Annotated in this window: 77 protein-coding genes (1 of these 77 cut by a window edge); 19 read left to right on the forward strand and 58 right to left on the reverse strand. The window is 36.3% G+C overall.

Annotated features, from left to right (window positions below; translation table 11 throughout):
* From ACIQZG_RS08415 to ACIQZG_RS08615, 41 genes are all read right to left on the reverse strand, one after another.
* Positions 1 to 76, reverse strand: partial view of a terminase large subunit gene (locus ACIQZG_RS08415; RefSeq protein ID WP_402754724.1) — the start only. 1613 nt of this gene lie to the left of the window's left edge; 76 of the gene's 1689 nt are visible here — the first part of the coding sequence; its start codon is at positions 74 to 76; its stop codon lies beyond the left edge, outside the window.
* The gene (locus ACIQZG_RS08420) at positions 73 to 591 is read right to left on the reverse strand and encodes a phage terminase small subunit P27 family (RefSeq protein WP_402754725.1); all 519 of its coding nucleotides are present in this window, start codon (positions 589 to 591) and stop codon (positions 73 to 75) included. The genes ACIQZG_RS08415 and ACIQZG_RS08420 overlap by 4 nt, the downstream gene beginning before the upstream one ends.
* Before the next feature lie 52 nt (positions 592 to 643).
* Complete coding sequence (locus ACIQZG_RS08425; protein ID WP_402754726.1) at positions 644 to 847, reverse strand: hypothetical protein; 204 nt, start codon at positions 845 to 847, stop codon at positions 644 to 646.
* A 144-nt stretch (positions 848 to 991) separates the two neighbouring features.
* Positions 992 to 1375: an HNH endonuclease gene (locus ACIQZG_RS08430; RefSeq protein WP_402754727.1), complete on the reverse strand. Its 384-nt coding sequence runs from the start codon at positions 1373 to 1375 to the stop codon at positions 992 to 994.
* The gene (locus ACIQZG_RS08435; RefSeq protein ID WP_402754728.1) at positions 1372 to 1722 is read right to left on the reverse strand and encodes a hypothetical protein; all 351 of its coding nucleotides are present in this window, start codon (positions 1720 to 1722) and stop codon (positions 1372 to 1374) included. Before ACIQZG_RS08435 ends, ACIQZG_RS08430 begins: the two co-directional genes overlap by 4 nt.
* 41 nt (positions 1723 to 1763) lie before the next feature.
* The gene (locus ACIQZG_RS08440; protein WP_402754729.1) at positions 1764 to 1949 is read right to left on the reverse strand and encodes a hypothetical protein; all 186 of its coding nucleotides are present in this window, start codon (positions 1947 to 1949) and stop codon (positions 1764 to 1766) included.
* 2 nt (positions 1950 to 1951) lie between these two features.
* Positions 1952 to 2482 carry a hypothetical protein gene (locus ACIQZG_RS08445; protein ID WP_402754730.1) on the reverse strand — a complete coding sequence of 177 codons (531 nt, stop codon included), beginning with the start codon at positions 2480 to 2482 and terminating at the stop codon, positions 1952 to 1954.
* A gap of 271 nt (positions 2483 to 2753) precedes the next feature.
* A complete protein-coding gene (locus ACIQZG_RS08450) occupies positions 2754 to 2927 on the reverse strand; it encodes a hypothetical protein (protein WP_402754731.1) in 174 nt (57 codons plus the stop codon).
* A gap of 253 nt (positions 2928 to 3180) precedes the next feature.
* The gene (locus ACIQZG_RS08455) at positions 3181 to 3438 is read right to left on the reverse strand and encodes a hypothetical protein (protein WP_402754732.1); all 258 of its coding nucleotides are present in this window, start codon (positions 3436 to 3438) and stop codon (positions 3181 to 3183) included.
* On the reverse strand, positions 3438 to 3854 hold the full coding sequence (locus ACIQZG_RS08460) for a transcriptional regulator (protein WP_402754733.1): 417 nt from the start codon (positions 3852 to 3854) through the stop codon (positions 3438 to 3440). The genes ACIQZG_RS08455 and ACIQZG_RS08460 overlap by 1 nt, the downstream gene beginning before the upstream one ends.
* 46 nt (positions 3855 to 3900) lie before the next feature.
* Positions 3901 to 4803: a phosphoadenosine phosphosulfate reductase domain-containing protein gene (locus ACIQZG_RS08465; protein WP_402754734.1), complete on the reverse strand. Its 903-nt coding sequence runs from the start codon at positions 4801 to 4803 to the stop codon at positions 3901 to 3903.
* A 39-nt stretch (positions 4804 to 4842) separates the two neighbouring features.
* A complete protein-coding gene (locus tag ACIQZG_RS08470) occupies positions 4843 to 5064 on the reverse strand; it encodes a hypothetical protein (RefSeq protein WP_402754735.1) in 222 nt (73 codons plus the stop codon).
* 37 nt (positions 5065 to 5101) lie between these two features.
* A complete protein-coding gene (locus ACIQZG_RS08475; RefSeq protein ID WP_402754736.1) occupies positions 5102 to 5281 on the reverse strand; it encodes a hypothetical protein in 180 nt (59 codons plus the stop codon).
* Positions 5282 to 5334: 53 nt separating this feature from the next.
* Positions 5335 to 5577, reverse strand: coding sequence for a hypothetical protein (locus ACIQZG_RS08480; protein WP_402754737.1), 243 nt, complete (start codon positions 5575 to 5577; stop codon positions 5335 to 5337).
* A gap of 29 nt (positions 5578 to 5606) precedes the next feature.
* Entirely contained in the window at positions 5607 to 5777 is a 171-nt protein-coding gene (locus tag ACIQZG_RS08485; RefSeq protein ID WP_402754738.1) for a hypothetical protein, read from the reverse strand.
* Positions 5778 to 5820: 43 nt separating this feature from the next.
* Positions 5821 to 6204 carry a hypothetical protein gene (locus ACIQZG_RS08490; RefSeq protein ID WP_402754739.1) on the reverse strand — a complete coding sequence of 128 codons (384 nt, stop codon included), beginning with the start codon at positions 6202 to 6204 and terminating at the stop codon, positions 5821 to 5823.
* 36 nt (positions 6205 to 6240) lie between these two features.
* Positions 6241 to 6435 carry a hypothetical protein gene (locus ACIQZG_RS08495; RefSeq protein WP_402754740.1) on the reverse strand — a complete coding sequence of 65 codons (195 nt, stop codon included), beginning with the start codon at positions 6433 to 6435 and terminating at the stop codon, positions 6241 to 6243.
* A complete protein-coding gene (locus ACIQZG_RS08500; protein WP_402754741.1) occupies positions 6432 to 6971 on the reverse strand; it encodes a nucleoside triphosphate pyrophosphohydrolase family protein in 540 nt (179 codons plus the stop codon). The genes ACIQZG_RS08495 and ACIQZG_RS08500 overlap by 4 nt, the downstream gene beginning before the upstream one ends.
* Positions 6958 to 7485: a hypothetical protein gene (locus ACIQZG_RS08505; protein WP_402754742.1), complete on the reverse strand. Its 528-nt coding sequence runs from the start codon at positions 7483 to 7485 to the stop codon at positions 6958 to 6960. The genes ACIQZG_RS08500 and ACIQZG_RS08505 overlap by 14 nt, the downstream gene beginning before the upstream one ends.
* 126 nt (positions 7486 to 7611) lie before the next feature.
* Positions 7612 to 8007, reverse strand: coding sequence for a YopX family protein (locus ACIQZG_RS08510; RefSeq protein WP_402754743.1), 396 nt, complete (start codon positions 8005 to 8007; stop codon positions 7612 to 7614).
* Positions 8004 to 8228: a hypothetical protein gene (locus ACIQZG_RS08515; RefSeq protein ID WP_402754744.1), complete on the reverse strand. Its 225-nt coding sequence runs from the start codon at positions 8226 to 8228 to the stop codon at positions 8004 to 8006. Before ACIQZG_RS08515 ends, ACIQZG_RS08510 begins: the two co-directional genes overlap by 4 nt.
* Positions 8229 to 8233: 5 nt before the next feature.
* Entirely contained in the window at positions 8234 to 8911 is a 678-nt protein-coding gene (locus ACIQZG_RS08520; protein ID WP_402754745.1) for a hypothetical protein, read from the reverse strand.
* A gap of 75 nt (positions 8912 to 8986) precedes the next feature.
* Entirely contained in the window at positions 8987 to 9310 is a 324-nt protein-coding gene (locus ACIQZG_RS08525) for an organic solvent tolerance protein OstA (RefSeq protein ID WP_402754746.1), read from the reverse strand.
* 1 nt (position 9311) lies between these two features.
* Positions 9312 to 9890, reverse strand: coding sequence for a DUF1064 domain-containing protein (locus ACIQZG_RS08530; protein ID WP_402754747.1), 579 nt, complete (start codon positions 9888 to 9890; stop codon positions 9312 to 9314).
* An 11-nt stretch (positions 9891 to 9901) separates the two neighbouring features.
* The gene (gene ssb, locus ACIQZG_RS08535) at positions 9902 to 10411 is read right to left on the reverse strand and encodes a single-stranded DNA-binding protein (protein ID WP_402754748.1); all 510 of its coding nucleotides are present in this window, start codon (positions 10409 to 10411) and stop codon (positions 9902 to 9904) included.
* A 6-nt stretch (positions 10412 to 10417) separates the two neighbouring features.
* Positions 10418 to 10831: a hypothetical protein gene (locus ACIQZG_RS08540; RefSeq protein ID WP_402754749.1), complete on the reverse strand. Its 414-nt coding sequence runs from the start codon at positions 10829 to 10831 to the stop codon at positions 10418 to 10420.
* Between the two features lie 17 nt (positions 10832 to 10848).
* Positions 10849 to 12123, reverse strand: a complete 1275-nt coding sequence (locus tag ACIQZG_RS08545) for a replicative DNA helicase (RefSeq protein ID WP_402754750.1) — start codon at positions 12121 to 12123, stop codon at positions 10849 to 10851.
* Position 12124: 1 nt separating this feature from the next.
* The gene (locus ACIQZG_RS08550) at positions 12125 to 12967 is read right to left on the reverse strand and encodes a phage replisome organizer N-terminal domain-containing protein (protein WP_402754751.1); all 843 of its coding nucleotides are present in this window, start codon (positions 12965 to 12967) and stop codon (positions 12125 to 12127) included.
* 50 nt (positions 12968 to 13017) lie between these two features.
* Positions 13018 to 13284 carry a hypothetical protein gene (locus ACIQZG_RS08555; RefSeq protein WP_402754752.1) on the reverse strand — a complete coding sequence of 89 codons (267 nt, stop codon included), beginning with the start codon at positions 13282 to 13284 and terminating at the stop codon, positions 13018 to 13020.
* A 12-nt stretch (positions 13285 to 13296) separates the two neighbouring features.
* Complete coding sequence (locus ACIQZG_RS08560; RefSeq protein ID WP_402754753.1) at positions 13297 to 14100, reverse strand: PD-(D/E)XK nuclease-like domain-containing protein; 804 nt, start codon at positions 14098 to 14100, stop codon at positions 13297 to 13299.
* Positions 14075 to 14935 (reverse strand): hypothetical protein, encoded by an 861-nt coding sequence (locus ACIQZG_RS08565; protein WP_402754754.1) that lies wholly within the window; start codon positions 14933 to 14935, stop codon positions 14075 to 14077. Before ACIQZG_RS08565 ends, ACIQZG_RS08560 begins: the two co-directional genes overlap by 26 nt.
* On the reverse strand, positions 14928 to 16022 hold the full coding sequence (locus tag ACIQZG_RS08570; protein WP_402754755.1) for a hypothetical protein: 1095 nt from the start codon (positions 16020 to 16022) through the stop codon (positions 14928 to 14930). The genes ACIQZG_RS08565 and ACIQZG_RS08570 overlap by 8 nt, the downstream gene beginning before the upstream one ends.
* Entirely contained in the window at positions 16019 to 16207 is a 189-nt protein-coding gene (locus ACIQZG_RS08575) for a hypothetical protein (RefSeq protein WP_402754756.1), read from the reverse strand. The genes ACIQZG_RS08570 and ACIQZG_RS08575 overlap by 4 nt, the downstream gene beginning before the upstream one ends.
* 8 nt (positions 16208 to 16215) lie before the next feature.
* Entirely contained in the window at positions 16216 to 16488 is a 273-nt protein-coding gene (locus ACIQZG_RS08580; RefSeq protein ID WP_402754757.1) for a transition state genes transcriptional regulator AbrB, read from the reverse strand.
* Positions 16485 to 16850 (reverse strand): hypothetical protein, encoded by a 366-nt coding sequence (locus ACIQZG_RS08585; RefSeq protein ID WP_402754758.1) that lies wholly within the window; start codon positions 16848 to 16850, stop codon positions 16485 to 16487. Before ACIQZG_RS08585 ends, ACIQZG_RS08580 begins: the two co-directional genes overlap by 4 nt.
* Positions 16851 to 16863: 13 nt before the next feature.
* Entirely contained in the window at positions 16864 to 17004 is a 141-nt protein-coding gene (locus tag ACIQZG_RS08590) for a hypothetical protein (RefSeq protein ID WP_402754759.1), read from the reverse strand.
* Positions 16985 to 17455, reverse strand: coding sequence for a hypothetical protein (locus tag ACIQZG_RS08595; protein ID WP_402754760.1), 471 nt, complete (start codon positions 17453 to 17455; stop codon positions 16985 to 16987). The genes ACIQZG_RS08590 and ACIQZG_RS08595 overlap by 20 nt, the downstream gene beginning before the upstream one ends.
* A 125-nt stretch (positions 17456 to 17580) precedes the next feature.
* The gene (locus ACIQZG_RS08600) at positions 17581 to 17766 is read right to left on the reverse strand and encodes a helix-turn-helix domain-containing protein (RefSeq protein ID WP_402754761.1); all 186 of its coding nucleotides are present in this window, start codon (positions 17764 to 17766) and stop codon (positions 17581 to 17583) included.
* A gap of 15 nt (positions 17767 to 17781) precedes the next feature.
* Positions 17782 to 17964, reverse strand: a complete 183-nt coding sequence (locus ACIQZG_RS08605) for a helix-turn-helix domain-containing protein (RefSeq protein ID WP_402754762.1) — start codon at positions 17962 to 17964, stop codon at positions 17782 to 17784.
* Positions 17965 to 17991: 27 nt separating this feature from the next.
* Positions 17992 to 18678 (reverse strand): Rha family transcriptional regulator, encoded by a 687-nt coding sequence (locus ACIQZG_RS08610; RefSeq protein ID WP_402754763.1) that lies wholly within the window; start codon positions 18676 to 18678, stop codon positions 17992 to 17994.
* A gap of 152 nt (positions 18679 to 18830) precedes the next feature.
* On the reverse strand, positions 18831 to 19124 hold the full coding sequence (locus ACIQZG_RS08615) for a hypothetical protein (RefSeq protein ID WP_402754764.1): 294 nt from the start codon (positions 19122 to 19124) through the stop codon (positions 18831 to 18833).
* A gap of 385 nt (positions 19125 to 19509) precedes the next feature.
* On the opposite strand from ACIQZG_RS08615, the gene ACIQZG_RS08620 reads away from it, so the two are divergent.
* The 3 genes from ACIQZG_RS08620 to ACIQZG_RS08630 all read left to right on the forward strand — a co-directional run bounded on the left by ACIQZG_RS08620 (position 19510) and on the right by ACIQZG_RS08630 (position 21623).
* Positions 19510 to 19929 (forward strand): helix-turn-helix domain-containing protein, encoded by a 420-nt coding sequence (locus ACIQZG_RS08620; RefSeq protein ID WP_402754765.1) that lies wholly within the window; start codon positions 19510 to 19512, stop codon positions 19927 to 19929.
* 11 nt (positions 19930 to 19940) lie between these two features.
* The gene (locus tag ACIQZG_RS08625; protein ID WP_402754766.1) at positions 19941 to 20351 is read left to right on the forward strand and encodes an ImmA/IrrE family metallo-endopeptidase; all 411 of its coding nucleotides are present in this window, start codon (positions 19941 to 19943) and stop codon (positions 20349 to 20351) included.
* Positions 20352 to 20432: 81 nt separating this feature from the next.
* Positions 20433 to 21623, forward strand: coding sequence for a tyrosine-type recombinase/integrase (locus ACIQZG_RS08630; RefSeq protein ID WP_402754767.1), 1191 nt, complete (start codon positions 20433 to 20435; stop codon positions 21621 to 21623).
* A gap of 562 nt (positions 21624 to 22185) precedes the next feature.
* Here the strand turns inward: ACIQZG_RS08630 and ACIQZG_RS08635 are convergent.
* The 5 genes from ACIQZG_RS08635 to ACIQZG_RS08655 all read right to left on the reverse strand — a co-directional run bounded on the left by ACIQZG_RS08635 (position 22186) and on the right by ACIQZG_RS08655 (position 27612).
* The gene (locus ACIQZG_RS08635) at positions 22186 to 22518 is read right to left on the reverse strand and encodes an inner-membrane translocator (protein ID WP_402754768.1); all 333 of its coding nucleotides are present in this window, start codon (positions 22516 to 22518) and stop codon (positions 22186 to 22188) included.
* A gap of 300 nt (positions 22519 to 22818) precedes the next feature.
* Complete coding sequence (locus tag ACIQZG_RS08640; RefSeq protein ID WP_402754769.1) at positions 22819 to 23730, reverse strand: 1,4-dihydroxy-2-naphthoate polyprenyltransferase; 912 nt, start codon at positions 23728 to 23730, stop codon at positions 22819 to 22821.
* Positions 23731 to 23955: 225 nt separating this feature from the next.
* Positions 23956 to 24522, reverse strand: a complete 567-nt coding sequence (locus ACIQZG_RS08645; RefSeq protein ID WP_402754770.1) for a DUF4256 domain-containing protein — start codon at positions 24520 to 24522, stop codon at positions 23956 to 23958.
* A 1146-nt stretch (positions 24523 to 25668) separates the two neighbouring features.
* Positions 25669 to 26091: a phage holin family protein gene (locus ACIQZG_RS08650; protein WP_402754771.1), complete on the reverse strand. Its 423-nt coding sequence runs from the start codon at positions 26089 to 26091 to the stop codon at positions 25669 to 25671.
* A gap of 306 nt (positions 26092 to 26397) precedes the next feature.
* A complete protein-coding gene (locus tag ACIQZG_RS08655; protein WP_402754772.1) occupies positions 26398 to 27612 on the reverse strand; it encodes a NupC/NupG family nucleoside CNT transporter in 1215 nt (404 codons plus the stop codon).
* A 434-nt stretch (positions 27613 to 28046) separates the two neighbouring features.
* Between ACIQZG_RS08655 and ACIQZG_RS08660 the strand changes: the two genes are divergently transcribed.
* From ACIQZG_RS08660 to ACIQZG_RS08670, 3 genes are all read left to right on the forward strand, one after another.
* Complete coding sequence (locus tag ACIQZG_RS08660) at positions 28047 to 28472, forward strand: SRPBCC family protein (protein ID WP_402754773.1); 426 nt, start codon at positions 28047 to 28049, stop codon at positions 28470 to 28472.
* Positions 28469 to 28795 (forward strand): ArsR/SmtB family transcription factor, encoded by a 327-nt coding sequence (locus ACIQZG_RS08665; RefSeq protein WP_402754774.1) that lies wholly within the window; start codon positions 28469 to 28471, stop codon positions 28793 to 28795. Before ACIQZG_RS08660 ends, ACIQZG_RS08665 begins: the two co-directional genes overlap by 4 nt.
* Before the next feature lie 349 nt (positions 28796 to 29144).
* Positions 29145 to 29951: an SDR family NAD(P)-dependent oxidoreductase gene (locus ACIQZG_RS08670; protein WP_402754775.1), complete on the forward strand. Its 807-nt coding sequence runs from the start codon at positions 29145 to 29147 to the stop codon at positions 29949 to 29951.
* A gap of 66 nt (positions 29952 to 30017) precedes the next feature.
* On the opposite strand, the gene ACIQZG_RS08675 is transcribed toward ACIQZG_RS08670, so the two are convergent.
* From ACIQZG_RS08675 to ACIQZG_RS08685, 3 genes are all read right to left on the reverse strand, one after another.
* Positions 30018 to 30650, reverse strand: a complete 633-nt coding sequence (locus tag ACIQZG_RS08675; RefSeq protein ID WP_402754776.1) for a LysE family translocator — start codon at positions 30648 to 30650, stop codon at positions 30018 to 30020.
* 118 nt (positions 30651 to 30768) lie between these two features.
* Positions 30769 to 31548, reverse strand: coding sequence for a YqhG family protein (locus ACIQZG_RS08680; RefSeq protein ID WP_402754777.1), 780 nt, complete (start codon positions 31546 to 31548; stop codon positions 30769 to 30771).
* 70 nt (positions 31549 to 31618) lie between these two features.
* The gene (locus tag ACIQZG_RS08685) at positions 31619 to 33157 is read right to left on the reverse strand and encodes a DEAD/DEAH box helicase (RefSeq protein WP_402754778.1); all 1539 of its coding nucleotides are present in this window, start codon (positions 33155 to 33157) and stop codon (positions 31619 to 31621) included.
* A gap of 339 nt (positions 33158 to 33496) precedes the next feature.
* Between ACIQZG_RS08685 and ACIQZG_RS08690 the strand changes: the two genes are divergently transcribed.
* The 3 genes from ACIQZG_RS08690 (at position 33497) to ACIQZG_RS08700 (ending at position 36094) form a co-directional block, all read left to right on the forward strand.
* A complete protein-coding gene (locus ACIQZG_RS08690) occupies positions 33497 to 34168 on the forward strand; it encodes a carboxymuconolactone decarboxylase family protein (protein WP_402754779.1) in 672 nt (223 codons plus the stop codon).
* A gap of 145 nt (positions 34169 to 34313) precedes the next feature.
* Positions 34314 to 35258: a LysR family transcriptional regulator gene (locus tag ACIQZG_RS08695; protein WP_402754780.1), complete on the forward strand. Its 945-nt coding sequence runs from the start codon at positions 34314 to 34316 to the stop codon at positions 35256 to 35258.
* Between the two features lie 209 nt (positions 35259 to 35467).
* Positions 35468 to 36094, forward strand: a complete 627-nt coding sequence (locus ACIQZG_RS08700; protein WP_402754781.1) for a LysE family translocator — start codon at positions 35468 to 35470, stop codon at positions 36092 to 36094.
* A gap of 40 nt (positions 36095 to 36134) precedes the next feature.
* Here ACIQZG_RS08700 and scpC read toward each other — a convergent pair whose 3' ends face one another.
* Both scpC and ACIQZG_RS08710 read right to left on the reverse strand, forming a co-directional pair.
* Positions 36135 to 37640, reverse strand: a complete 1506-nt coding sequence (gene scpC, locus ACIQZG_RS08705) for a succinyl-CoA:acetate CoA-transferase ScpC (RefSeq protein WP_402754782.1) — start codon at positions 37638 to 37640, stop codon at positions 36135 to 36137.
* A 23-nt stretch (positions 37641 to 37663) separates the two neighbouring features.
* Positions 37664 to 38302, reverse strand: coding sequence for an HD domain-containing protein (locus ACIQZG_RS08710; protein ID WP_402754783.1), 639 nt, complete (start codon positions 38300 to 38302; stop codon positions 37664 to 37666).
* A 299-nt stretch (positions 38303 to 38601) separates the two neighbouring features.
* On the opposite strand from ACIQZG_RS08710, the gene ACIQZG_RS08715 reads away from it, so the two are divergent.
* Positions 38602 to 39426, forward strand: a complete 825-nt coding sequence (locus ACIQZG_RS08715; protein ID WP_402754784.1) for a methyl-accepting chemotaxis protein — start codon at positions 38602 to 38604, stop codon at positions 39424 to 39426.
* A gap of 230 nt (positions 39427 to 39656) precedes the next feature.
* On the opposite strand, the gene ACIQZG_RS08720 is transcribed toward ACIQZG_RS08715, so the two are convergent.
* Positions 39657 to 40622 (reverse strand): AEC family transporter, encoded by a 966-nt coding sequence (locus tag ACIQZG_RS08720; protein WP_402754785.1) that lies wholly within the window; start codon positions 40620 to 40622, stop codon positions 39657 to 39659.
* A 222-nt stretch (positions 40623 to 40844) separates the two neighbouring features.
* Between ACIQZG_RS08720 and ACIQZG_RS08725 the strand changes: the two genes are divergently transcribed.
* The 5 genes from ACIQZG_RS08725 (at position 40845) to ACIQZG_RS08745 (ending at position 45084) form a co-directional block, all read left to right on the forward strand.
* Positions 40845 to 41726: a LysR family transcriptional regulator gene (locus tag ACIQZG_RS08725; RefSeq protein ID WP_402754786.1), complete on the forward strand. Its 882-nt coding sequence runs from the start codon at positions 40845 to 40847 to the stop codon at positions 41724 to 41726.
* A 65-nt stretch (positions 41727 to 41791) separates the two neighbouring features.
* Positions 41792 to 42403, forward strand: coding sequence for a dienelactone hydrolase family protein (locus ACIQZG_RS08730; protein WP_402754787.1), 612 nt, complete (start codon positions 41792 to 41794; stop codon positions 42401 to 42403).
* Between the two features lie 26 nt (positions 42404 to 42429).
* Positions 42430 to 43386 carry a LytTR family transcriptional regulator DNA-binding domain-containing protein gene (locus ACIQZG_RS08735; protein WP_402754788.1) on the forward strand — a complete coding sequence of 319 codons (957 nt, stop codon included), beginning with the start codon at positions 42430 to 42432 and terminating at the stop codon, positions 43384 to 43386.
* A gap of 145 nt (positions 43387 to 43531) precedes the next feature.
* Positions 43532 to 44380 carry an ABC transporter ATP-binding protein gene (locus tag ACIQZG_RS08740; RefSeq protein WP_402754789.1) on the forward strand — a complete coding sequence of 283 codons (849 nt, stop codon included), beginning with the start codon at positions 43532 to 43534 and terminating at the stop codon, positions 44378 to 44380.
* Entirely contained in the window at positions 44377 to 45084 is a 708-nt protein-coding gene (locus tag ACIQZG_RS08745) for an ABC transporter permease (RefSeq protein ID WP_402754790.1), read from the forward strand. The genes ACIQZG_RS08740 and ACIQZG_RS08745 overlap by 4 nt, the downstream gene beginning before the upstream one ends.
* Positions 45085 to 45126: 42 nt before the next feature.
* Here the strand turns inward: ACIQZG_RS08745 and ACIQZG_RS08750 are convergent, their stop codons facing one another.
* Positions 45127 to 45702, reverse strand: coding sequence for a GNAT family N-acetyltransferase (locus tag ACIQZG_RS08750; RefSeq protein WP_402754791.1), 576 nt, complete (start codon positions 45700 to 45702; stop codon positions 45127 to 45129).
* Between the two features lie 187 nt (positions 45703 to 45889).
* Between ACIQZG_RS08750 and ACIQZG_RS08755 the strand changes: the two genes are divergently transcribed.
* From ACIQZG_RS08755 to ACIQZG_RS08765, 3 genes are all read left to right on the forward strand, one after another.
* The gene (locus ACIQZG_RS08755) at positions 45890 to 46690 is read left to right on the forward strand and encodes an EcsC family protein (RefSeq protein ID WP_402754792.1); all 801 of its coding nucleotides are present in this window, start codon (positions 45890 to 45892) and stop codon (positions 46688 to 46690) included.
* Between the two features lie 423 nt (positions 46691 to 47113).
* Positions 47114 to 47620 carry an RNA polymerase sigma factor gene (locus ACIQZG_RS08760; RefSeq protein ID WP_402754793.1) on the forward strand — a complete coding sequence of 169 codons (507 nt, stop codon included), beginning with the start codon at positions 47114 to 47116 and terminating at the stop codon, positions 47618 to 47620.
* Positions 47613 to 48500 carry a hypothetical protein gene (locus ACIQZG_RS08765; protein ID WP_402754794.1) on the forward strand — a complete coding sequence of 296 codons (888 nt, stop codon included), beginning with the start codon at positions 47613 to 47615 and terminating at the stop codon, positions 48498 to 48500. The genes ACIQZG_RS08760 and ACIQZG_RS08765 overlap by 8 nt, the downstream gene beginning before the upstream one ends.
* 88 nt (positions 48501 to 48588) lie before the next feature.
* Here ACIQZG_RS08765 and ACIQZG_RS08770 read toward each other — a convergent pair whose 3' ends face one another.
* From ACIQZG_RS08770 to ACIQZG_RS08790, 5 genes are all read right to left on the reverse strand, one after another.
* Complete coding sequence (locus ACIQZG_RS08770; RefSeq protein ID WP_402754795.1) at positions 48589 to 49050, reverse strand: methyl-accepting chemotaxis protein; 462 nt, start codon at positions 49048 to 49050, stop codon at positions 48589 to 48591.
* 6 nt (positions 49051 to 49056) lie between these two features.
* Positions 49057 to 49539: a hypothetical protein gene (locus tag ACIQZG_RS08775; RefSeq protein ID WP_402754796.1), complete on the reverse strand. Its 483-nt coding sequence runs from the start codon at positions 49537 to 49539 to the stop codon at positions 49057 to 49059.
* 141 nt (positions 49540 to 49680) lie between these two features.
* Entirely contained in the window at positions 49681 to 50865 is a 1185-nt protein-coding gene (locus ACIQZG_RS08780) for an NAD(P)/FAD-dependent oxidoreductase (RefSeq protein WP_402754797.1), read from the reverse strand.
* A gap of 45 nt (positions 50866 to 50910) precedes the next feature.
* Entirely contained in the window at positions 50911 to 51339 is a 429-nt protein-coding gene (locus ACIQZG_RS08785) for a helical membrane plugin domain-containing protein (protein ID WP_402754798.1), read from the reverse strand.
* A gap of 402 nt (positions 51340 to 51741) precedes the next feature.
* On the reverse strand, positions 51742 to 52365 hold the full coding sequence (locus tag ACIQZG_RS08790; protein ID WP_402754799.1) for a TetR/AcrR family transcriptional regulator: 624 nt from the start codon (positions 52363 to 52365) through the stop codon (positions 51742 to 51744).
* Between the two features lie 126 nt (positions 52366 to 52491).
* Between ACIQZG_RS08790 and ACIQZG_RS08795 the strand changes: the two genes are divergently transcribed.
* A complete protein-coding gene (locus ACIQZG_RS08795) occupies positions 52492 to 54678 on the forward strand; it encodes an MMPL family transporter (RefSeq protein WP_402754800.1) in 2187 nt (728 codons plus the stop codon).
* Positions 54679 to 54828: the final 150 nt, after the last annotated feature.

Below are 54828 nucleotides of genomic sequence, written 5' to 3' on the forward strand. Positions count from 1 at the left end.
GTTTTATACAAGCGTTAATGCGACCTTCTAGAATATCGTCACAATAATTGAATACTCGCTCTAAAACCCCATTCATAACCTATCACCAAACCGTTTTTGTGCATCGCTTCTGCCCTCCACAGTTGAGGGTGTGGGGATGACTAATTTCAGACGTGATGTAATAGTAAGTCCGAGATCAGCAGCTGCAGAACGACATTCATTAAACAATGTATTTTTCACGCGGGCTAACTTTGGATAATTTTCATTAGCAATTGTAACTTTCTTGCCGTTTGGATGTTCAATTATTTCTGTTGGCTTCATTTTCCGCATGTCTTTCACTAACTGCAGGTACTGATGTTTCGAGTCTAAATATCGTGCTAAAGAATCCACATCAAGCTCACTAAAAATTTCAAGTGCTACTAGCTTTTCAGCAAGCTCCGTAAATTCTTTCTTTTGTGCTGCCGTTAAATACGATGGAGCTACTATATTTTCGGTCGGTCCACGCATCTTTTCTTCATGTTTTTGACGCTTATTTACCTCATCTTTTGTTAAATGGTTTGAGCGACCTTTCCCTTGTATCACCTGCAACGGCTGCTTATTTCGACCTGCCATACTATCACCTCACTTTCAATTTGGCATAAGAAAAAGCTGCCCCATTGAGCAGCTAATCTTTTAATATTTTATTTACTTTTTCGGCAATCATATTAAGACTGTAATCGCATTGATGTTCAGCTTGATACTTAGCTTCTTCAAGTGCTTCCAATACATCCTCTAACATTTCAATATCTGATTCTGTAGGCCGATAATCGCGATGGTTTTCTACGTTTTCTTTTAAATCAGCTATAAACTTTTTAATATCCCTCTTCACTTATATCACCCCTTTAATCGATACTTAATTTTAGCATGTTTCCACCTCCGAAAAAAAATTTCAAAAACGGATTTTTCTGCGCTGAAAAAGCGCATCGGGTGTAGAGCCTTTTATTTTTTCAGAAAAATATAGAGGGGGGCTACCTTACGTTCTTCCGTATTTCTGTAAATCCTCTGCTGTTTTCTTCTTATGACAACCATCACATAGCAATTTTAAATTGTCTTCATCCAGTCTTTTGCTCCAATCGACAGACAAAGGAATATCGTGGTCGACAATGACTCCAACAGTAATTTTCTTTTTAGTTAAACAGCGCTGACATAAACCATTATCACGAATCTTGATGTAATTTCGGCATTTAATCCATGGACTTGAATGATAAAAGCGATCATGTTTTTTATTTCGCTGATACTTATCGTAGTATCTTCTATTTTCGGCTACAGCTGTTTTATGTTGTTCACAATACCTATTTCGTGTGAGGTTGGCACAGCCTTGTTTGTTACACGGACGCAAAGGTTTGCTGTTGATCATTGTGCTATCTCCTGGACTTGTGCTTTAAGTTTATCCGTCCAGACCTTTAGCTCTTGCTTCATACCATCCATCACTTCGTACTGCGCATCGATCTTCGCCTTGTACTCTTCTTCTGTTAGCCCTGAATAATCATTCTTCATGATTTGTAGATGAAACTGTTTGATTTCCTTTTGCATTTTTCTGGCGCGCTTATCAGTAACAATCACGCTATATTTTTTATTACAATGCGGACATCGGAAATATGTTTCAATGACATAGCCTTTTAATTGATGCGCTGGATACTCGTAGTCTTTTACACTAACGATGATCTCCTTTTGACAATCATCACAGATAGTTGCGTTCGCCATTAGTGTCATCCCCTTTATCAATCACATAGATTGGTTCCATATTATTCAACGCCTTTGAGATTATTTAAGGCCTCGTCTATTTCTATTAGCGTTCTTTCAGCAGTCTTTTTCTCTTCGATTAAATTTGAAAGGTGTTCATTGGCATAATTTATTTCTTTTTCAATACGCTCTGTACATTTTAATGTAGTGCGTTTCGATTCCTGTAATAATTCAATTGCCACCTTCATATTTACTCACTCCCTTCCATCTTACAAAGTCTCTTGTCACCATCTTCGATTGGATTTAATCCGTGCTGCTCACGTTGTTCATTGATGGTAAATGAATTATCAATCCAATCCAACTCATCAGCTAATGCTTCTGTATGTTTGGAGATTGCTCTGAGTTTAAGTTGTAGCTTGTCTGTGTTCATTTCCACTCCTATTTGAATGTTCCTTAATACATTCTTCTTTGGCTTCAATAAGCACGTTCTTAATCCTACAGATGTAAGTTTGTCATCAATCATTCGCAATTCATGTTTAAAGATATCCCCGTAATGTGAACTTTGAAGGTCTTTATATTGTTGTATATCTTCATTTTTATTACTATCGATTACTCTGTCATTAGTTAACAACAATTTCACAATGTACGCAGTTGTTCTTCCTACCGCACGCCCTGTAGGTTCTGAATAAGATTCTTCTAATAGATAAGCCCGTTGCCAATCATATAATTTGAAGCCTAATGCTTTTTCAATAAATGGAATCGTTTCTATAGTTATCTTCATATACTCGCCCTCCGCAATTCATAATGATTTGCTCATTAGCTTTTATAGTCTGTTAAGCTTTCGACTGCATAATAAAAGACGATAGTTCAATGTGAACCACCGTCTGATATAAGTCTGGTACATGTTGTACCAGAGCTCTTTATATCTTCAAGACTGCACACCCCATTCACACCCGCGATTAACGCCTACGATTACTTGATGGTCGATAGGATATGCAGTATTCAAGGCATAATAAAAAGCCACACCTTGTTAGATGTGACCTTAAAGATTATTAATAGAAAAAATTTAAAGTTTTGACATGACGCTTTAGTTCAAGCAACATCTTGCGAGTGTTTTCATCATCTTTGTAAGTATCTTCTAAAATACTAATAATATCATTTGCAGAGTTATAACTATTCGTTAGCCATGTTTTTATTTGCTCTGGTGTGATTTGTTCAGTTTTCATATATAACACCCCCTTCCAACCTATCAATAGATTAAATGGTAAATGTTATAAAATTCAACACTTTCGCTCAAATAATATAAAAAGAGACTACCCATAACTAGTAGCCTCTTCACACTTGTTTGTAAGTAGTCGTACAAGTAAACGACTTATTATTGTAAGGAAATTTATTGTACGCATTTCCGTGCGCTTTTTGAAAACTATCACAATATCAATTTACTACAGATTTTTGCGAACTTCCCTGGTGTTAACAAGTTCACTTTTCCAACACGTGCAATTCCTCAATATAACCGACATATATTTCGTCACCATTATTTAACTCAAAATATATTTCAGACTCATTTGTAAAGCAATCTTGTTCAGCGAATACCTCCATATCTTCGTCTATTAGCCAGTCACTTGCATCTCTGAAAGTCTCAAATAATCCATTGCTTTCTTTATTTACTAACCGTTCTGAACCTTTTGCGTATTCTTCGATATGAGCCATGTAAAACACATTGTTATGTCTATCCATTACACCCACCCAACCCTTTCTGCTGTTTTATCTATTAAGATGTTACGTTTACGCAATACTTTGTGTCGTGAAATATACAACTTGTCAGCAATATCCTCCCACTCGTAACAGCCATCCTTGTCCCAATAGCGCATGTCCACAATGGTGCGCATATCCTCGTCTAAGTCCCTGTATAGGTCTTCCACAGTTGAAATAATGCGTTTTAAATTTTGATAATAAGCATCGTTAGCAAGCACCATGGCTTTCTTGGCTGTTGTATCAGAAATTGTGTTACTACGACCACCTACCAGTTCGCCACCATCGTTATGTGGATGCAACAATTCCCACTCGCGATATTTTAATTTCTTCTTATATTGTTCGTATTCAATCCAGTATTTCTCGATGTTCTGTATTTCACTACGCGATAACGTAGGCATATGCAGCACCTACCTTGTTTGTTTATTTTCTCAAAGTGTGCAGTAACTACTCACATAAACCGTACATACTAGAGCATGCTGGTAGCTCATCAGTTAATTTGAACAAATCGTATGTTTTACCACCTAAAGTTGTTTTTGACCATTCAACTATATCTTCCACACCATGCCCCCTATGGTCGCTAGTGAAAAATGTAGCTGATCCACGCTTTGAAGCCATCGAAACAATTCGTTCCCATTCTATTATTCTTTCAACTTCAGCCGGGAATCGTCTTTGAATCTCAAACAATTCTTCTTTTCGAGAATTGATACAAGGCATACAACCTACACGTCCCATTCCTAATTTATATAATGGATTAGGTTCAATACCGAACTTGTCATGTTGCTTAAATACATCGTATACATCCCAATTTAATAATGGTCTATAAATTGTATAGCCTTCTGGTGTTTCTTCAGTTTCCGCCATTTTCGCACGCCTACGACTTTCCTGTGCTCGTATACCTTGCCAACTAATCACTTCGTCACCAGCATCAAAAATAGGCATATAAATTTGGTCAAAGATAGGTATTACCTTTAGCTCTTTTGTGCAAAATTGCGATTGTGACGCTGGAAAACGACCTTTCCACATACATAAATCTAAATACGGTATTCCAGTTGGTACAAGGATTTCTAAGGCGTTTTGAATTATCGTTTCTGAAATACCTTCTTCGCGCCATTTTGTATTCACGTATTCACGTTTGCGTTCGATTTGCTTAGAAAAATCAGCCTTAACTCTCGTGATCGGTCCTAACTCTTTTTCTAAATACTCGACATATTTATAAGTCTCTGGGTGCTCATTACCAACATCAGCAAAGACCACTTTTAAATTTGGTGTATCTCGTTCTATTGCGTGCAACCAAAGAGCTGTACTGTCTTTGCCACCGCTGATAGATATTACATTTACTTGTTCCATGTACTCACTCCTTGCTGCACAATTTCTTTCGATTAGGTATTACTGAAAATCTTTTTTCACTAACACTTGATAATGTTCTTTAATTGCTTCAAACGCTTCCGAAGAAACTGAACTAATCACATTTTCTTTACTTATTACTTGTGGTTCATCTATCTTGTCACCGAATATTTCAACAACTACGTTATATTGATAAACAGCTTGTACTTTCCCTAAAACTAAGGCGTTATTTACGCAAACTAAACAATTTGAACCTAAAATCATTTTATATTTCCTCCTTTTATTCACTGCACAATATTTATCACATATTCGTACTACCGTTTTTCTTCATATGTTTAGCTAAATCAAACCAACTCTGCATACTTTTAATATCTTTTTCACATGCTCTTAACTGAATTTTTTTGTCATCTACAATAGCATTCATGACAATTTCATTTGTTTCATAGTCCATCGTAAATGACCAAGGTTTAACAACTGTCATCTCTTCTTCCTCCTGAGCAATATTTATCTGAAACGAATACTCATATTGTGCAGTTATTCATCTGTATGTTCTGCTTCATATTCCTCTAACGAAATTGGTTGAAGGTAGCATTCTTCTATCATAGATTTCTTAGCAACGAAAGGAATCAACTTCTTGTGTGTGTCATTATATTCTGAAATACTACATTCTTCTTTTACATCTAAACTAATTTTTACATAAGCACCTGTATCATTGCCTTCTGCATCGTGGGCTATCTTAGCATTTGGTAGCACCTTGTAAGCAAATTCTACTTTCATCTATTTTTATCTCCTTTTTCAGTATGTTTCTACTGCACATGCTCAAAGTGTTCAGTAACATTATTTTTTATCTTTAAAACCTGTTTTTTTCCTGCAAAGCGCAATAAACTAGAAACCGCAATAGCAAAAAACACAACGATAATAACTATAAATAAATCAGTACTAAGTAAAAAATGGAAATATTCTTCTATTTGATTCAATAAACACACCCCCTGTTACTGCACATAATTTATCGAATATTTATTAAGTTAAGCTGCCATCTATCAAGACAACGCCGTTTTTGATAAACTCAAATTCCTCAATCAAATCACCGACAGTTTCGTTTTTAGCATCAGTTGCAAGCAAGAATTTAAGTAAAGCTTCCGATTTTGAAATTTCGTTAGGCTCACCTTCATAAACCACGCTTTCTATCGAATCGCCTGCAATAGTTTCGTAATAGATCTTAAACGCTTGGTCTCTATGGCTTTTTGCACTAGCTTTTATTTCTTCCTTTTCTCGATGTGTAGCCACCAAACCATAATATTCATGCTTATTGAATTCGAAATATCTTACTGGACATCCAGCTTCAATGTAATCTTTGTTAAAAGTAAATTTAGGTACTTCAAAATTAACTTCTTTTATCTTCATTTTTTCACATCCCCTTTTCTGAACAATATTTTTCGATTACTCATCTAACGAAATCATTTTCAATCGATTTTTTCCGTTTTTACTTCGTTTTTCATAGATGGGAAAAGTCATATACTTCAAGAAATCAATTGACTTACCTGTTTCTCTACTAATCTCTCGAATTGTCCCTTCTGCGATAAATTGTTCCCCTTTGTACAAAGCGTAAATTCGTTTATGCCAAGGCATTTTCATGGTGTTGCCTCTACATCCACACGCTTTTTACTATCCTCAGTATTAAACTTTTCTGGATATCGAATTTTTAATTTGTTGATGTTCATCTCGCAAATTTGTTCCAATGAAGAATCATAAAACTCAGCCAATGCAATCAGATTTTTGATTAACATTTTTAATGCTAATTTAATTTTATTTGAATTTAATTCATGACGATGAAACACGAATTTCTTAATTTGTTCTGAAATCTCACCTGAAAGGATAATGATTTTTTCAATCAACCCTGTCCTTGAGCCATCCACAAAATAATTAGTTAGTGAATCACTGTCGTACACTTCATCCAAGTAGGTTAAAAGTCCGAAAGCATAATGCGAAACGTCACCTAATTCTTTTAGAATCGCTTCACGATCATTTGCAGCACTCAATACTTCTGCGCATTCGCCAATTAGACCCATACTGTAATTTGTTAAACCATTTTCATACTCAACGTTATTTTTAGGACTACCACCAAACGGCATTGTCCGACGTGATAATTCTTGGAAATCATTTAGATTCATCAACTTTTACCAACCTTCTTCTAGTTTTTTTCCTTTTACCACAAACGTATTTCGATAAATTAGACGCTGCTATACCAGTCTCTCTAGCAATTTGAGCAATGTAGCCTGTCGCTATCAAAATATCGTTTTCATAAAGGTTATAGATATCCCTATCAACCTTGCATTTTATATTCATAGCGCTGCATTTTGTTTGTACTTGTTTATCCGTTAGACCTAACTTTTCGCCCATTTCTTTGTAAGTGTAAAGGTGTGCATTTTCTTTTAAAAAACTAAGCATTTCATCGGTAAAAATTTTATTAGGTCTTTCAGCCGGAAATGTATATTGTTTATCCTTGTGAGAACCACCTTCACGATTTTTATTAAGCAGTTTCATGAGCTTGTCTCCTAATTTTCTAAGCTCCTTACAGTTATCACAATCAGTTGACTCTTTAGCGCTTATACAGTTACATTTGGCTGAAATAGAGTTGATAGCTAGTAAGATTTCAATACGCTTTTTCCGCATTTTAGCATCCATCAATGTTCACACCCCTTTGCCACTGTTCTACGAATCTTTCAAATGTTATGCCGTATTTGGCATGTACATTGTGGTAAACAAAATACACGCCAAGACGGTCTAAAATTTCATCATTTATTTTCATGGTTATTCACCTAGCAATTCAGGATTTTCATGAACATTACCCAATATCTCATGCTCATCTGTTTCACTAAATAAATAACAGCCTAGTTTTTCGCCCCATCGCTCATATTCAAGGAGGAATGAACCGTCAACAAATTTCACAACCCCAACAATATCACTCGTATCGATGAAAGGTATTGCTTCAACTTTTTTCACAATATCTCCCTCATAAATCTCCTTGTCGTTCTTGTCCTTTAAGCCTGTGGACTGCATTACTGGCGTTTTATCTAGCTCGAAACAATTTTCATCATCACTGCATCTAGTTGTCATAAATATTGTTCTTTCATCAAAATCAATACTAGTTACATTACCCATCCATTTACCTATTTCATCCCAAGCACGAAACTTAATCTCCCTCACTTAACACTCCACTCCTTTACGATTGACCAACCTTCTTTGATATACTGCCGCACCCATTTACGTTTATATGGCATAACGACACTCGCTTCACATCCATCAACGATCATTGCCATTTCGATATATCGCTTGTATGGGTTTGTTATGGCCTTCCACAATCTATCCTGTGGTTGTTTTGCATTAATCACCGACTGAACAATAGGAATACCGTTTCGCATGTTCATAAGCTTCACCACCCGAATTCTATCGGCATATAACCTTGTTGTTGAGTGCGAATAATATCCCGTAAATCCGATTTAGGTTGCTGGATATCTGTTTCTGTTACTCGAATTAAAAATCTCCATTCATGACTTTTTGCCGGAACGCCAGTATGCATTTCCCACCAATCCCACTTAACCGCTGTGCAACTAGGAGCTTCAAAAGTTGTTAACTCTTTATTTGCGATTTTTTCATTCACTTGATGCGAAATAGTTTTATACAAAAGAGTGCTAGGCTCTTTTGGTACTCGTAAATCAAAATTTCGTTCTTTAATAAATTGCGTTAAACAAGATTCGCCTGTTACGAGTAAATGAAATATAGGACTGTCCATTTCCTCTTGAGCATGAATGTTAGGAGCTTGCTTCACCGTTGGATCTAGTGTGTTCCCTCTAGGTACTCCGTCTGTGTGCCAACCTGGAATGGCTGGGCACATACCAGGAATTAGCATGTGGATTTTTGTATCGACAACAATGTATTTCTTTGAAAATGTAAGGTTCATAGCACCGATTGCAGCACGGGTTAAATCTCCGCCAAATTTCAAAGCATCTTCTAATGAAGCGTTATGAAGACCTAAAGTATTTTTGATTAATTCTTGGGAAGGTTGTTCAATTGTTTTACCGATTCCAACTGAATTTCGATTGAATAACATTGTAAAATCCTCCTTTTTCACTGTTTTTGGGTATAAAAAAGAGAGCTCCGAAAAATAGAGCCCTCTATTCAATTTTTATTGAGTAACTTCTTCTGTTTCTGCAACTGACACTGTGCCGTCGCCTTCAACTTCGTATTTGACACCTTCGTGTACTTCATCCATGCTCATTTGACCGTCTGGCGCTTCGTTTTTCTCTGGCGGCGTAGTTTCCATTACCTCTTTTGGCGTTCCGTAATGGTACTGAATATCAACCAAGAAATAAACTCCGTTTTTATTGAACTTTTCCGTAATTTTGTGCATGTTCATTTCGTCATTTTCTTTTGCATTATTTACGATTTCCTCTGCTTCTTCTCTTTTGTAAGCGATCCATTGTTCTTTTTGTACTAATAATTTTTTCATGTTATTTTTTCTCCTTTGAGTTTAATAGTTTATTTTGTTTTCGTTTCTCTTCTAAATCCTGCAACGTAATCCAACCGCCATATTTTTTTGAAAACGTTATTAGCTTCAATTCAAACGGATAACGCGTTTCAAATATTTTCTGTTTAAGTTTGAAAACATCTGTCAGCATACCTTTGATATCAATCACTTCGATGCGATTATCGGAGTAATGTACCTCAAAATCTGCTTTGTAATAACTCGCTCTAACTTTAGTTCCGTCGTTCCTTGTGTAAGCATCAATCAGAACGTAATTCTTTTGCATGAAGAACTCGTATACTGTCCCGTTAGCTTGCAACTTTTTAAGGTGGATATAGTAATCTCGTTCCATTTTGGAATCGAATTTAATACCGTCATATTCAACTTTTTTGTTTTTGTATTTGTTCTTCTGCACCTTGATTGGCACGACATCCAGTATTGGCTTTCCAATCCCGATCATTTGGCGAACTTTAAGGCGAGCTGCCTCTGCATTGTCTGCATCCACTTCCATATCGGTTACGCCCCCAGCTGAACGGTCCAACCATTTAACAAGAAACTTGTCCAAAGTATCACTCCTTAGAAGGGCAAATCATCTTCTGAAACCTCAATCGGTCCTTTACTGTTAGAGAATGGATCTTCATCTACCCTTGTGTAATTTGGTTGTGTGTTTTGAGGGCTGTTAAAGCTTCCTGTGGGGCTTTGAGATGTTCCCCCTCTATTTGTATTAGAATGATTGTCCGAACCGTTCTGAGCATCTCCTGCGCCTCTATTCGACTCTAAGAATTGAATGCTGTCGGCAACAACGTCCGTTGTGTACACTCGCTTACCATCTTGCCCCTCATAACTACCTGTTTGAATGCGCCCTTCAACGCCTATTAAATTACCTTTACGCTGAAAGTTCGCTAGATTCTCGGCTTGTTTGCGCCAAGCAACACATTGAATGAAATCTGCTTCTTGTTCGCCACCCTGCGATTTGAACGAACGGTTGACTGCTAATGTAAAGCGACACGTTGCGATTCCGTTCGCTGAATATTTAAGATCTGGGTCTTTCGTTAGCCTCCCGACTAATACGACACGATTGATCATTTTCTATCACCCTTTTTCAAAAATCATTGCCGTTGCTGGAAATACCAATGTTTCCTCTTTTAGCTGCCGTAATGATTTTGTTTTTTGTTGGTCAGGAAACCAAAAGCTTTTTTCAACTTTACTTGATATGTCGAACAATTTATTTGGTAGCCTGTTTAATTCTTTATAGATGTGCCCTTTTGCCGATTTTTCATCTTTGGCAAAAACGATAATGTGCTGATCGTTGCCAAGCGGGGCGGAATAAACCTTTATTACTTGTAGATTAAGTTCATTTTGCTCTCTCATCTGCTTAACTTCTTCGTGGTTTACTAGATTCCAGTTGATTCTACTTGCTGAGTCGGTACCTTTTTGAATACCATTTTTGATTATCCAATATATCGAGTATGCAAGAAGCTCCTCGTCTTGCTTGATTGCATCCATCAACAATTCGTTTAACGTCACTTAATAATCCCTAAAAACCTGTTATAAGCAGCAGTTACATTTCCAACTCCACCATTACGGTTTTTCGTTACGCAAAATTCGAATGGTTGCCAGTTCTGATTATTTATCTCTCCGTCGTAATAACCTTCTCGATATAAGCCGATTATCATATCTGCAATTTGTTCTATCTCGCCCGACTCCCTTAAATCCGAATTCATCGGTCTTTTATCAGGACGTGATTCAATACTTCTCGAAAGTTGAGATAAAACGATAACGTGTACTCCCAATTCCTTCGCCATTGTTTTCAGGTCATTCGTGATTTGTCCAATTTCAACGTTTCGGTTAAACCCTGGTTGTTCAGGTTTGATAATTGATAGGTAATCAATCATTACTAAAAATTCGCAATCAGGATATTCGTTTTGCAGCAACCTAACTTTTGATCTTATTTCAGAAACTTTTTGACCTGGCTTATCAAAGAATTCGAATCCACTTTCACTTAGATAACCTAAGTCCGCAGACCACTTCTGTTTTTGCTCCTCAGTTAACAAGTTGAATAAATCCTTTGTTTTACCTCGGTTAAATCCGACCGTAGAAGGTATTAAACGTTTTAGGACTAGTAATTCGGTTTCCATCTCTAAACTAAACACAACAGGTATGACACGATTTTTACCTATCGTTGTGATATGCCTAAGGCCAGCGTTCTTACCGATAGTTAGAATTACATCGGTTTTACCTACGGACGGTCTAGCTGATATAATTGTTAACTCTTTCGGTCTGAATCCCTCAATTAATTTATCAAGCTCTGTTATTCCACTTTCAATGCCTGTATCCACCTTTTCGGTTGCACTGAATGGCATTTCGAAATACTTAACTAATTCGTTTTTAATGCTTTTGCGATCATCTATCCTGGTAGTATCTAAATCCGATAACTTTTGGATAACTTCTTGAGCTGTCCAACCCTCTTGTAAGCCGATAGTTTGTATTCTTCTAGTCTCTCTTTGTTTCCACTTGTCTAGCAGTTCAACAACGCGACCGTTGAATTTGTCTAAATTAGAGTTATCCATACAGCTCCTCAAGTAAGAAGCTCCACCGACAAATTCAGGTGTTTCGTGTGTTAGCAATGTAACGAATTCTATTTGCTTACCTTCGTTCATGAGCTTGTCTATAACCGAGATGATATTTACATTGATCTTGGATTCAAAGTTACCTTTGTTGATACCTGATTCTTTTAGTAAAAACGGATGCTCTACGATTGTGCCTATAATGGACATCTCTAGTAAGTTGTTTTGCATGTCATTCCCCCATGTTCAGAAGATCATTCTCGCTCATGTTATTAACATAGCTAGGTGCCTTTATTTCTTCCTGGTTATTAGACACTTCTTTCTTAGGTGTTTCGTTTAAATAACTTTCAAACTTTGTACCAAACAATGTCTCTGGTCTTAAGTAAGATGACATTTTATTATCTGTTAACCATTGAGCTGTTTTAATATCAATTACTTGTTTGAAATCTTCTAAGTTGAACCCGTCTTTCAATCTAGCTTTTATTAATGTCTGTGTTTTCGAAGATGTATGCTTGTACTTTTTGTTAGTTTTCAGATTCAGATAATCGATAATTTCTTTGTAAGGAATAGCGTCGGTTTTGTTACCCGACAATATATATTCTTTCTCTTTATCTATATCTATATCTGTTGCGTGACATTGCGTGACTGTCACGTGACTTTTTTCTTCCAATTCAAGAAGCTCATTATTCTTCGTTTTTTCGCGCTGTTTCTGCTTTCGCAAGCGATTCTGTTCGCGAATTTTTTCCATTCCGTCGATGTTTTGATGCTTCTCCCAGTTGCTAATTAAAACTACTTCTTGCTCGTTCACTTCTAACATTCTGTACTTTTCTAAAACTTGTATAGCGTACCGAACTTTTTCTGCTGGTCTGTTAAAAATAATAGCCATTTCTTCGATATTCATCGGTATTTGGTCACTTAAAAGAATGTAACCACCGTAGTTTGCTTTACCTGCATAAGTGAGTAACTTGATCCAAATAATTAATATCATGTCACCTTCAGGCATTCGTTCGATAAGTTTGATTTTTTCATTGTCAAACATATCTGTTTTAATTTTTATCCAAGTGATGTCAGCCATTTTATTCGCCTCTCAATATTTGCAATTTAATGAACTAACAACAGGTTTATTTATTTGACTAACTTAAGTAGATCTTTAATGCCGCGACCTCTTCGCTTTGTTTTTCTATTGATAAACAGCCCTGTAGTTGCCCAAAAGTCATAAAATACTCCATTTTTATCAGCCACCACAAAGTGACCATTATCATGTTCAATATGTTGTATTTTTTGAGCTTTTAATAACCTTTTACTAGAATGATAATCTGATTCTTTTTTCTTTTGGTTACGTTCTTTCTGTAACGGTTTCATGTCGCGCCAAAATTCTCCAATTTCACTCATGTTCATTCACACCTACTTCAAAAGAAACTCAATTTCAAAAGTATTTTTTAATTGTTTTGTAACTCTACAGTGATCACATTTTTCACATCGTTTAGGCTCTTTTTCCCCTGATTTAGCAGTAATAATATTCGGTAAATGCTCCTGTGCATATTCCAATTCCAACTCGAATCGACTGCTATCGAAATGTAAAATAGCCTTGTCTGGTGGTGTTTCTTTCGTAACTGCCACGATGTACGGAGTGTAGTAATACCCTGTATTTTGATGGATAATTTCACGATAGATAGCCATTTGAAGCACGTAATCATAGGCTTCTACGAATGAAACCCAACCGTTATACTTCTCGCTCCAATAACGCTTCGATAGCTCCTGAGTGGTCTTTATATCGCTGAAGAATCGTTTCTCATGATTAATGTTGTCCACTTTGATTTTCCATTGAGCACCGAATAATTCGCCTGTGAAAATAACCTCTTTTTCGCCTGTGAGAGCATGCATGCAAAACGGATCATTCTCAACAGTTTCAATCATTTTGTCGGCCTGTTCGAATTCGGCATATTTACCACTGCCACGTTTCTTAAAAATCACATCTTTTTCAGATTCACAAAACTCTTCAAAGGCTTCTTTATTTTCAAATGCTGCATGTAGATACGAACCGACTGTTAAAGCTGTGGAGAAAGGACGTGTATATTCGCCCTTTAACTCCGCAATCATTTTGGCTTCGCATTCTACAGCGCTCTTAAACTGCGATACTGACATGTAATGCTGGTTAGCTTCATTCGAGTGATAATTATCCTTATTCAGTTGGAACGCTGTTTGCATCTGACTTCACCTCGCCTTGCTCTTTGTTGAAGTCTGCAGCCAGTTCGCTTGTTTGCTGTTTACCTAAATCTTTGTCGAACCATTCTTCTACTGTTGACATGTTGTCTTTTAATGAATTTCGAATGTTAGTTAGTTGCACTAAGTCAAATTCACTAAACGAGCTCGCATTATATCCAAAGCGTGTCTCAATCATTTCTTGTGTTACACCGTATTTCTCTTTGAAATGAGTTAACGCGCTACTGATTCTATCTTTTAGTGGCTTATCTGACTTTCCAGTAAGGGTTTGTCGACATTGTTCTATTGCCATTTCTACAACGTCACCTGGGATAACACTTAAAATACAAGAACGTACTCTACGCGCACCGTCATTAGCCACTTTTTCATATACATCCCGTGGATCAGTTAATTGCTTTAATCCATGTTTAGTTTTTAACGAATGCTTAACAGTGAATGTTTTTTCTTGTCGTACATTGGTTTCTAAATCCCAACAATACGCCTTTGCAACTGATTCACCATTTCGCTGTTCTAATTCCTGAATTCCGTAAGAAAGATTTCCCCAATTTTGTGCTAATACCTCAGCTAATCGAATTGACGGCCCCTCAACCTTCGTGGAACCTCGGTTGTATGTGTACATAGAAGTAGCAGCTAATGAAGGGCGTTTACAAGCATCTAAAATTCGCTTCTCTGACTCGAAATAATTACGAGGGAATTGCTTCGCTAAAAATATGGCTCCTTTTACTTCTTCCATTTCACGGGAAGTGCTTGCTTGTGCTAAAACACTTTGTTGATCTGATTGTGATTGAACTGAATTAAATTGTGTTGTTAAGTCATTCATTGCTATTCACCTCATATTGAGCGTTTGTGTCGTTGATGATTTTGCAAGTTCCGTCTTTTGCGCGTTCCATGTAATGGAATTCTTCGCTTGAACTGTCCATAAAATAAGCATTGTTACCTTTAATGCGAATGATTTCGTGGTCATCTAACGCCATATGAGTAGTTCTGATAATTTGCCCAACTGCGAATTCCGTAGGCTGTACCGCCTGTTCAAACTCACTCACATCAAGATTCAGCGCTCGTCCTAATGCGATAGCTTTACCGATATGTTCGTTGAATACTTCTTCTGGGTTGCATTTGGTAAGCCCTTTGAATATCAACTGTTTGCCAAAAGCACTGTAAATTAAGACTGTAATAGCACGTTTCTTTTCATTTACATGGAATATTGGTCTTACACATTGATTTTTATATTTTCCAATAGTTGTGTTGAAAGTGTCATATTCACCCACGATGTTTTTAACAAATGCTTTCGCCTTCTTAATAGTCTCAGCACGTTGCTGATTTGGTGTTAGTGATTTGGATTTGATTAGTTCGTATACGTCTACTGTTTCAATTGTTCGACCATAAAAGTTGTTATAAACTGACGTTACTTCAAATTCACCACCAGAAGATGGGTCAGCCTTTACTTTTAAAGCGTTATCCGCAAATACAGGGCCATATATTTTATTCGGTTTAAAACATTTACCATTGGCGAATGAAACCGAAACATAATCACCTTCGCGAGCCTTACGCTCTACCTTGCGATATTTCTGACCTTCAAATTCGATGATGTCCTCCACAGTATTAGTTGCGGAAGACTCCTGTATATTGTTAACCACCGTCGTAAACTGTGGACGGTCACGTAATTCATGGACGATTAGCTTTAACTCAGATACTTCTTTTTCGAGTGCATTGATACGTTGGTTTTTGGTAGGTTTTACTTCCTCTATAAAAAGTTCAACTCGACTTTTTAACACGCAAATATCTTCTTTGTCATATACATCACCTACACCATCGACTCTAGCTACATTAAAAATGTGACCCTCTTTAAAATAAGCGTGGTCTTTCGCGATAACTCGAACCTTATCCCCAACATTAAACTTTGTCATTTCGCATCCTCCTGTGGTAAAATACCATTGATTTGATTTTGATTTAATTTTTGTATCTGCTTGTCATTGGTTGCAGCCTTTGGCAAGCTTTTTTGTGCCTCAATTTGGGCATTCTGTGCATCTTCGATATCTTTCCAGTATTCTGATTCACGGTCATACTCTGCGTGTGTGTAGCCTATACGCATGTGGTCACCTACTTAGTTCGCTCAATTTCAGCAATTAACTTTTTCGCACCTTCTGGACTAAGAATTAAAGTGCCATTATTCAAAATGTAGTTATCATCAGATACCTCACCAGTTACAGCACATTCCATGTTAGACTTAAACTTTTTCAAGATGATTTTGTCATCATCTGTATAGATTTCTAAAGAATCTCTTTCATTAATTCCTAATGTACGACGTAACTCCTTTGGAATAACTAAACGACCTAATTCATCGACTTTACGAACGATACCTGTACTTTTCATTTGATTTTCCCTCCTTGTAATGCTTGATGTGCTACTTTACCTTCATCAAACTCAATTGCTGATGGCTCCCAAGTAGGTGCTTCATATCCACCATCTAACGAATACGGCTCTGATGTATTATGTCGTTTCCAGTTTTCTTGTTCAGCATAAAACTCAAGCGCTTCGCGTAGACGTTTGTTTTCTTCTTTCAAATGATAATTGTCAGCTTCTAAGTTATCTTCTTGGCAATTCGGGCAACTGTATAATCCGTTTGTTTCCGATTGCTCATGGATAACGCTAAATTCAAACGCACAATCTGGACATTCAATAACTTCTGCCGTCTTGATACTCGCCATATCTTTTGTGAAAACTCTTTTCTCCATTACTTACACCCCCTCAATTATCAGCAGCACGTTTAAGCGCTAATGTTTTCAACAATGTGGAATACATCACTATATCCAGTGGTTGTCCATCGGTTGTGTGGACGGCATATTTACGCAACTGGTCAATGACATTTTTACGCTTCAACTGCTTCATCATCGGCATTTGCGAAGAATCCTTCCGTATATGCTTTGACTTCCTCTACTGTGTCGATAATGCCGAATACACGTTGTTGCAGAAGCTTGTACTCTCTTTGCTTGTTTGATAGATGGCTGTCGAATGGTAAGTCCGGTTCACCTTCCATAGCATCAATTGCGATATCTAGAAGCTTGTTATTTTCTTCTTTTTGCATAGCCTCTAGATGCTCAATGAGCTTGTTTTGGCCCTCCACAATTCTTGCTTCCAGTTCGGGATATTCGAGCAATTCACTAAAACTTTCAACTGCAACATGTGGACGTCTATCATATTGACTTTGTACTTTTTCAACGAAAAGTGATTCACGGCCGTTTTCATCTGCCGCATAAATTGAAGCAATTTCACCTGCAGAGCGATAATGGATTGATAAAACCGATAACTTTGTACCTTTAACATTTAATACTGCTTTCATACTAATTCCTCCAATAGATTGATAGATTTACTTCTGACGCATTGCTACTGTCTTTTCCATTGCCTTTTTAATCAAATCCTTCTTAACCTCAAACGATAGTGTCAGCCATTGTTTTGGTTGGATTTTCAATTGGTATCACCGCCTTCTGTATTAGTAATTAACCAATGCTCGATTGTGGGTCTGTGAAATAAAATCCTTCCTCTCACTTTTGTATGAGGAATCTCTTTTTGCCGCACCATTGTATAAATAGTTGTATTACTAACACCCAATTCACTTGCCACTTCATCTACTGACATAGTGAGTTTTTCCATATAATTTCACCTACCTTAAATATCTAAAATCTTACGAATATGCTTAACGCGCTCTTGTGCCTTTGGACCAGACTTATTACCACGAATGATGTCTGATAGATAAGCATTAGAAATACCAACCATCTTGGCCAATTCTGTTTGACTCATTTTTCGTTTGAATAATTCTGATCTAACTTGTGCCCCTAAATCTTCTGTCATATTTAAATCTCCTTTCTTTCAACTCCCTCACTCAAACGCCATTTGACTATTACAACCGTCAATTTCCATCTGCAATGATGTGGAAGGCCTCCATAATTTAATGAAATGTAATGCTTCTTCTTGTTTAACTTTAGGTATGTCTCCATAACGCGGAACCTTGAAATACTGTTTAAATTCATTCCAAAATGCTGAGAATACCTTTCTATTAATCTCTTTGTAAGCAACTGAATCTTTTCCACCTAAAGCTTGTACAACTGATTGATTGGCTGTTTGTTGAATCTCTTGTTGTTGCAAAGAATCAATTCGCATACTACCTTTTAGGTAATCAACGTCATTTTTAATTGCATTGATTTCACGTGTGTGTTTCAATGCGGCTTGTAATGCTAGTTCAAGTCCATCTGGTTGTTCTGGTTTAAGTTGCTCTTCCATTTGATTAAACGCTTCGATGTATTTGAGTTTGAAGTCGAGTGCTTTCTTACCATTGAAGCCCATTGCCAGTAAGGTGAATCCGTCTCGATTCATGTAGTAAGTTTTGCGCATTCTGTTATATGAATCTGGTGTTTCGCCATCATAAAACATCTCCCCAAAATTGGGGACATCTTTTTTCAACGCTTCGATATCACGTAAAATATGGTCGTGGCGCTTTTCAAAGTTTTCAGCAACCTGTAATGATGTAGTTACTGCTTGTCTGTTTTGGATAACTACTAATTCCAATTTATTTCCTCCCTCTTAATACCTTTCTGTTACAATTTGGTTAGAAAGGTAGGTGTTAGATATGACTAAAGACTTTGAAGATTTTCGTAATAATGTAATTACAGGTGAAAAACTTAAAGAAATTTCTGATTTAGCTAGAGCTCAAGCTGATCTCATGACAAACGAAAAAGATTTTTCAGCAACCTTTTCAGCGAACGTTGCTTTGTTTTTGTTGGCTGAATATCATGATTGGTTGCATGAATCGTAATACCTTTGATTTTTCCTCCCTCACTCGTTGTTCTAGCAACTTGTGGGGAATTTTTATTAGACGAAACATGCCAACATCTTTCGAGAAAAGTTCGCTTTGCTCTTTCTAATATTTCTGATGCTTCCGAAGCATTGGCTTCACTTTCTACTAAAGCACCCACGATTTTGGATACAGTAGATATTTTTTTATTGTCCTCCACACTTCTCACCTCACTTTCATCTAATTAACGTTGCTACCGTCGTGTCAGCTATAAGTTCGAATGGTATACCGTCATTGGCTCGGTATCACAGCTCTTCAATTAATTGTAAAAAAATAAGCTAAATAATTAGCCAATTGTATTGACACTTAGTATCCAATAGTATACTATTTAAACATAGCTAAATAAGACTTTAAAAAGCCTGTAAACATTACATTTAATCCGTTCCCCAACGTCAAAATGTGTTTAAATAGGTCGTATTTTTTGTACTCTTTTAGCAAATAATTTAGCTTATGTGAACATAATAATACAGTTGGATACTTTTTGCAACTAAAAATTATCCAACTGTATAAATTATTTTCTCTAAGTATCCAGGAAGGTTGATATTATGATGTTCGATAGGGTAAAAGAATTATCTGAACAACGTGGAGAAAACTTGAAAATAGTAGCGCAAAAACTCGGTTTTAGCGAAAATGCATTTTATAAATGGAAAACTCAAAGCCCGAAATCCGAAACCTTAGAAAAAGTGGCAGATTATTTCGATGTCTCTATAGACTATCTTTTAGGGCGAACAGATAAAAAACGTTACTACGACTTAACAGAGAAAGACGAACGTGATGTCGAAAGAGACTTGGAACGTATTCTTAATAGTGCAGAAAGTGATTTAGGTCTTGCTTCGTTTGATGGACGTGTATTAGATGAAATGGATGAAGAAGATAGAGAACTATATATTACATCATTAAAAAACGCTCTAAGATTGCATAAGAGACTTGCTAAGAAGAAGTTCACTCCTAAAAAGTATAGGTAAGGTGTGATGTTATGAATGTAAAAAAGCTGATTAAACAATTGAAAAAAAAGTACGGCACATCTAATCCCTTTAAAATTGCAGAAGCCATGGGTATTACGATTGTATATGAAGATTTAGGGAGTTCATGGGGTTATTTCAGTAATTTATACAGAACCTTTATCATCCACATCAACGAGAATTTATCCTATGAAGAACAATTTTTAACTTGTGCTCATGAACTTGGTCACGTTATCCAACATCCTGAGCACAACATGGCTTTTTTAAAAGCAAACACATTTTTTTTAACAGATAAATACGAAATGGAAGCTAATATATTTGCAGTTGAATTACTGTTTTCGGATAACGACAACCCTATTACTTTTGAAGAGGCAGTAAATACATATGGAATACCAGAGCAATTTCTTAAAAAAATTTTATCCTAAAACATACATACTTTTACATTAAAGGTGGTGATAGTTAAATTCGGAGTAATAAGAAATGCATTGTTGAAAGGAGAAACTAATATGGCGAGTATCGTAAAACGTGGTGAAAATTCATATCGATTCACTGTCTATCTTCCAAAAGACGCTCAAGGTAAATATCCTCGCGAAACAAAAACGATTACTATCGAAGAAAAATTTACACCTAAGCAGTTGAAAGAATTTTTAGATGGTGAATATTTAAATTTTAAAAACGAAGTTTTATCAGGGCGTTATGTAAAAGTAGAAAAAATGATTTTTAAAGATTTTGCAGAACAGTGGGAAAAGGATTTTGCTTCTACACTAGCCCTAACTACTTATGGTAATCATCAACGTAAATTAGAATTGCATATAAACCCTATTATCGGTCATATGCAGATGGACCAAATTAACTCATTCCATCTTATGAATATACTACGCGATATGAAACGTTATGACGGTAAAGATGAACCAGTGAGTTATCACAGCAAACAAGATGTGTACCGAACACTTAAGAGTGTGTTTAAATATGCTGTTAAATGGGGAGTTTTACCGAATAATCCTATGGACGGAATTGAAAAACCACGCCCTAGTGATACAGATGATATTGATAAAGATATGCAAATTTATGAAGAGGATGAAATAGAAACATTAATGCACATGTTACAAACGGAGCCTGAATTATGGAGGATGATGTTCACTCTTGCCTTAGCCGCTGGTCTTCGTAAAGGAGAATTATTGGGGTTAGAATGGAAAGATGTAGACTTTGCTAATCAGCAAATATATATTCATCAATCTATCGTTTTAACAAAACAAGGTCCACACATAAAATCAACTAAAACTAAAAAATCTAAGCGTTATGTTACTTTACCTCAGTCAGTTATGGACGAATTAAAAACATATCGTAAACATTGGGCAAAAGAGAAATTACGCAAAGGTGATAAATGGATTGAAAAAGAAAGAGAATGGTTATTTCATTCATTTGATGGAACTCACCTATATCCAACAAGTCCATCAAAACGTTGGCATCATTTTATCAACGGACACAAATTTAAATACATTCGATTACATGATTTACGTCACACATCTGCATCATTATTAATTGCACAAGGTGTACACGCTAAACTTATTAGCGAACGTTTAGGGCACTCCGATATATCCGTTACAATGAACACTTATGGACATGCTTTCAAATCTGCCGATCGTGCTGCAGCTGATAAATTGGATAGCTTCTTTAGAGTAAAAAAACAATCTTAATCCCTGGTGTTATATTGGTGTTAAACTGGTGTTAAAATTGTTTATAAATAATTGTAATCAATGATAATGCACGATAAAAACTTTAATAAAACCTTTGAATAACAATATTTATTGTAATTATTTATAAATAAATTACCTCTCACAACTCATTTGAGGAGTGGTGGTTTAAAACTTTCTATAAGACATACGGCATACGCGGCTTTTACTACATAGCCTATAATAGCAATGTATATAGAACACTCTTACCTGAATTGGTGAGAGTGTTTTTTGTTTAGCTTATTTAGTTTGAATTCGATAATCGAAGTCAATAAGAGTAACATGAATTCTAAAAACATAAATTAAGTTAGGTGCCCAATTTACTCTTCAAATCACTTTTATTAAGTTCTATTCTTGATGTGCTAAGCTTGCCAAAAATAAGTATCTCTGCACCCAAATAGAAAATATATTATTTTTAGATATAAATGCATTAAACAGTATCTTTAAATATGGAGACAGCGGGAGCTTCTGATTTAGCCATTTTATTCAGTTAAAGCCTCCGTTACTTGAATAACGAATCAACACTTCAGTTTTTTACAAAATGTAAAATCCACCTTATACCCCCAATCACCAGAACGAGAATCCCATTAGCTAATGCTAAAAGTCCTAAAAATGCTCCGCCATAGCCTGCACCCTCCCCTGTTCCTCCAGAACTCCAATCATAAAAATGAAAAAGTAAAGCACCACTTGAAAAGCCGATCAATGGAGCAAGTATTATCATAATGATGCCTGATACCATAAGATTTAATTTTCCTTTTCTAAACAATGTAAAGAAACCAACATTAAGTGATATTAAAAGTAAGAGATACAACATCAAAATTAAATCTCCTGTTAACAAATAACCCCCCATTTTAACCATAAATACCCATAACGCTTAGTGAACTATTCTACTTCGTTTGTTGCAGAACAACAACCATAAGAAAACATCAGTTAAAGTTCTTTAAGATCCTTACTTCTCAAAAAAAATCCCCCAATTTTCTCTGTGAGAGAATTTTGGGAGATTAAATAGAATAACTCATTTAATTGAACATCAACAAAATAATCGTAGTGACATATTACTTTATGTTCTTTCTATTAGATAGTTAGTTAAAGTACAGTTCTTCACAACTTCTAATTACGATTACTATGTAAAAATTAGCATGCTAGAATACTTTCCTATTTAAATTAGGTAATTTATTAATAATCCAATTGATAACAGGAAGCAAAAAATCGTATTTGTCATCGCTGTTGATTTCATGGCTACACGCATAAATTGAGGTTCCGTAGCACCTTTTCGAAAACCTTGAATTGCAGCTATTGGCTTTTTCAAACCTAGGAACAACACTAATGACCATGGACTTATATAACCCACCAATACAATCAATACGATCCACAAATAGGAAATTGAAAATGCAATAGCTAAAAATTGAACTGCTTTCTCTCTCCCAAGGAGGATAGGCAACGTTTTTCTTCCACCTATAATATCTTCATCAATATCTCGGATGTTATTCGACATGTTAATTGCCCCTACTAAAATCCCAACCGGAATGGAAATCAATATACTTTCGATCGTTAAAGTACCAGTTTGAATAAAGAAAGCAATTAATATAAAGCCTGTCCCCATTGACAACCCAGAAAATAATTCTCCAAATGGCGTATACGCAATTGGTAATGGACCGCCTGTGTATAAATAGCCAATTGCCATCCCACATAAACCGATGACCGCTAACCACCAGGTACTATTCATACAAATATAAACACCGATAACTGCTGCCGCAATATACAAAACAAACGCAACTGTTAATACATTTTTCGGCTTCAATCCATGACGTACAATTCCACCACCAATTCCAACAGATTCAGCAGTATCTAATCCACGTTTAAAATCATAATACTCATTAAATAAATTGGTTGCAATCTGTAATGCTAAACACGATAGTAGCATCCCAATAAATAAAAACCAATTAATTTTAGTTTCGTAAAGTGCTGCAACTGTCCCTAATATGACAGGCGCAAACGTCGCCGTTAATGTATGAGGGCGAGTCATTGTCCACATTAACTTAGCGGAACTTATTTCTTTTTTACTTCCCATAAATTTTTCTTTCCCCCTACATTTTTCAAAAAAATCACTAGAAGTATTATTTCTATCTACTTCCTTTTCACTCGAAACATTATATCACATACATTAAAGATAAATTTATCCTGCTATGTTAGCACAGGAAGTGATTGCCCATATTGAACAATCGCCCCCACCATAGTTTAAGAATGAAATTAAAGCTTTTCCATATGTGATCTGTTCTGGAAATCCAATATAGATTTAGACCCTTAACGAACCACGAAAGCCTCTTGCAGCATAGTAGGAATCTGCTCCATTGTGATACATAAAGACAGTGTCATAGCGACGATCACAAAAGATAGCTCCACCGAGTTTTCTAATAGTAGGAGGTGTTTGCACCCAGCTCGACGTTTTCGTATCGAAATTATCAAGTTTCTGCAACTCACGGTATTGTTCTTCCGTTAAAAGTTCAATGCCCATGGCGGCTGCCATGTCGATTGCGTTATTTTCTGGTTTGTGTTTTTTCCTTGATTCCAGTGCTTCAAGGTCATAACAAACACTTCTGCGACCTTTAGGACTTTCCGCTGAACAATCATAAAAAATATATTCATCCGTTTTTTCGTCTTGCCCCACAACATCTGGCTCACCACCAGTAACTTCCATCTCATTAAGCGACCACAATTTTTCAGTATTAGCTTCAAGCTTAGCTTGAACTTGAGTCCATTCTAAATCCTTGTGGCGTTTCATGTTTTTCTCAAAACGAACTTTCAAAGTTCTGATTAATTCCTCACGCTGTTCTAGTGGTAACTCCTTGTTTGTCTTCGTCATATTGATCTCCTCCTTATTGTTATTATTCATAATGCTTTACACTGTTAGCACAACGATTATTCGTGTATCCAAAGCGATATTTCCATTAGATCGTAATGATGCAAGAAAATCCTCTAGCATAACTTTATTCTTCCTTAAACATCCACTTTAATTTATCTATTTAAAATAACCTTCTACTCCTTCTTTTTCAACTAACCTGTACCATTAATTAAATAGGAAACTGTTCCACACTCCTTTTCTACTTGTAAAATAAAGAACCCATTTAGAGAAATATGTTTTCAATAATCAATAGAATTTGCTATCTGAATGAGTATTTCAGGTGTTACTTTATCGGATACACCCTTATCAATACTGAACACATATTGCCAATTATCTCTTTCAAAGACTAACAAATTAAAACCAATTCTCGGCTTTTCAATATCTATTGCATCATTTCCATTATCCAGTTTAAATACGCTTGAACAATAAAAATGTGGAAAGAATACTTTTGGTCAATTCTATCGCCTCAAAATTATTTTTAGATATATTTTCTCCAAACCAAATAAAACTATCCTAATTTAGTTCGTTTATTCCCACCTCAAACTTCTCTCATTCAACTATAGGCGGACGCTTTCCTGAGTTGGAAGAGGAATCGACTACGTTCGAAAATCCGATAGATGATGATAACTAGAAAAATTAAATTGAATTGGTCAAAGAAAATAAAATCCATGTAGTAAGCTTAAAGACCAAGCGGCTATTAGAGCTAGCTTGGTCTTTGGCACGTATCAGATTCGTATTAATCAGAATCATTTTCGTCTTCAATCTTACGAATTGCTCCTGTTTTTGTATTTATCTTTAAATTCATTAATCCTATTTTGAAATGTCAAAATGAACATTTCATATATTAGAATACCATCTTCCATTTCTGTATCTTAATGAATGATCTACTCAGGTACCCTTTGGACGACAATTTGCATCGCTTGTTGAGGAGAACTTGGTTGATTAAACGACGGTATTAGCATAAAACAACCTCCTTGTTACAAACATGGCCCTACATTATGCAAAAACCAGGATATCGGCGCTTTGTTATCGTAAAAGCATTGCTGAATCATGAATTTGAATGCTACTTATACTGCATTAAAGCTCGATATTTAGTTGTTACACTTGTTATTTATCCTCATCATCTTTCGATTTATCTTCATCATCATTTTTTAATTGAGTAAAAACGTTCTTTAAAAATCGAGGTACTTTTATTCCCAATTGTCCTAGGTTTTCTATCATACTTATTCCTTCCATGCCTATTAGAAATAAAATCATAGCATTACGCATAAAATCGCCGCTATCTGTTGCGTAATCTAATTGAACTGTTGCAACAACCATTAAAATCATCGCTGTCTTTTTTAATAAGCCCTTAAAAGCCTTACGTGAATCTATGTCTTTCATCACCCAAGCCACCATTAGCCCTAGTGTGAAGTCGATCGCCATTAATATCGCTAGTGCTTTTATCAATTCATCGACTCCGCCAATTAAATATATCGTCCATGCCGTAATGACACCTACAATCGACGCCCAAAGCGTATTTGTCTCCATACTTACACCTACCCTTCTCCAATAATAAAAACCCTCCACTAATAATTGCGGAGGGTCTAAAATCTACTATATTTTCATTAATTTTAATTTCTAAAATAGTCGCTCCACATTTCTAGCATATTCAACTCCTATATCCAAGTACTCCATCAAATGCACCAAACCAATTAATATTACGTAATGGCTTATAATTAGATGGGTTTTTCAAAAAATAAAAAACACCTACTGCGCTATACAATAGGTGTAAAAAACTCCATAATAAAATTGTTTTGTTAAATTCGCTTACTATAGCCGATTACTAAAAAGATATTAAATAAACATACCTGCAATTGAAGCACTTAATAAAGACGCTAACATACCAGCTGCAACTGCTCTAATTCCTAAACGAGCAATATCTTGTCGGCGACTTGGTACCATTGAACCTAAGCCACCTAATAAGATCGCCATTGAGCTTAAATTCGCAAATCCACATAATGCGAAGCTGACTACAATAACTGCTTTATCGGATAGATCTGGAATAACCGGAGCAAATGATGAATAAGCAACGAACTCATTCAATACAAGCTTTTGTCCAATAAAGGACCCTGCTGTAATGGCCTCAGACCATGGTACACCAATAGCAAATGCTAATGGTGAGAATATCACACCTAAAATCCCTTCAATGCTTAACCCTTTAAATCCGAAGAAATTACCTATACCACCAAGTAAACCGTTAAGCAATGCAATAATACCAATAAAAGCAAGTAACATCGCACCAACGTTAACAGCAAGTTTCATACCATCACTTGCCCCGCGTGCAGCTGCATCCACTACATTCGCAGCTTCCTCATCCTTTGACAACTTAAAGTTTCCTTCATCCACAGTTTCCGTCTCGGGAATGAACATTTTGGCCAAAATTAGCCCTGCAGGAGCAGCCATAAAGCTTGCGGCAAGTAAGTATTCTAAAGGTACACCTAACAACGCATACCCTACAAGAACTGAACCTGATACTGATGCAAGCCCTCCTGTCATAACAGCAAACAGCTCAGATTTTGTCATTTTCGCGATAAATGGTCGAACAACAAGTGGTGCTTCTGTCTGCCCAACAAAAATGTTAGCTGCTGCAGACACTGACTCAGCCTTACTTGTCCCAAGAAGCTTCGAAAGCGCTCCCCCAATGATTCGAATAAAGAACTGCATAATCCCTAGGTAATATAACACTGAAATAAGGGCAGAAAAGAAGATGATAACGGTTAATATTGAAATCGCAAAAACCATCCCCCCCATATTTTCTGGATCTGCTAAAGGGCCAAATAAAAACCCAATTCCTTCATTTGCATAAGATATTAAATTTTGTACACCGTCTGAAAACGTGAGAAGTACCTGGCGACCAGTCTCCCATTTTAAAACGATAAACGCAAACAAAATTTGAATAGATAAACCAGCTAGAATTGTTTGCCACTTAATCGACTTCTTAGCATTTGATAAAAGGAACGCAATACCTAAAACAACAAGTATACCGCCTATTCCCCATAGTATGTTCATAGTAACCACCTTCTTCATTTTTAGGAAGAAAACGCTTCCTTTTTTAAATCTATTTACAGACATCTGACGACAGACTTTTAAAATGGATTCTAACAAAAAGCTAAAGGGTTGTAAAATGAATAATGATTCCTATTTTTCAGTCAAAAGCCCTCAAAATTTCTTAACAAAATCACTTTTCTAGTTAATACTAACTTTGCTTAGTGTTTCCCCAAAAAAGTTTAGTCATTACATAAATCTTCAGAGAAAAATTGGTAACTTTTATGAACCTCAATAATGTTTTAGGTATAAAAAAACATTATTCCGCTCAACCCAGTTAATGAAGTAATTATTTTAATTACTCCAGCACTTTAACAGATATTCTCTTGACATATAACCATAAGGTGTTACATAATAATGACACCCTATGGTTACACTTTTATTAAAGGAGTTTTTATATGACTGAAAAATTACAAAATATCATAAAGACGATTACGTTAAATGCACCAATTGAAAAGGTGTGGAAAAAGGTTACAGACTCAGAACAAATAGCTCAATGGTTTATGCCAAATGATTTTAAACCTGAAGTAGGTCATGAATTTACGATACAATCTCCTTTTGGACCATCACCTTGTAAAGTTGAGCAAGTAAATGAACCACATTATGTACGTTTTGCATGGGATACGGATGGTTGGTTTGTAACATTTGAGTTAGAGGAAATTGGTGACAAAACCGAATTTACGTTAACACACGGTGGTTGGAATGAAGCTTCACAGATCGTGCCTAAAGCAAACATGGCGGTCAAAGATGTTCATAAAAATATGGACGGTGGCTGGTCAATGATTATCGGACAAAAATTAAAAGAGGCTGTAGAAGCAGAGTGAGCCAATCAGCTGAAAAGCATGATGTTTTTCAAGCAATAGCTGATCCTACAAGACGACATGTCCTGGAACTTCTTTCTGCTGGCGATAAACCAATCACTGCAATTACTGAACATTTTTCTATTAGTCGTACAGCTGTTGTAAAGCATCTAAAAGTTTTAGAAGAAGTCAAACTGATTTCTGCACAAAAAAGCGGGCGAGAAAAAATTTACACACTGCATGCCGATCGGCTGAAAGAAATCGAAGACTGGCTACAATACTTTGAGCTGTTTTGGGACAATAAATTGGCACAACTACAACGTATTGTCGACCAAGATACCCCGTAATCTTATGCCTACTTGAGAGTTTTTCACAAAACATAATATCGTTTCTTTCAAACTTCACGGTTATTTCCCTAACATACCGTGGAGTTTTTATTTGCCTAAATCAATAGGCTTACTAAATCTAAAACTTCTTGAATGACTATTTCCTATTTCACCAGTGCAATGTTTTCTTGGAGCTTCTATACGATAAATTCCCATTAGTAAAAAATACTCGGGCATATTTGTTTAATTGTTAATAGTTTAATGCTAAACTATTAAATGTGACAATAATATGAATAATGATAGAGACGAGTATCGCGCTTAAGTAATCTAGTACATACTCTTTCATCGCTTATTGCAGGAGGAACTTCTTATGAAACGTGTAGAAAATAAAGTAGCACTAGTTACTGGTGGCGCATCAGGAATTGGTTTATCAGCAGCAACATTATTGGCAAAACAAGGAGCAAAAGTTGTTATTGCCGATTATAATATTGAGGGTGCAAAAGAACTTGCAGAAACTTTAGTAAAAGAAGGTTACGAAGCATCAGCAATATTCCTTGATGCAGGTGATGCTCAATCAATCGAAGCAGCAGTTGAATTCACTGTTGAACAATACGGCTCACTTACAGTTCTATTTAATAACGTTGGTGGCACTAATGTTCGTAAAGATTTAGACGTTGTAAATATTGATTTAGATGAATGGGATCGTTTAGTAAACATTAACTTAAAATCAGTATTACTTGGTAGCCGTTATGCTATCCCTCACATGCAAAAAGCAGGTGGCGGTTCTATTATTAACACAGCTTCAATGGCTGGTTTTGCAAGTGATCAAATCCGTACAGCTTATGGTGCAACAAAAGCTGGCGTTGTTAACCTAACAAAAAGTATTGCAACTCAATACGGTAAAGATAAAATTCGTTGTAATGCAATCGCACCAGGGCTTATTTTAACACCTGCTGCTAAAAATAATATTCCACAAGATTTACTAGATATTTTCACAAAATTTAATTCCCTTCCTTACAATGGTGAAGCAGATGATATCGGTCATGCAGTAGTATTCTTAGCTTCTGATGAATCTAAGTTCATGACAGGACAAACACTTCAAATTGAGGGTGGCCACTATATCGCAAACCCAACAATTGCAGATACAAACATTTGGGCTACTTCTCAACAAAAATAATCCTTACATTCTTTTTTAATTGATAAATGCACAGAAAAAAGATGTCTCAAAAATTTTTGAGACATCTTATTTTTCTAATGCTAGCTTAATGCCAAATCCAATTAGTACTGTACCTGTTAACCCTTCAATTACTGTTTTCGTTTTAGGCTTTTTCATAAAGGCACTGATTTTATCCAATAAATATACATAGAAAACAAACCACATAGCGGTTAAAGCCGTGTAAATGATCCCCATCATCAAAAATGGCAGGAACGTATTCCCCGTACCGTCTACAAATTGCGGTAAAAATGTTAAGAAAAACACAGCAACTTTTGGATTTGTAATATTCGTTAAAAATCCTTGTTTAAAGGAAGAATGATTATTGTATTTTTCGTCTGTCTCAGATTCTTTATCTTCTTCTATTTGCTGCGAGCGTAATTCTTTTAGGGCCCATAAAGTTTTACAGCCTAAATAACATAAGTAGACTGCTCCCACGTATTTTATTATTGCAAATACGTATGCAGACTTTACAATAATAGCTGAAAGTCCAATGACTGCAGCAAACGTATGAATGAGTAGACCACAGCACGAACCCATCATCGTTTGTATTCCGCCCTTCTTCCCAACAGTAAGTGTATTTTTGGTCGCAATGGCTGTATCAGGACCCGGTAAAATAATGAGCAATATACACATCACTAAAAATAACGAAACATTCACCAATACCAAAGCCCCCTTTCCCTTTTCAAAAATCTGAAAATTACATAAATTATTTTAACATATATACGAAAACGCAAAAAGAGCAGCTCTAAAAAAATCTTTAAGCTAACTCCATTCATTTTTATGTTAAATAAAATAACCCACCATTTACAATTTCAATTCTAATTTTAGCATCGTACTGTTCTTCTAAAGCCTTCTTTTCTATTTCATAACACTCTGGCTTTTCTTCTACACCCTCGTAAAAATAATCTAATACTCTTTGACTTCTTTTCCACCTTTTTCTTGCTTCTTCTGCCCAAGTATGATCATCTTGTTGGATGAGATTTTCCACTTTTGCATCTAATCGTTGGAGCGCACGAATCGGTTTAATAATGTACTGCACTTGAAAGGCATCTTCTGAATTAACGGAGTCTAAATCTATATGGCACAAAGATTCTTGGAAATCCTCGATAATCTCACCTGTCATTAAGTTAATCCCAAAAGAATACAGCATTTCTTTCGTTTGGTCGCTACAATACGAAACTTTATAATTCACACCTAGCCAAGGTGTTAGTAAAGAGTTAGTTGCAAACTTGTTCACCTTCTCAAACATTTGTACAAAAGCGCCTAGCCCTTTAGTTGCTTGAAACAGCTGATTAAGCCGAGGCGATCCAAAATGGATAACTTCACCTACGATTTTTTCTTCAAGTTTATTTTGATCGGTAATAAATGTTACTTGTGCTGGGCATGGTTCACCATTTGTAGCTTCTACGTATTGCCAGTAGAAAGGACGATTCATTATCCTTTTATCCATATCAATCGTCAATTGAACGGTGATACAATGCTCATTCCCACCTAAAATAGGGCAATTATTTTCAGTAAAGAATTGTTGTAAAAAATTATGAACTTGTTGTGGATACATCTATACCCTCCTCTTGCGAACCCTGTTGTTATATTTTCGGGTGAAATAATCCGCATTGGCAGCTATACTCTTAAATCGTCTTTTTATAATTTGTTAAAATGTCATCTAAATCTCCCACTACTTTTTCAAAAACTCCAATTTTCGTATTCAATAATTCCAATATATTGTTTTCAATTGTGTTTTCGATGGCAAGATTATAAATATGGACATCATGTTCCTGTCCTAATCGATGCACACGTCCAATTCGTTGTTCTAGCTTCATTGGATTCCAAGGTAAATCATAGTTAATAACATGATGACAAAATTGCAGGTTTATCCCTTCCCCACCTGCTTCTGTAGCGATTAATACTTGTGCTTGTTCTTTAAATATATGCTTCATATAATCACGTTTGTTTTTATTAAATTTCCCGTTAAAGAGCACACTCGTAATTCCTTTTACATGAAGATACCATTGTAAATAAATTTGCGTTGCTCTATATTCGGTAAAAATAATTACTTTATCATTTGCCTGCTTAATAATTTCGATTACTTTTTCCGCTTTCGAATTGAGTTGCAATGCCATTAATTTTTCAATAACGCCATCAACATAAGCCAATTCATCTGGTTCTACACAGCTTTCGCGCATCTTTGTCAACGTTAAGCAAGTAGCTTCCTTACTGCTACACATTTCCTTCTGAAGCGTAATCAATGAAAAAGAACCTGCAAAAACCGACGACACATCTTTCAGCCCTACCAGCAAATCGTAAACTTCTTTTTCTTCTTTTGTAAATTGAATCGGAATTGTTTGGACACGACGATTTGTCCATTCTATCCCTGTATCTTCTCTTCGATTTCTGACCATAACTTGATGGACCAAATCCCTTAAATAATCATCGTGTTCTAAGTCATGTTTGCTCGCTGAAAATGCAGACTGGAACGTTTCGTAATTACCTAGATGACCTGGTTTTAATAAAGAAATGAGGTAGTAAAGTTCAAAGACATCATTTTGAATCGGTGTTGCTGTTAGCAGCAAGCAAAATTTCTTTTTTAAGCTCTGAACAAACTCGTATATTTGAGTTTTATGGTTTTTTAACTTATGCGCCTCATCAATAATAAACATGTCGTAATTTTGCGCATATACTAACTCTCGATGCGGACTTTTTTTGGCTGTATCCATACTCATTACGACAACATCGTAACGTTCTATAGGATAATTCTTTTTATATGGAATTGCCGGGATATGAAATTTCTGATTAAGCTCTTCCACCCATTGATTAATAAGGGAAGCCGGAGCTAATATTAACGCTTTTTTCACAAGACCTCGAATAAGATATTCTTTTAATATCAAGCCCGCTTCAATGGTTTTACCAAGCCCAACTTCATCTGCAAGAATCGCTTTACCATTCATTCTTTCGATGACGATCTCAGCTACCTCCAATTGGTGCGCTAGAGGCGTTAGATTTGGTAAATATTTAGCTGATTGAAGTCCTGAAAATTCGGTAATTAAATTCGTTTTGACTATATCGTAATTCATCTTGTATAACGTCCAACTGTCCCATTTTTCTGGATTCTCCAGTCTACCTAAAAAGCCTTCTTCCCACTCGGACGATCTTTCAATGATCATGATCATCACCTCATGCAATTATTTCTGTTGTTATATTGTCCAAAAAAGATAAAGCTATGTTAATGAGTTCAAAGCTTTCTTCAACCTAATATTCTCAATTAACAAAACGATTCACATTATCCATCTAGAATTGGCTTTGTTATATTTTAGATAATTAGAAATATTTTGATATTAAAAGGTTTTTTATATATCATTTAGTAAAAATAGGTGCGCAACCATTTTTGTTTTAAAAGGTACACCTATCTAATTAGATGCAATCAATTAAGAGATTTTAGTAATTATTTTTATTGAAGACTATAATTTTTGCTGACAAACAAAAATAGTAACTGATGAGGAGCGTGTTCCATGTCAACTGAAAGTCTATATCAAAAAAATTATTTCAATCGCTTAGGTGAATTTGCTGATCTCGCACCTGAGGCTTTTAAAGCTTTTGTTAAATTTGATTCACTTGCATTAAAAGAAGGTGTTTTATCTGCAAAATTAAAAGAACTGATTGCGGTAGCTGTTGCACATACAACTGGCTGCCCTTATTGCATAGAGCTTCATGTTACTCAAGCTAAAAACAACAATGCTTCTAAAGAAGAAACCGCGGAGGCTGTTATGGTTGCGACCGCCTTAAAGGCTGGCTCTGCACTAGCACATGGCGTTAATGCCTTAAATGCCTATGATGGTACTGAGGAGGAAGAACTTTATAAAGAGCAATATTTTTCACGCTTAAAAGAGTTTTCTAGCCTACAACCCGATGCCTTTAAAGCCTTTATCAATTTTGATACTCAAACGATGAAGGACGGACTCCTATCAGGGCGAGAAAAAGAATTAATTGCGATTGCTGTGGCCCATACAACTGGTTGCCCGTACTGCATTTCTTTACATGTACAAGGTGCAAAAAAACTAGGCGTTACAAAAGAAGAAGTTGCTGAATCCATCTTGGTCGCAACTGCCTTAAAGGCTGGCTCTGCACTTGCACATGGTGTTAATGCCTTAAATGCCTACGATCAAGTTGCCCAACTTACGTAAACAATTTTGTAAATAGCCAAAAAACCTCCTTTGCATTACAGCGAAGGAGGTTTTTTACTTTGCCTGTTGTTCATCTATTTATTCCAAAATTTCTATTTCTCGCATGCTATACTAAATACATCTCCCCTATAAGGAAGGTACATACATGGAAATAAGACAACTTGAATATTTCATGACGTTATACAAAGAGCTACATTTTACTAAGGCAGCTGATAAATTAAATATTTCACAGCCGACACTTAGCCATCAAATTAAAGTATTGGAAAATGAAATCGGTGTCCCTTTGTTTGATCGGCTAGGAAAGAAAATAGCGATTACTGACGCTGGAGAAATTTTATATGAGCAGTGCACGCATATATTCCATGCTCTAGAAAATACAAAAAATCAGATTAGCGATTTAAAAAGTTTGAAAGCAGGGAAATTAGTCATCGGTGCACTACCTGGTGAACTGACAAATTTAGTATCAGAGCAACTACTTAGCTATCACAATAAATATCCAGACATCCAAGTTAGCATTAGTAGTTCTGATGATTTGTTAACACTTTTAAAGAATAATAAAATCGATTTTGCTATCACCTATTTGCAGAAGCAGTTTAATTATGAAGGTGAACAACTAATAAAAATCCCTTTATACGAAGAGGACTTATTAGTCGTTGCACATAATGATCATCCACTTTTAACACCTGAAGTTGTTCACTTCAAAGATATATTACAATATCCACTTATTTTGTTTCCAACTATGAATCAATGTCGCAAAGTAATTGAACATGCTGCTCTCAATGAAAATTTGTCTGTCACTCCAAAACTAGAAACAGCGAGCGTAGATGCCATTTTTAAACTCGTAGAACAGAATGTAGGTGCTACTATTATTTCTAAAACGCTTTATAGTTTACATAAAACTGAAATTATAAGTGAGCGTTCTATTTATAACCCTCATTTAACACGGGAAATTATACTCCTCTATCGTAAAGATAAATTTATTAATTTTTGTTCGAAAGCATTTATACAGTTATTCTTAGAAAATCTATCCAGTGCAGGCTTGATAGCGCCTGAAAAAAGCCTTCATACTATAAAAGCATTACTTAAATAATGGAGTGTCAAAAAGTCCAGTTAAGCAGAACAGCTTGCTTTCTACATGGTAAAAAATCATCTTTACTTTCTGCGAGAGTCTTCGCGGATTTTTACCTGTATATCAAAAAACAACTACTCTCAGCTTACTATTTTTTAAGACAGGTCCATTCAATCCGTGCTCTACTCGTCGGGATAACTATTTCTATATAACAAAAGGAGGTCCATATTATGTTTTCTTTTTCTACTTTAAGTACATTTATAATAATTGTCATTGGTCTTTTTTTAATACCTGGTCCAGCAGTATTTTTAACGATTACTCGTACGGTTCAACATGGGCGTAGGGCAGGCATAATGACAGGGCTTGGTATTGCAACAGGTGATTTAATTCATACATTATTCGCAGCAGTTGGACTTTCTGCTATTTTGATGACCTCTGCAACAGCCTTCAATGTAGTAAAGTATGCAGGCGCCATATATCTTATATATCTAGGTGTGCGTGCCATCATTGAAAAGCCAAAGGATGCTTCGCTACCAGAGAGTCCTCCGGATTTTTCTAACGATGCCTATCGAAAAGCTATTATCGTAGAAGTACTCAATCCGAAAACTGCATTATTCTTTTTAGCCTTTTTGCCACAGTTTGTGCATCCCCAACAAGGTGCTGCCTTTCTTCAAATTTTGACGCTCGGCTTAATCTTTGTTGTGCTAAGTGTCCTCTATACAACATCGATTGTCTTGAGCGTACAACAGCTCAAGCAACTATTTAAGGGACCGTCTCGAATCGGCCGTTGGAGTGGCAAAATCGTAGGTACTATCTATATTGGGCTAGGGTTAAAAGTCGCTACCCAAAGTCAATGATGCAAAAAAGATGACTAAGCGATATGCTCAGTCATCTTTTTTATTTCTTCATCGATTTTGTAGTTGCCAATTGGATATGCCATGATAGCGCCTCTTCTAATAGATGAGGTGTGTGGTGATTACCTGTCTTCTCCACTGCCGCTTCGTAATATGCCCAGAGCTGCTCGCGGTAATCAGGGTGTGCACAATTATTAATGATCAGAGGTACACGTTCTTTTGGCGCTAAGCCTCGTAAATCAGCTACCCCTTGTTCTGTCACGATTACATCCACATCATGCTCTGTATGATCAACGTGTGAAACCATTGGTACAACACTTGAGATATTGCCACCTTTTGCGTAAGACTTCGTGACGAAAATACCTAGTCTTGCATTTCGAGCAAAATCGCCTGAACCACCAATACCATTCATCATTTTTGTACCAGATACATGAGTGGAATTCACATTCCCATAAATATCAAGCTCTAAAGCTGTGTTCACTGAAATCAATCCTAAACGACGAATGATTTCAGGATGGTTAGAAATCTCTTGTGGACGTAGAATTAAACGATCCGTATATTTTTCTAAATTGCTATAAACCTGTTCAGCACGTTCCTTCGCTAATGTAATTGACGTGCCTGAAGCAGATTTAACTTTGCCAGCGTCTAATAAATCAAACACTGTATCTTGTAAAACTTCCGAGTACACCTCTAAATTTTCAAATTCTGAGTCTAGGAAACCATTTAACACCGCATTAGCTACTGAACCAACCCCTGATTGTAATGGTGCTAATGTATTTGTTAAGCGTCCTGCCTTAATTTCATCACGTAAGAAATTCAATAAATGCGCTGCCATCTCAGCTGTTTCTTCATCTGGCGGTACAATTGTTGACGGTGCATCTGGTATATCTGAAAGAACAATACCACGCACTTTAGCTAGTTCTAATGGAATACCTATCGTACCAATACGCTCTCCTGCACTCGTTAAAGGAATAGGTCCACGTTCCCCTTGTGCCTCAGGAATATAGATATCATGAATCCCCTCTAACGAATCCGGGTGTGAGATGTTTAGCTCAACAATAATTTCTTTCGCCATTTGTACAATGATTGGCGAATTCCCAACAGATGTCGTTGGAATAAGTAAGCCATCTTCTGTGATTGCAGTTGCCTCAATAATTGCAAAGTCAATTGGTCCTACAATACCTTGGCGAATAAGTTCCGCATTTTGGGAAACATGAGCATCTGTATAAAGAACTTCTCCCCTATTTATCATTTGACGAATCGCAGGATCGCCTTGGTAAGGTGCTCTTTTACGAATAATCCCCGCCTCAGCCATGTATTGATCTACTTCGGGGCCTAGTGAAGCTCCTGTATAAACATCCACTTTGAAAGTTTCAGTTTTAGCTTTTTCAACTAGTGCAAGTGGCACAACCTTAGCATCTCCTGCGCGTGTAAAGCCACTCATGCCAAGTAGCATTCCATCTTTAATCCATGAAGCAGCCTCTTTCGCCGAAACTACCTTGTCTTGTAATGATGCACATCGATTTTTTTTACTAGCTTGTTGGTTCATGTGTATCCCCCTTTGAGTTTTATTTACTCGGACCACGGTGAATGCAGAACGCAATCACAGAAGTTTTTCGATTTATAATTTGGAATGTATAATGCACATACATCTGATTTTATATTGCCAAAAGTCGTTTCAGGTTTATGTTTAAACCCTTCAAAAAACGCTGGCAAAATCTCTTGTTTAAATTGATTACGTGGAAATGCCTGCGTAATTGCATCGCGTTCTATAGCCGTTAAGTCGTGATAACCATCCCCCATTACATCTAGACCCACTCCTGCATATAACAACGCAACCTCATTTTCCTTATGCTCTGCAACACCTATTGTTGTATGTAACGCAATCGCATCCCACACTAGTTGAATCGAACGTTCATCGATATTATGCACTGTTAAAAACTGACGCGCAGCATTCGCGCCATCTACTTCAAAGCGTTTATCTGGACTACTATGCTTTTTCGTTAACCCTAAGTCGTGGAATAATGCACTGACATATAAAAGTTCCGCATCATATCTTTTCTTTGCCTTTTCTCCTTGCAATGCCCCGAATAAATAGACCCGATTCGAGTGGTTCCAAAGTAAATCCGAACCATGCTCTTTCAAAATATCCTGTGCTTCAACTGCTAGACGACTGTCTGGAATTTTTATCCCTGCAATATTTGTAGTCAAGTAAATTCCCCCTTTATTTTTCTTATCAACATAGGAACCGTCGATTATTTATAATTATAGGAACTAGCAATCAATCAAACAATTCTATTATTTCTATGATAACGATAGAGCTTCCCTATAGTTATTTCGCTATTGTGAGTTAACTCTAAATTTAACATCAATTATTTTAAAGAACTCTTTCTATCAACCGTTTTTTTCTATACAATTAAGTTGGTGGATGAAATTGGGTAATTATAGATCCTGTACATAATACAATGATCCCCAAAACATTTTACATTATCGAATACGGAGGGGTTTTTATGAATATTATTACGGCTTTATCCATGGCCATGCCTTATATTCATCTTGCATTTAAAGAAGAGGCCATAATGGCATTGGTTGACAAAGAAAGTGAAACGATCGTAACCTACTTAGCTGGTAAGCGATTAGATGTTGGCTATAGAAATGGGCAAAAGATTAATGCAGATGACGAAAATCTCCATACTCCTCTAAGAGGACAAAGTGCAAATCTTTTAGTCCCGAAAGAAGTGTATGGGGTAGATTTTAATGCGTTTTCATTTCCTGTACATGAAAACGGGCGTATTGTAGGTGCACTGGCTTTTGGATTACCAGTTGATAACACACTAAAGCTGGAAAAATATATCGCTACAATGAATGACGTAATCCATAACCTTCAAGATAAAGTACATACAATTGCTTCTCATTCAGAGGAACTAGCTGCGACCAGTGAAGAAATCAATAAGCAGGCTCAATTTGCTTTAGAGGATGCGGAAAAGACAAACGGTGTCACAGATTTAATTAAAAACATTTCCCGCCAAACCAATTTACTTGGCTTAAATGCTTCCATTGAAGCAGCACGTGCGGGCCAACATGGAGCCGGCTTTAACATCGTGGCTCAGGAAGTCCGTAAGCTGTCTTCCGAAACAGCATCCGCTACTGACAGTATAGAGTCTTCACTACGCAGTATTAATAATAATCTCGAGAACTTAAAACAAAGCATGGGACAAATCAATAGTGCCACAAACGAACAGGCTCTGCTTGTTCAGGATTTTAGTGAGATTATTGAAGAATTAAGTAACCTCAGTGTTGAAATGAAAACATTCATGACTCAAACTATAAAATAAAGCGAAGCCAATCCTCGATATATGGGATTGGCTTCGTTTTATAATTGGCGTTCTTGTTCAATTGCCTTTCTATATGTTAAAAGTTCATTTCACTTTCCGCGTGCACCGCGTAAGTCGCAACCCTCTCTACACTAATTTCTACCTGCACTTCAAAAGATAGCATATTAAAGATCCTCTTTTCTTTTAAGCAGCCCATCCGTAGCAACCTTAACGTGAATTTTCCGTGTATTTTATTGACTAAGATAGACCAGTAAACTTGAAACTGTAAAAATAGATATGACCATGGATACCAAGATAGCTATCGATGTTTGTTGCTCTAATTTTTCATATTTCTGAGCAAATACAAAAACACCTGCACCTACCGGTAAAGCAGACATTAAAACTGCAATACTCCCCCAAAGCATATTGACCTCAAACACAAACATCATTAACCCTAACGTAATTAAAGGCTGTAATAGTAACTTTAAACTTACTATAACGGCAACTTCTGATTTTTTCACTTCAAATTCTTTTATAACTTTAGTTTGTCCTACTAACCCAAGGCCCAATGCAAATAAAGCTGTTGGTCCGGAGGCACCTGCAAGTAATTGTGCAAAGTTTTGAATAGACGTAGGTAATTTAAGCTCTAGCATAGCTACGACTATTCCAGCTACTACTGAAATTGTTAATGGATTTTTTAAAACTGGTTTTAGAACATCCCAAGCTATTTCTATAATCTGTTTACCCAATCCTAAATTCTTCATTGTTCTGGACACTTCAAATGTCAAAAGGACAATCGTTATAACAGGAATGTTATGAATTAATGTTGCAAGTGCTGCTGGTAATGCTGCTTCTTGACCAAAAGCTGCAATCGCTAGAGGGATTCCCATATATCCTGTTGTCCCATAAGAGGCATTCATTCCGTATAAAGAAGATGTAGAAAAGCTATTTTTATAAACAAATCTTGAAATTATTATAGCAATAACGAAACTGGCAAGTATCCCTCCTAAATTAATACTAATAAAACTCCAATTTGCTAAGTACTTAATAGGAGTCGTCGCAGTCGAAAGGAAAAGTAATGCAGGTAATGCAACATAGAAAACATAATTATTCAGGCTTTTAGAACCTGTTTTATTCACAATTCCAAAGACTCCTGAAAGATATCCACAAAACATGATTGCAAATACTGGCAAAACGGCATCAAAAATGATTTTCATAATTCAATCCTCGAATACTTCTTTGCAACCCTACTTACTACTTCAAATAACAATTCCATACAAGGTCTAATAACTTTAGAAATTAAAATTTCCAAACGACTCCCTCCAACTATTTACATTAATTACATTTAAATTGTATAAACATACTATTATCATGTAAAATGATTGTAATAAATGGTAAGTATCACTAAATTTGATACCAAAGAGATGAGGGGCTTTTAATTGGATGTTAAAGATCTCAAAATATTTCAAGCTGTTGCCCTACATGGCAATGTTAGCAAAGCTGCTGTTCAGTTAAATTATGTACAATCAAACATAACAAATCGCGTGAATAAGTTAGAGACTGAGCTCGAAACAACTTTATTTTATAGAAATAATAGAGGCGTAATCTTAACTTCCGATGGCGAAATACTGTTGGGATATACCGAACGGATTTTAAATTTACTCACAGAAGCAAAGGAAGCATTAAAAAATCCAGACTTTCCTTCCGGCCCATTATCCATTGGTGCCACCGATATTACGACAGCTGTCCGTCTCCCTTCCGTTCTATCCAAATACCACCAACAATATCCAGAGGTAAACTTATCACTGAAAACTGGATCAACTGAGGAACTTATAAATGAAATATTAAAATACAATTTAGATGGTGCATTTATTACTGACAGCATTAACCACCCCAAGATCATCCATGAACCACTTATCAAAGAAGAATTAGTCTTTATCGCAAATAAATCTCAACCACCCATTCAAACAATAAAAGATTTACAAAATCGAACAATTCTTGTCTTTCGCCCAGGATGCACCTATCGTGCTAAATTAGAGCAATGGTTAAGGGATGAAGGAATTTTTCCGGTTAAGAAAATGGAATTTGGAACGATCGAAGGTATGTTAGGATGTGTAAAGGCAGGTTTAGGTGTTACGCTCGTTTCAAAATGTATGGCCAATCAGTATAAAGAAAACGGAAATATTTGCTCCTATGCTGTTCCAGATAAAGATCCACATGTTACAACAGTATTCATTAGACGTCAGGATGTCCCTCTATCCAATGCACTTATGAAATTTTTAATAGTATCTAAAGAATTACTTGAAGTATCCGAAACATAGGTTACTCAATTTCTTTTGTGGTATGTCCCACATAGAACGTGCATGTTTCCAGGCTTTTATGTGACATGCCTATTTTTGAAACACTTTATAAAAACTATAATAAAGGTGATTATATGCATCGGAAGATTTTTATCTTACACGAAATATATGGTGTGAATGAGTTTATAAAAGAACAGGCCATTGAATTTAGCGATGACCAAACTGTAGTTGAATGTGTTGCACTTTACTCTGATGGCAAGGTCTTCCCTTACCTACAAGAAAAAGAAGCATACGACTACTTCACTAAAGAAGTCGGCTTTAACGCACCGTTACTACAGCTATCACAGCAGCTAAGAGCAGCAATTGAACAATATCAGGATGTGATTTTGATTGGATTTAGTGTGGGAGCTACACTAGCTTGGCGACTTTCTACGCTGCCATTGTCTCGAGTTGTTTGTGTCTATGGCTCACACATTCGTCAATATTTAGATGTTCAACCAAGTTGCCCAACACTTGTACTATTGCCTGGCCATGAAAAAGGTTTCAATGTTAATGGCATGAAACACGCACTCCAACATATACATTTTGTACAAACCATGCAATTTGTTGGTGAACATGGCTTTATGGATGAGCAAAATTATGCTTTTCATCTAGAAAGTGCTTTGCAAGCACACACTCATATTAAAAATTTTATATAAAAATCTTTTTTCTGGAGGATATCATTTTGAATCAACCCAATTATTTAGTAATCGACCCTTATATTGAATCGGGTAATGTCATTTATCCAAGCTTTCAACTTCCATTTCAAACGGGAGCCGTTATTGGTATCTATACAGATGTGGCGAAAATCCATACATTACTGCAATGGTTTACAAAACAACAAAATACATATACACAAGAACGTGAACATGCTTTATATGAAAGACTCAAGGTAGCTGAGTATATTCATTTTTGCCAAGGGCTTTTCAGTGCCCGTTCACAAGACAAGGAAGAGCTATTAAAACTTTTTGCCCTGACTGAGCAAAAAAACACTTTTATTAACAAACTTAAAAACAGTGAAAAACAACGCTTAAAATTACTCCACACTTATCTAAATACTGCTCCACTTCAAGTAGTCGAGGAGCCGTTTCAAAATCTAGATGAATTTTCGAAACAAAACGTACTTCAGCTCTTAGCAGCCCTTCAAAAACAAGAAAAAACAATTATTTTACTTTCCAACAACTTTGAGGAGTTACTTATTTCGAGTAGCGAAATATATCGATTAGATGCTCAAGGCCTACATACTCTTGATGTAAAAGAGGAGGATCTAGAAACAACCCCCTCCCCTATTGAAAATGCACCAATACGACTCGATAAAATTCCTACAAAGAAAAATGACAAAATCATTTTGTTCAACCCACCTGAGATTGACTACATTGAAAGTGTAGAAGGTGTTGTTTCAGTGTTTGTTGCTGGAGAAGCATTTCCATGCACACTGTCACTTAACGATTTAGAACAAAAACTGACACCATTCGGTTTTTTCAGAAGCCACCGTTCATATATCGTCAACCTACAAAAGGTACGTGAAATCATCACTTGGACACGCAATAGCTATAGTTTGGCACTAAATAGTGCAGAAAAAACTGTAGTTCCATTATCGAAAAATAAACTAGCAGATTTAAAAGAAATACTCGGAATTTAGTAGATTTCCCAGGAAATAAACGACTCCTGTCAGAGGAATATACCTCCACTAAGCGCCAATTTTCATCCTTTCAGCCGAAATCTAATGTAGCATTTTCAAATGTGCTTTAAAGTGAAGACATCAACAACACTCAGGAGGTTTACACATGGAGACAGTCATTGATGTACAGCATTTAAAAAAAGCATTTAACAAGGAAGTTGCCTTACAAGACGTTTCATTCTCTATTAAAAAAGGAGAAATTTTTGGATTCCTAGGACCTAGTGGCTCTGGTAAAACAACTACCATAAAAATTTTAACAGCACAAACAGAGAAAACTTCAGGCGATGTTTCAATATTCGGTCGTGCTGCTAGTGAAATGAGGCACAGTAATAATCGTAAACGTTTTGGAATTTTAACAGATAATAGTGGCCTATATACACGCCTTTCAATTGAAGAGAACCTAAAACTTTATTGTCAGCTATACGAACTGCCTTATTCTTCCATAAAAGATGCTTTAGATTTTGTTAATTTATATGCTGAGCGTAAAAAGAAAATTAGCCAGCTTTCTAAAGGGATGCTTCAACGTGTTACACTTGCTCGCGCGATTATGCATAAACCGGAGTTATTATTTTTAGATGAACCTACTTCAGCGCTGGATCCTGTGAATACACAACATATTTACAACGGTTTACGCAAATTAAATGACATGGGCACAACGATCTTTTTAACAACACATGATATGGGCGAAGCTGAACTACTATGTGACCGCGTTGCCTTCTTACATCAGGGGAAAATTCGAGCAATGGGTGCTCCAAAACAATTAAAAAAGGAATTCGGCGATAATTCTATCACTGTTGAATTACAAAATGGTACGTCCGAAACGATTCAAAGTGGCGCCGAGGATGCACAGAAATTATTTTCTTGGATGCAATCTGATGAGGTTGCACGTATTTATACAAACGAACCTACTTTAGGGGATATTTTTATGCAAATAACAGGGAGTGATTTAGTATGAACCTTTCAATGACACGTATTCAAGCTATTTTCATGAAGGATTACAAGGAATTTGTACGAAACTATGCAGTATCTATTATGGCTCTGATGCCGCTTATTTTAGCGTTTGGTTTCAATAAAATGGGTATAAGCGACATACAAACATATCTTATGACCATTAACATTGTCTTTTCTCTTGTTACAGCCTATGTACAATGCTGCTTAATCGCAGAGGAAAAAGAAAAAAAAACGCTTCGTAGTTTAATGTTATCCCCTGCCACACTTGGAGATATTTTAATAGGTAAAAGCTTATTCGTCCTTGTATTATCTAGTGCTGTAGTTGCCCTAACAGTGTATCTTCTTGGTTATAAGCCAGCTAATCTTTTATTATTATCAATTGCCTTACTACTATCAGCACTTTTCTACATTGGAATCGGAACATTTTGTGGATTATATACAAAAACAATAATGGAAGCGTCCGTAATTATTTTACCCGTCATGTTTATTTTCATAGGTGGTCCTATGGTCTTTGCAATGTCAGAGGCATACCCTATTTTAAAAATTGCTGAGTGGCTACCAAGCACCCAACTTTCACTATTAGCTGAAGTTCTAGAAGGGAATTATTCCTCAACTGATATAATCATCCCATTCGTTACAATACTCTTATGGACTATTTTGACGTGGCTTGTGACAGCATTTTTCTATAAAAAAAGAATGGTCGACTAAGACCATTCTTTTTCTTCTTGTGGATTTTGATATTCTCTCCCCTTATTTCAAAAGTTCCTTCAAATGCAATTTCATTTCTGGCCAATCTTCTCTTATCACACTATACATAACTGTATGGCGTGTCGTTCCATCTTTTCGAATCATATGATTACGTAGAATCCCTTCCTTTACAGCCCCTATTCGTTCGATTGCTTTTTGGGAACGTGTATTTTCATAATCTGTTTTAATTTGTACACGCCGTAAGTCTAGTACTTCAAAGCAGTAGCTTAATAATAAGTATTTACAGTTGGTGTTCACTGTTGTGCGCCAATAGGCAGGTGTTAACCATGTAAAGCCAATTTCTACTCGTTGATGGGATTCATCAATATCCATAAACCTTGTAGACCCTATAATTTCTCCAGATTTTTTATCCACAATAACGTACGGGAATTCTTTGTTCAGCAATTTTCCTTGCAATGCCTTATCCACAAAGTTATGCACATCCTGTTCATTTTCAATAGTTGTGGGTAAATGCGTCCAAACTTCTGGATAACTTCCTGCTGCCAAAATTCCAGCTACATCATGTTCTTCTAATGGCTTTAATAATACGACCTCATTATCTAATGCAGAAAAATTCAACTGTCCTCACCCCTTAGTAACTAGTAAAGAAAAACTTTATTATGATGAATATAACTAAAATCAGATACTGATACCAGATTAATTTTGTAAAAGAGTAATTTAACGTAGCGCTTTATTTTCCCATAATGAAACTTTTTATAATTTTTCTCGTATTTAAAATAAACGTATTTAAGGGGCGATATGAATATTGGACACTCGAGAACAATTAGAAGCATATTTGTCGGAAATTCAATCATGGGAAAAAGATCAAAAAGGCTTATGGTTTTGGGAAAAGCTCGGTCGTATCCCTTTTAAAATCTTAGATAAAATGACCCCCGCTTTCATTCAAAATAAAATAGGTTTACTAGTGGCCGAGTTAGGAAATTATATTCAAACCGGTGGAAAATATTTAATCAGTGAAAAAGCTATGATTCAAAAAATACGTGACACATCTTCTTATGAAGAAATCCATACTATTTCCGACATAGGACAGATACCTTTAGCAGACATGATTTCGATTAGTGAAAAACTCCAAAATGACCGTGTAAAATTGGCTACTGTCCAAGGTGCTTCCACTGGCATAGGAGGTATTTTCACATTAGCGATAGATATTCCCGTTATATTGGGAATGGCATTAAAAACGTTGCAAGAAATTGCGATTATTCATGGCTTTGACCCAAATGATAAAATGGAACGCATTTTCATTGTGAAATGCCTACAGTTCTCTTCTGCTGATATTGTCGGCAAAGAGGCGATATTGAATGAATTATCTACCATGCATGAAGATAATAATGCCTCTGAAAATATGATTTCACAGCTACAAGGTTGGCAGGAAGTATTTTTTACATATCGTGACCAATTCGGTTGGAAAAAGCTTTTTCAAATGGTGCCAATAGCTGGGATGATTTTCGGTGCATATGCAAATAAAGGAATGATCAATGATGTTGCCGAAGCAGGTATCATGCTCTATCGAAAAAGACGGATTTATGAAAAATTAAAAGAGGTTTAACCATGGTGACCCAGGAACTAAGATACAGTATCTTTTGAAATCTCCCTATTTAAAGAGAGATACATTGCATATCACATGTATCTCCTTTACGCTTCATATTTTCATTTCCCCTTGATGTTCTTGACTTTCCAAGAACATCTGCTCCTCTTGTCAATCTTCCGCCAAACAACACACCGATTTCCTTAGCTACATTACGAGGCAAATACAGAGTTTCATCGGTCTCGGAGTTTTTCCAGCACTCACCTATTTAATTCAGTAGACTCAGATTATCCGTATACTTTCGAAATTTATCGGACAGCTTCATGAATTTATCGCCCTACTTTTTAGTTTTATCGATATACTTTACAAAATTATCGATATATCTCTTAAATTTGTGAGTCAAAAATCCCGACGAGTCGTCTATAGATGAAAGAGGTGAGCAAAGTGGATCTGCGAACGGAGGAATTATACGAACTACATAGTACGAGTATTTATAAATTTATATTACTGATGGTCAGTCATCCTGAAACGGCAGAAGATTTAACACAAGAAACATACATACGGTGTCACAAAAATATTCAACATTTCCGCGGAGAGGCAAGTGAGCTGACCTGGTTGAGGAAAATTGCACGCAATGTAGTCTATGACTATTACAAACGACAGCGAATTTTATCCTTTATTCCCTTTACAAGTAAGCATGAACGTGAGGAAAAAACTTACGTACCTCACGAATGGTTACTCGCCGATGAGGAAACACAAGCATTATATACAGCGATACAAAAATTAAAATTTACTTATCGCGAAGCTATTATTTTACGCAAGATTGAAGGCTTTTCCATTAAAGAAACGGCAAAAATTCTTTGTTGTTCCGAAGCAAAAGTAAAAAATGATACAGCTAGAGGTATTGAACAGCTACAACATTTATTGGAGGGAGATGTAGACTATGTTTGACAGACGATTTGAACAAATGCTGAATATCGAACGTTCTATGGCAGCGAAAACTCAAACAAAGCAACTAATCAATCAGCAAATAAAGACAACACATAAAAAAGAAATACGCCAATACTACGCTGTCCTTAGTATCGCCACTACACTCGCCATTATTTTGCTCATTAGTAGCCTTTCATCTATGACTTTACCACCGCAATCTACCGAAATAGATGAAGTTGTTCACATTATTGATTCCATTGCTTTAAAAGGTGCAGATGCTGATAAAACATATAATTTACAATCTAGTTTCCTATTATCTTCACGACATAATGACGACACAAAATGGCTTATTCAACTTGAAAACCTCCTTCAAAATCTCGTACCTGCAAAAAATCCAGAGCTAAATTTGTCATATCAAGATGCAGACCATTTATTTGTTCAATATGATAATGGGCAAAGTAAGTATTTTAAAATAATAATGGGAGGATCAGGAGCTTATGTCTTAGATGAATCAAGTGGTCAATTTTATTATGCAGGTAATTTGGATACAGCCATACAAGACCATTTTAAAGGATTACGCTTTTTCGGCATTCTCATTCTAGTTGCACTTTTTGCAATTATGGTCAATATTGGACGTCGTTACTTTAGCAAAAAGGACGATGAGCAGCCTGCACGGAAAAGCTCATCGATTCCAACAGTTTTAATGTCGATTGGTGGTATGGCTACTATTAATATTTATGGTACAGTACATTTTGGTCTGCTTGGCATATTCTATTTCTTATTCATCCTTCTACGTTCACTTTATGACTATAAACGCTACCAGATTAAGACCTCTTTAGCGCACTTTACTTTTATGACTATTTCTATGGCAATTTTTTTGATTGTTATTTACAAAATCTAAAAACGCTATGTCGCCATATGCGTGACATAGCGTTTTAATTCTTCATTCGCGAATCGCATTTCATCGCCTATATAGATTTTTCTTTAGTCTATTTTGTTGGAAAGCTTTTCACTTTTTCTACTGCTGCTAGTAATTGGATTGTTACTAATTCTGATTCATCAATATGATGCGTTAATACTTTGTTCGTCTCATCAAATAAAGTGGTTGTTATTTTAAATTTATTGATAACATCTTCATTGGATATTTTTTGACTCTTAATATAGTTGAGTAGCTCATTTATCTCACTTTGAACATTCATAATCATGTGGAGCAGTGCATCAATTTGTTCAGATGTGGTAGCACTTTTTTGTATGCCCTCTGTTACTAAATCCATATTATTTTTATTGTCCTCATATGCCTTGGCAATTTGCGTTTCAATAATTTTTGTGAGCTTGGCTATATCTTCTGTGCTTGTTTTTGTACTTTCTGCTAACTTTCGTACTTCCTCAGCAACGACTGAAAAACCCTTGCCCTGTTCACCAGCTCTGGCTGCTTCTATCGATGCGTTCAATGCGAGTCAATTGGTTTGATTGGAGATGTCGCTGATGACATGAACGATTTCTGCAATTTGTTTAGAGTGTTCACTTAAATGGCTCATGCTTGATGATGTGTTTTCAGATTGTTCCCCTAAATGGTCAATTAGTCGTTCAACCTCATGCACAGCCTGTTTGCTTTCTTGCGATAAGGTAACCATCTCATTGGACGAGAATATTAAGGACTCCCCTTTCACAAGTGCATGTTCTGAAATCTCATCTGACTTCATTGTGCTTTCTTCGACTTTATTAAACTCCACCAAAATTCTACTAACCATTTCCCCTAAAATTACATGCTGATTATTGACCATATCATGCTGCTCAATCGTAGTAATCAGCTCTTTATGTAAATCATTTAAAAATATTTGGAATTCGTGTTCCTTTTTATCTAATTTCGCATTCAACTCATCGATTTTGGATATGAACTGTTCTATGTCTTCTTTTTTTGATTTAAATATGGTTAACATCATCCACTCACTCCAACACATTATTTTTTAACATGTATTAATTTTACATCTTCTATTACAATTATACAATTGTGCCCATATTTTAATGGATATAAAGCAAAACGCCCTCGTCATGACGAGGGCGTTTATTGATATAAATAATTAATATGCTAAGCCGAATAGAGCTTTGATATGTGTCAGATAGCGAATGTTTGACGCTTCTTTCATTAGTGTTGCAGGAAGACCTTTAAGTTCAGTGTTGTTTGCTCCAACAGTAGCAACAGCATCTTTACGGCCTAAGCTTGCAAGAGTACCAGAATTGATAGCTGAGAATTCTTTCATATCTTGGTTTTTGTATTGAGCGAATAAGTTGTAACCAGCACATTCGCCCATTTGCCATGCAACTTGTGCAGTTGGTGCGTAAAGTGGACGTCCACCGTCAGCTGGTAATGCAACAGAGCTATCGCCAAGTACAAATACATCAGGGTGTGATGTAGATTGTAGGAATTCGTTGATTGTAGCTTTACCGCGGTCTGCAGCAAGGCCAGATTCACCAACGATTGGAAGTGGAGCTACCCCACCAGTCCATACTAGTGTGTTTGCAACGATTGGCTCACGGTCTTTAAGAGAAATTACATTGCCCTCAACACCAGTTACAGGTGTACCTGTAATGAATTCAACGCCACGTTTTGTTAAGCTTTCAGTAGCACGTGTGATAAGCGTGTCTGGAAGTACTGGTAAGATTTTCGGACCAGCTTCAACAAGTTTAATTTTAAGATCAGCGAAGTTAACACCATGTTTTGCAGCAACTTTCGGGAAGTTGTCCACGATTTCACCAACAAGTTCAGTACCTGTTAAACCGCCGCCGCCGATAACGATTGTTGCATCAGCTTCGTCTTTAGACTGTGCGTATGCTTTAATGCGGTCTTCGATATGTTTGTAGATTTTGTTTGCATCATGTACTGATTTAAGTACCATTGAGTTTTCTTCTAATCCTGGGATACCGAAGAAACCAGTTTGGCTACCTAAAGCAACAACTAAAGTATCATAAGATAATGTATAGCCAGTATCTAAGTCTACTTTTTTAGTATCTACGTTGAATTTTGTTACTTTCGCAATTTGTAACTCTACATCTAAACCTTTAAAGATTTTTTTAAGTGGTAGAGCTACAGCACCTTCAGCGATAGTACCACCAGCTAAGCGGTGAAGTTCAGTGATGATTTGGTGTGTTGGATATTGGTTTACTAAAGTGATTTTTGCTTCATCAGCTGATAAATACTTACGAGCTGTTAATGCAGCTAATACACCAGCGTAACCAGCACCTAAGATGACGATTTCTTTTGACATGATTTATTAATCCTCCGTCCTTACTAATTGAATATATCTTGAATCTTATTTAGAATTACGTTCAGCATTTACTTGTAAGAATGCATTTACAAAGCGGAATACACCTTGAACTTGTGGGTCTTTTAACATTTTAATAAGGCCAAATAAACCGATTACTTCTTGGCTTTCTGATGCACGATCTTTCGCCTCGATAGCAGTAGCTGCTAAATTTTTAGCAGAACCTACAACTGGACCAGCCATTTCTGATACCGCACTAACCGTATCATTTTTTAATACTTCGTCCGTTGCAACTTGTTGAGCAAACTCATATGATTTTGTTAATAACGTCATCATTTCAGTTAACTTTGGTAATTGCTCTACTAAAGTAGTTAGAGATTCTTGTACCTCAGGCTTTAATAGTTGATCTAGTACATCTAATTGCTCTTGACTCACAGTTAATTGTTCAGTCTGTGATTGATTTTTCGTTTCTGACATTTTAAACTCTCCTTTGCCATCACTGTTGCTATTTTTTATATTACTTACATGTAAAAAAAGACCATTAAGCAATCTTCTTAACAGTCGTTACAGCTTATATCTTACTCACTCACCAGTCACAAGGGCCGGATTACAAATAGCATTATTTGTAATTACGATGTTAACTCTATTTTGCTCGATGTGCATCACAATTCCATCCTTATCTCGTACAGGTGACATTACATCCTCAATTATAAGGCTGTTTGTACTTTATTTCAATTAACTAATTCACGATTTCGACATTATTTTAAAAGATTCGTTTAATTGTAAACTATTTTCCCATTTTTGTAATCACTATTTATTCCTGTTAAGTTAACAGCATAATTGAAATTACATATTTTTATAAAAATCACCAATAAATTCTCATACTACCTTTTCGATAGATTGCCAAAAAAATTCTGTGATTTCCTTCGCCGCTTCCTTCGATGTTTGGAATAAGCCCGTTCCTTCTCCATCTTTAAAATATCCAACTGACATCAATGCCATAAATGTATGCGCGAAAAATTGTGCATTCCCTTGGCGAATTGTCCCCTTCTCCATTTCGAATTGCATCGATTTCTCTATTGTTTCATATATCGCATTTTCTGAAGCATGTACCTTTTTCAATTGTGCTTCTGAAAGATTAATCGTTGCTTCACGCAAAAAGTTTTTCATATCAATATCCACCGTTGCAGATAAATGCACTTCGACTAGTTGCTCTAATCGTTCTTTAAATGGCTTGGGTAAATTTAAAATTTGCTCAATATGGAGTTGAATACGTTCCATCATTCCCACTAATGATGAAGTGTATAAGTCCGCCTTCGTTGGGTAGTAGTAGTAGATTGTTGCTTTTGTCACATTACAAGCTTTCGCCACATCATCCATCGACACATTTTTATAGCCTTTTTTTATAAAAAGATTAGTAGCAGTCAACAGCACGACCTCTTGTGTTGGCTTTGCCTTTTCATCATGGCGAGGTCTTCCGAGAACACGAGGTGATTTTTTCAACAAGTTCTCCTCCTCATATCTAGTTCTATTTAGTCATATTATAGCATAATGTCATTTCCCATTTGATTAATTAACCTACCGGTATATATAATTATAGTCACTTACATGAATTGGAGGTTTTGCTAAATGAAAAAGCATCCGCTCGAACAGTGGGGCTCGATGGTAGCAAGCAAAACAGGACGTTTCATATCCCTCGCATTTTGGATTTTGCTCGTTGTCGTCCTATCTTTTGCCTGGCCACAAATTAATAGTATTGAGAGTGAGTCCGGAAAGAACTTGCCAGAAACAGAAATGTCAGAGCAAGCTGCAGCAATTATTAAAGATCAATTTCCAAACGATTCTGGTACACCTCTCTTACTCGTTTGGCATCGTGAAAATGGTCTAACAACAAATGATTTCTCTGCAATACAAAAGGTGTATGGTGAGCTTAAGGCGAACCCATTAAGCAATCAATCCCTCATACCGCCGTATGATGAAATGCCACCACAAGCATTACAAGCTGCTACTTCAGAAAATGGCTCAACAATAGTTACACCTGTCTTCTTTAAAAAAGGTGTTGCAACAGATGTACTACAAGAAAGCCTAGATGATTTAACGAAAATTATGGGCACATATGATGTTCAATTAGATAAAGATTTAGCAAGTAACACGCTGCATGTCCGCTATTCGGGCCCCGTCGGAATTGCAACAGATGCAGTGAGCTTATTCTCACAAGCAGATGTAAAATTATTAATTGCGACTGTGATTCTTGTTCTTGTTTTACTGGTCATCATTTATCGCTCGCCTTTACTTGCGATTATTCCACTAATTGTCGTCGGGCTTGCATACGGGCTTATTAGTCCAACGTTAGGGTTCTTTGCCGAACAAGGGTGGATTGATAAAGATTCCCAGGCTGTGTCAATTATGACCGTCTTACTCTTTGGTGCCGGAACCGATTATTGTTTATTTTTAATTTCGAAATACCGTGAAATTTTATTTGAAGTAGAAGATAAAACAGCTGCCATGAAGCTCGCTGTGAAAGAATCAGGCGGCGCCATTCTAATGAGTGCACTCACTGTGGTCATCGGACTTGCAACACTTAGTCTCGCCCATTATGGCGCCTTCCAACGGTTCGCTGTACCATTTAGCTTTGGTGTTCTTATCATGGGGATTGCAGCCCTTGTAGTACTCCCAGCTATTTTAGTCATTATTGGACGCGTAGCATTCTATCCATTCACTCCAAGAACAGAAGAGATGGCTCGTACCCAAGGCAAAAAGCAACATAAGCCGAGCCATAAAGTAAGTCATAAAGTCGGACATTTCGTAACACATAAGCCATGGATTGTCATTGCAGTGACCGTTCTTTTACTTGGTGGCTTAGCTGCATTTGTACCACGGATTCAATATACATTTGATTTATTATCGTCTTTCCCAGAAGATATGCCATCTCGTGAAGGCTTTACATTAATAGAAGAAAATTTCTCGCCAGGTGAACTTGCCCCTGTACAACTTGTTGTTGATGTAGATGATGTTGATGTTAATTTACAAGAGCAACTTTCATCACTTCCTTACATCGACCATGTTGACGATGTACAAATTGGTGAGAAAAACGATTCGATTCAGCTTTATGAAATGACTTTAAATGCAAACCCCTATGCAAAAGAATCTTTAGCACATATTCCTGAGCTTAAAGATGAAGCTGTAAGGATGCTTCAAGAGTCTGGTGTAAACGCTGCTAGCGAGCATGTATGGATTGGGGGCGAAACAGCCAATCAATATGATACACAGCAAGTTACTGAACGTGATGAATCAGTTATTATGCCAACGATGATTGCTTTAATTGCTCTATTATTATTTGTTTACTTACGCTCAGTAACAGCAACAGTTTATTTACTAGTAACAGTTGTTATTTCTTACTTCGGGGCGCTTGGTGCAGGCTGGATCATTTTACATTACTTTATGGGTGCAGAGGCAATTCAAGGCGCTATTCCACTGTATGCATTCGTCTTCCTCGTTGCACTTGGTGAAGATTATAATATTTTCATGATTTCAGAGATATGGAAGAAACGTAAAACGAAAGACCATTTATCTGCAGTCGAAGAAGGTGTTGTTCGTACAGGTAGTGTTATTACTTCAGCTGGACTTATTTTAGCTGGAACTTTCGCGGTCCTTGCCACACTCCCTATCCAAGTACTCGTGCAATTCGGAGTTGTTACAGCCATAGGTGTCCTACTCGATACATTCATCGTTCGCCCGTTACTAGTACCGGCCATTACCACAGTGCTTGGTAAATATGCTTTTTGGCCGGGATCTTTATTTAAAAAAGATGCTTAACCTTTTTTAGTCGATTGTAGCGGAGGGTGCTCGACTTTACAGGAAATATAAGCGTAACGGAAATCAACCTACAACTTTAATAGTAATGGTCAGACTGAAAAAGTATTACAAAATGCAAAAAAGCGAGAAGCTACCCTTCTAGGTGACTTC

Source organism: Lysinibacillus sp. NPDC096418 (assembly GCF_044762775.1).
In the GTDB taxonomy this organism is placed as follows: domain Bacteria; phylum Bacillota; class Bacilli; order Bacillales_A; family Planococcaceae; genus Lysinibacillus.

Bases quoted from the DNA above. Each gene is read 5' to 3' on its own strand.
- ACIQZG_RS08430 (WP_402754727.1), bottom strand. From the start codon at position 1,375: ATGATCAACAGCAAACCTTTGCGTCCGTGTAACAAACAAGGCTGTGCC.
- ACIQZG_RS08505 (WP_402754742.1), bottom strand. From the start codon at position 7,485: ATGGATGCTAAAATGCGGAAAAAGCGTATTGAAATCTTACTAGCTATC.
- ACIQZG_RS08590 (WP_402754759.1), bottom strand. From the start codon at position 17,004: ATGAAGCAGTTGAAGCGTAAAAATGTCATTGACCAGTTGCGTAAATAT.
- ACIQZG_RS08455 (WP_402754732.1), bottom strand. From the start codon at position 3,438: ATGGATAGACATAACAATGTGTTTTACATGGCTCATATCGAAGAATAC.
- ACIQZG_RS08470 (WP_402754735.1), bottom strand. From the start codon at position 5,064: ATGATTTTAGGTTCAAATTGTTTAGTTTGCGTAAATAACGCCTTAGTT.
- ACIQZG_RS08730 (WP_402754787.1), top strand. From the start codon at position 41,792: ATGCCTATTTTTGAAACACTTTATAAAAACTATAATAAAGGTGATTAT.
- ACIQZG_RS08645 (WP_402754770.1), bottom strand. From the start codon at position 24,522: ATGACGAAGACAAACAAGGAGTTACCACTAGAACAGCGTGAGGAATTA.
- ACIQZG_RS08560 (WP_402754753.1), bottom strand. From the start codon at position 14,100: ATGCAAACAGCGTTCCAACTGAATAAGGATAATTATCACTCGAATGAA.
- ACIQZG_RS08795 (WP_402754800.1), top strand. From the start codon at position 52,492: ATGAAAAAGCATCCGCTCGAACAGTGGGGCTCGATGGTAGCAAGCAAA.
- ACIQZG_RS08620 (WP_402754765.1), top strand. From the start codon at position 19,510: ATGATGTTCGATAGGGTAAAAGAATTATCTGAACAACGTGGAGAAAAC.
- ACIQZG_RS08720 (WP_402754785.1), bottom strand. From the start codon at position 40,622: ATGAAAATCATTTTTGATGCCGTTTTGCCAGTATTTGCAATCATGTTT.
- ACIQZG_RS08650 (WP_402754771.1), bottom strand. From the start codon at position 26,091: ATGGAGACAAATACGCTTTGGGCGTCGATTGTAGGTGTCATTACGGCA.
- ACIQZG_RS08480 (WP_402754737.1), bottom strand. From the start codon at position 5,577: ATGAAAGTAGAATTTGCTTACAAGGTGCTACCAAATGCTAAGATAGCC.
- ACIQZG_RS08555 (WP_402754752.1), bottom strand. From the start codon at position 13,284: ATGAGTGAAATTGGAGAATTTTGGCGCGACATGAAACCGTTACAGAAA.
- ACIQZG_RS08580 (WP_402754757.1), bottom strand. From the start codon at position 16,488: ATGAAAAGTACAGGTATCGTTCGTAAAGTCGATGAATTAGGTCGTTTA.
- ACIQZG_RS08595 (WP_402754760.1), bottom strand. From the start codon at position 17,455: ATGAAAGCAGTATTAAATGTTAAAGGTACAAAGTTATCGGTTTTATCA.
- ACIQZG_RS08465 (WP_402754734.1), bottom strand. From the start codon at position 4,803: ATGGAACAAGTAAATGTAATATCTATCAGCGGTGGCAAAGACAGTACA.
- ACIQZG_RS08515 (WP_402754744.1), bottom strand. From the start codon at position 8,228: ATGAACATGCGAAACGGTATTCCTATTGTTCAGTCGGTGATTAATGCA.
- ACIQZG_RS08565 (WP_402754754.1), bottom strand. From the start codon at position 14,935: ATGAATGACTTAACAACACAATTTAATTCAGTTCAATCACAATCAGAT.
- ACIQZG_RS08775 (WP_402754796.1), bottom strand. From the start codon at position 49,539: ATGTTAACCATATTTAAATCAAAAAAAGAAGACATAGAACAGTTCATA.
- ACIQZG_RS08660 (WP_402754773.1), top strand. From the start codon at position 28,047: ATGACTGAAAAATTACAAAATATCATAAAGACGATTACGTTAAATGCA.
- ACIQZG_RS08525 (WP_402754746.1), bottom strand. From the start codon at position 9,310: ATGAAAAAATTATTAGTACAAAAAGAACAATGGATCGCTTACAAAAGA.
- ACIQZG_RS08450 (WP_402754731.1), bottom strand. From the start codon at position 2,927: ATGAAAACTGAACAAATCACACCAGAGCAAATAAAAACATGGCTAACG.
- ACIQZG_RS08440 (WP_402754729.1), bottom strand. From the start codon at position 1,949: ATGAAGGTGGCAATTGAATTATTACAGGAATCGAAACGCACTACATTA.
- ACIQZG_RS08715 (WP_402754784.1), top strand. From the start codon at position 38,602: ATGAATATTATTACGGCTTTATCCATGGCCATGCCTTATATTCATCTT.
- ACIQZG_RS08490 (WP_402754739.1), bottom strand. From the start codon at position 6,204: ATGAAGATAAAAGAAGTTAATTTTGAAGTACCTAAATTTACTTTTAAC.
- ACIQZG_RS08550 (WP_402754751.1), bottom strand. From the start codon at position 12,967: ATGGCTGACATCACTTGGATAAAAATTAAAACAGATATGTTTGACAAT.
- ACIQZG_RS08445 (WP_402754730.1), bottom strand. From the start codon at position 2,482: ATGAAGATAACTATAGAAACGATTCCATTTATTGAAAAAGCATTAGGC.
- ACIQZG_RS08765 (WP_402754794.1), top strand. From the start codon at position 47,613: ATGTTTGACAGACGATTTGAACAAATGCTGAATATCGAACGTTCTATG.
- ACIQZG_RS08575 (WP_402754756.1), bottom strand. From the start codon at position 16,207: ATGCGTATAGGCTACACACACGCAGAGTATGACCGTGAATCAGAATAC.
- ACIQZG_RS08605 (WP_402754762.1), bottom strand. From the start codon at position 17,964: ATGACAGAAGATTTAGGGGCACAAGTTAGATCAGAATTATTCAAACGA.
- ACIQZG_RS08500 (WP_402754741.1), bottom strand. From the start codon at position 6,971: ATGAATCTAAATGATTTCCAAGAATTATCACGTCGGACAATGCCGTTT.
- ACIQZG_RS08570 (WP_402754755.1), bottom strand. From the start codon at position 16,022: ATGACAAAGTTTAATGTTGGGGATAAGGTTCGAGTTATCGCGAAAGAC.
- ACIQZG_RS08475 (WP_402754736.1), bottom strand. From the start codon at position 5,281: ATGACAGTTGTTAAACCTTGGTCATTTACGATGGACTATGAAACAAAT.
- ACIQZG_RS08740 (WP_402754789.1), top strand. From the start codon at position 43,532: ATGGAGACAGTCATTGATGTACAGCATTTAAAAAAAGCATTTAACAAG.
- ACIQZG_RS08600 (WP_402754761.1), bottom strand. From the start codon at position 17,766: ATGGAAAAACTCACTATGTCAGTAGATGAAGTGGCAAGTGAATTGGGT.
- ACIQZG_RS08745 (WP_402754790.1), top strand. From the start codon at position 44,377: ATGAACCTTTCAATGACACGTATTCAAGCTATTTTCATGAAGGATTAC.
- ACIQZG_RS08700 (WP_402754781.1), top strand. From the start codon at position 35,468: ATGTTTTCTTTTTCTACTTTAAGTACATTTATAATAATTGTCATTGGT.
- ACIQZG_RS08680 (WP_402754777.1), bottom strand. From the start codon at position 31,548: ATGTATCCACAACAAGTTCATAATTTTTTACAACAATTCTTTACTGAA.
- ACIQZG_RS08780 (WP_402754797.1), bottom strand. From the start codon at position 50,865: ATGTCAAAAGAAATCGTCATCTTAGGTGCTGGTTACGCTGGTGTATTA.
- ACIQZG_RS08785 (WP_402754798.1), bottom strand. From the start codon at position 51,339: ATGTCAGAAACGAAAAATCAATCACAGACTGAACAATTAACTGTGAGT.
- scpC (WP_402754782.1), bottom strand. From the start codon at position 37,640: ATGAACCAACAAGCTAGTAAAAAAAATCGATGTGCATCATTACAAGAC.
- ACIQZG_RS08520 (WP_402754745.1), bottom strand. From the start codon at position 8,911: ATGTTATTCAATCGAAATTCAGTTGGAATCGGTAAAACAATTGAACAA.
- ACIQZG_RS08540 (WP_402754749.1), bottom strand. From the start codon at position 10,831: ATGGATGCAATCAAGCAAGACGAGGAGCTTCTTGCATACTCGATATAT.
- ssb (WP_402754748.1), bottom strand. From the start codon at position 10,411: ATGATCAATCGTGTCGTATTAGTCGGGAGGCTAACGAAAGACCCAGAT.
- ACIQZG_RS08685 (WP_402754778.1), bottom strand. From the start codon at position 33,157: ATGATCATGATCATTGAAAGATCGTCCGAGTGGGAAGAAGGCTTTTTA.
- ACIQZG_RS08670 (WP_402754775.1), top strand. From the start codon at position 29,145: ATGAAACGTGTAGAAAATAAAGTAGCACTAGTTACTGGTGGCGCATCA.
- ACIQZG_RS08545 (WP_402754750.1), bottom strand. From the start codon at position 12,123: ATGCAAAACAACTTACTAGAGATGTCCATTATAGGCACAATCGTAGAG.
- ACIQZG_RS08495 (WP_402754740.1), bottom strand. From the start codon at position 6,435: ATGAAAATGCCTTGGCATAAACGAATTTACGCTTTGTACAAAGGGGAA.
- ACIQZG_RS08695 (WP_402754780.1), top strand. From the start codon at position 34,314: ATGGAAATAAGACAACTTGAATATTTCATGACGTTATACAAAGAGCTA.
- ACIQZG_RS08630 (WP_402754767.1), top strand. From the start codon at position 20,433: ATGGCGAGTATCGTAAAACGTGGTGAAAATTCATATCGATTCACTGTC.
- ACIQZG_RS08655 (WP_402754772.1), bottom strand. From the start codon at position 27,612: ATGAACATACTATGGGGAATAGGCGGTATACTTGTTGTTTTAGGTATT.
- ACIQZG_RS08640 (WP_402754769.1), bottom strand. From the start codon at position 23,730: ATGGGAAGTAAAAAAGAAATAAGTTCCGCTAAGTTAATGTGGACAATG.
- ACIQZG_RS08625 (WP_402754766.1), top strand. From the start codon at position 19,941: ATGAATGTAAAAAAGCTGATTAAACAATTGAAAAAAAAGTACGGCACA.
- ACIQZG_RS08420 (WP_402754725.1), bottom strand. From the start codon at position 591: ATGGCAGGTCGAAATAAGCAGCCGTTGCAGGTGATACAAGGGAAAGGT.
- ACIQZG_RS08435 (WP_402754728.1), bottom strand. From the start codon at position 1,722: ATGGCGAACGCAACTATCTGTGATGATTGTCAAAAGGAGATCATCGTT.
- ACIQZG_RS08460 (WP_402754733.1), bottom strand. From the start codon at position 3,854: ATGCCTACGTTATCGCGTAGTGAAATACAGAACATCGAGAAATACTGG.
- ACIQZG_RS08635 (WP_402754768.1), bottom strand. From the start codon at position 22,518: ATGGTTAAAATGGGGGGTTATTTGTTAACAGGAGATTTAATTTTGATG.
- ACIQZG_RS08585 (WP_402754758.1), bottom strand. From the start codon at position 16,850: ATGGAGAAAAGAGTTTTCACAAAAGATATGGCGAGTATCAAGACGGCA.
- ACIQZG_RS08690 (WP_402754779.1), top strand. From the start codon at position 33,497: ATGTCAACTGAAAGTCTATATCAAAAAAATTATTTCAATCGCTTAGGT.